The sequence below is a fragment of the Cohnella abietis genome (assembly GCF_004295585.1).
GTDB lineage: Bacteria > Bacillota > Bacilli > Paenibacillales > Paenibacillaceae > Cohnella > Cohnella abietis.
In genome coordinates, this window is the sequence record NZ_AP019400.1 from 587,501 (window position 1) to 645,171 (window position 57,671).

At 46.9% G+C, this 57,671-nt stretch carries 52 protein-coding genes, 1 tRNA gene and 1 other RNA gene (1 of these 54 cut by a window edge); 50 read left to right on the forward strand and 4 right to left on the reverse strand.

The window, feature by feature from the left end; translation table 11 throughout:
* The 27 genes from KCTCHS21_RS02505 to KCTCHS21_RS02635 all read left to right on the forward strand — a co-directional run.
* Positions 1–730: the 3' portion of an MraY family glycosyltransferase gene (locus tag KCTCHS21_RS02505; protein WP_130604968.1), read on the forward strand. The gene continues 218 nt to the left of window position 1, outside the view; the window shows 730 of its 948 coding nt (coding positions 219–948); its start codon lies beyond the left edge, outside the window; its stop codon occupies positions 728–730.
* 76 nt (positions 731–806) lie between these two features.
* Complete coding sequence (locus KCTCHS21_RS02510; protein WP_130604969.1) at positions 807–1,898, forward strand: PucR family transcriptional regulator; 1,092 nt, start codon at positions 807–809, stop codon at positions 1,896–1,898.
* A gap of 91 nt (positions 1,899–1,989) precedes the next feature.
* On the forward strand, positions 1,990–3,111 hold the full coding sequence (locus tag KCTCHS21_RS02515; RefSeq protein ID WP_130604970.1) for an ABC transporter ATP-binding protein: 1,122 nt from the start codon (positions 1,990–1,992) through the stop codon (positions 3,109–3,111).
* 174 nt (positions 3,112–3,285) lie between these two features.
* Positions 3,286–4,218, forward strand: coding sequence for an HPr(Ser) kinase/phosphatase (hprK, locus tag KCTCHS21_RS02520; RefSeq protein WP_130604971.1), 933 nt, complete (start codon positions 3,286–3,288; stop codon positions 4,216–4,218).
* Positions 4,219–4,229: 11 nt separating this feature from the next.
* Positions 4,230–5,240 (forward strand): prolipoprotein diacylglyceryl transferase, encoded by a 1,011-nt coding sequence (gene lgt / locus KCTCHS21_RS02525; RefSeq protein ID WP_179952656.1) that lies wholly within the window; start codon positions 4,230–4,232, stop codon positions 5,238–5,240.
* Complete coding sequence (gene ppaX, locus KCTCHS21_RS02530; RefSeq protein WP_130604973.1) at positions 5,203–5,871, forward strand: pyrophosphatase PpaX; 669 nt, start codon at positions 5,203–5,205, stop codon at positions 5,869–5,871. Before lgt ends, ppaX begins: the two co-directional genes overlap by 38 nt.
* Entirely contained in the window at positions 5,868–6,356 is a 489-nt protein-coding gene (locus KCTCHS21_RS02535) for an acyltransferase (RefSeq protein ID WP_130604974.1), read from the forward strand. Before ppaX ends, KCTCHS21_RS02535 begins: the two co-directional genes overlap by 4 nt.
* A 52-nt stretch (positions 6,357–6,408) precedes the next feature.
* The gene (locus KCTCHS21_RS02540) at positions 6,409–8,307 is read left to right on the forward strand and encodes an LTA synthase family protein (RefSeq protein ID WP_130604975.1); all 1,899 of its coding nucleotides are present in this window, start codon (positions 6,409–6,411) and stop codon (positions 8,305–8,307) included.
* A gap of 38 nt (positions 8,308–8,345) precedes the next feature.
* Positions 8,346–10,223, forward strand: a complete 1,878-nt coding sequence (locus KCTCHS21_RS02545) for an FAD-dependent oxidoreductase (RefSeq protein WP_162309250.1) — start codon at positions 8,346–8,348, stop codon at positions 10,221–10,223.
* A 200-nt stretch (positions 10,224–10,423) separates the two neighbouring features.
* Positions 10,424–11,653: an ATP phosphoribosyltransferase regulatory subunit gene (locus tag KCTCHS21_RS02550; RefSeq protein WP_130604977.1), complete on the forward strand. Its 1,230-nt coding sequence runs from the start codon at positions 10,424–10,426 to the stop codon at positions 11,651–11,653.
* Positions 11,650–12,288, forward strand: a complete 639-nt coding sequence (gene hisG / locus KCTCHS21_RS02555) for an ATP phosphoribosyltransferase (RefSeq protein ID WP_130604978.1) — start codon at positions 11,650–11,652, stop codon at positions 12,286–12,288. Before KCTCHS21_RS02550 ends, hisG begins: the two co-directional genes overlap by 4 nt.
* Positions 12,289–12,322: 34 nt before the next feature.
* A complete protein-coding gene (hisD, locus tag KCTCHS21_RS02560) occupies positions 12,323–13,612 on the forward strand; it encodes a histidinol dehydrogenase (protein WP_130604979.1) in 1,290 nt (429 codons plus the stop codon).
* Entirely contained in the window at positions 13,609–14,217 is a 609-nt protein-coding gene (gene hisB / locus KCTCHS21_RS02565; RefSeq protein ID WP_130604980.1) for an imidazoleglycerol-phosphate dehydratase HisB, read from the forward strand. Before hisD ends, hisB begins: the two co-directional genes overlap by 4 nt.
* On the forward strand, positions 14,218–14,826 hold the full coding sequence (hisH, locus tag KCTCHS21_RS02570; protein ID WP_130604981.1) for an imidazole glycerol phosphate synthase subunit HisH: 609 nt from the start codon (positions 14,218–14,220) through the stop codon (positions 14,824–14,826).
* A gap of 76 nt (positions 14,827–14,902) precedes the next feature.
* Positions 14,903–15,634 carry a 1-(5-phosphoribosyl)-5-[(5-phosphoribosylamino)methylideneamino]imidazole-4-carboxamide isomerase gene (hisA, locus tag KCTCHS21_RS02575; protein ID WP_130604982.1) on the forward strand — a complete coding sequence of 244 codons (732 nt, stop codon included), beginning with the start codon at positions 14,903–14,905 and terminating at the stop codon, positions 15,632–15,634.
* A gap of 57 nt (positions 15,635–15,691) precedes the next feature.
* On the forward strand, positions 15,692–16,450 hold the full coding sequence (gene hisF, locus KCTCHS21_RS02580; RefSeq protein WP_130604983.1) for an imidazole glycerol phosphate synthase subunit HisF: 759 nt from the start codon (positions 15,692–15,694) through the stop codon (positions 16,448–16,450).
* Positions 16,447–17,130: a bifunctional phosphoribosyl-AMP cyclohydrolase/phosphoribosyl-ATP diphosphatase HisIE gene (gene hisIE, locus KCTCHS21_RS02585; protein WP_130604984.1), complete on the forward strand. Its 684-nt coding sequence runs from the start codon at positions 16,447–16,449 to the stop codon at positions 17,128–17,130. Before hisF ends, hisIE begins: the two co-directional genes overlap by 4 nt.
* Positions 17,131–17,148: 18 nt before the next feature.
* Positions 17,149–17,952, forward strand: a complete 804-nt coding sequence (gene hisJ, locus KCTCHS21_RS02590; protein ID WP_130616313.1) for a histidinol-phosphatase HisJ — start codon at positions 17,149–17,151, stop codon at positions 17,950–17,952.
* A gap of 81 nt (positions 17,953–18,033) precedes the next feature.
* Positions 18,034–18,990 carry a ribose-phosphate diphosphokinase gene (locus tag KCTCHS21_RS02595; RefSeq protein WP_130604985.1) on the forward strand — a complete coding sequence of 319 codons (957 nt, stop codon included), beginning with the start codon at positions 18,034–18,036 and terminating at the stop codon, positions 18,988–18,990.
* A gap of 209 nt (positions 18,991–19,199) precedes the next feature.
* On the forward strand, positions 19,200–20,930 hold the full coding sequence (locus tag KCTCHS21_RS02600) for a tetratricopeptide repeat protein (protein WP_130604986.1): 1,731 nt from the start codon (positions 19,200–19,202) through the stop codon (positions 20,928–20,930).
* A gap of 29 nt (positions 20,931–20,959) precedes the next feature.
* Entirely contained in the window at positions 20,960–21,910 is a 951-nt protein-coding gene (gene trxB, locus KCTCHS21_RS02605; protein ID WP_130604987.1) for a thioredoxin-disulfide reductase, read from the forward strand.
* 33 nt (positions 21,911–21,943) lie between these two features.
* The gene (locus tag KCTCHS21_RS02610; protein ID WP_130604988.1) at positions 21,944–22,897 is read left to right on the forward strand and encodes an ROK family glucokinase; all 954 of its coding nucleotides are present in this window, start codon (positions 21,944–21,946) and stop codon (positions 22,895–22,897) included.
* An 83-nt stretch (positions 22,898–22,980) separates the two neighbouring features.
* The gene (gene rapZ / locus KCTCHS21_RS02615; RefSeq protein ID WP_130604989.1) at positions 22,981–23,877 is read left to right on the forward strand and encodes an RNase adapter RapZ; all 897 of its coding nucleotides are present in this window, start codon (positions 22,981–22,983) and stop codon (positions 23,875–23,877) included.
* Positions 23,878–23,881: 4 nt separating this feature from the next.
* Positions 23,882–24,868 carry a gluconeogenesis factor YvcK family protein gene (locus KCTCHS21_RS02620; RefSeq protein WP_130604990.1) on the forward strand — a complete coding sequence of 329 codons (987 nt, stop codon included), beginning with the start codon at positions 23,882–23,884 and terminating at the stop codon, positions 24,866–24,868.
* A gap of 5 nt (positions 24,869–24,873) precedes the next feature.
* Positions 24,874–25,809, forward strand: coding sequence for a DNA-binding protein WhiA (whiA, locus tag KCTCHS21_RS02625; protein ID WP_130604991.1), 936 nt, complete (start codon positions 24,874–24,876; stop codon positions 25,807–25,809).
* 103 nt (positions 25,810–25,912) lie between these two features.
* Positions 25,913–26,182, forward strand: a complete 270-nt coding sequence (locus tag KCTCHS21_RS02630) for an HPr family phosphocarrier protein (RefSeq protein ID WP_094042918.1) — start codon at positions 25,913–25,915, stop codon at positions 26,180–26,182.
* 118 nt (positions 26,183–26,300) lie between these two features.
* Positions 26,301–27,062 (forward strand): SIMPL domain-containing protein, encoded by a 762-nt coding sequence (locus tag KCTCHS21_RS02635; RefSeq protein ID WP_157993924.1) that lies wholly within the window; start codon positions 26,301–26,303, stop codon positions 27,060–27,062.
* Between the two features lie 156 nt (positions 27,063–27,218).
* Here the strand turns inward: KCTCHS21_RS02635 and sda are convergent, their stop codons facing one another.
* From sda to KCTCHS21_RS02650, 3 genes are all read right to left on the reverse strand, one after another.
* Positions 27,219–27,479 carry a sporulation histidine kinase inhibitor Sda gene (sda, locus tag KCTCHS21_RS02640; protein WP_232058050.1) on the reverse strand — a complete coding sequence of 87 codons (261 nt, stop codon included), beginning with the start codon at positions 27,477–27,479 and terminating at the stop codon, positions 27,219–27,221.
* Positions 27,480–28,118: 639 nt separating this feature from the next.
* Positions 28,119–28,703 carry an ATP-dependent Clp endopeptidase proteolytic subunit ClpP gene (clpP, locus tag KCTCHS21_RS02645; protein ID WP_130604993.1) on the reverse strand — a complete coding sequence of 195 codons (585 nt, stop codon included), beginning with the start codon at positions 28,701–28,703 and terminating at the stop codon, positions 28,119–28,121.
* 194 nt (positions 28,704–28,897) lie between these two features.
* A tRNA-Arg gene (locus tag KCTCHS21_RS02650) sits at positions 28,898–28,972 on the reverse strand.
* A 228-nt stretch (positions 28,973–29,200) separates the two neighbouring features.
* Between KCTCHS21_RS02650 and KCTCHS21_RS02655 the strand changes: the two genes are divergently transcribed.
* From KCTCHS21_RS02655 to eno, 6 genes are all read left to right on the forward strand, one after another.
* A complete protein-coding gene (locus KCTCHS21_RS02655) occupies positions 29,201–30,223 on the forward strand; it encodes a sugar-binding transcriptional regulator (protein ID WP_130604994.1) in 1,023 nt (340 codons plus the stop codon).
* 121 nt (positions 30,224–30,344) lie between these two features.
* The gene (gap, locus tag KCTCHS21_RS02660) at positions 30,345–31,355 is read left to right on the forward strand and encodes a type I glyceraldehyde-3-phosphate dehydrogenase (RefSeq protein WP_130604995.1); all 1,011 of its coding nucleotides are present in this window, start codon (positions 30,345–30,347) and stop codon (positions 31,353–31,355) included.
* A gap of 416 nt (positions 31,356–31,771) precedes the next feature.
* Positions 31,772–32,953 carry a phosphoglycerate kinase gene (locus tag KCTCHS21_RS02665; RefSeq protein ID WP_130604996.1) on the forward strand — a complete coding sequence of 394 codons (1,182 nt, stop codon included), beginning with the start codon at positions 31,772–31,774 and terminating at the stop codon, positions 32,951–32,953.
* An 11-nt stretch (positions 32,954–32,964) separates the two neighbouring features.
* Positions 32,965–33,720: a triose-phosphate isomerase gene (gene tpiA / locus KCTCHS21_RS02670; protein ID WP_130604997.1), complete on the forward strand. Its 756-nt coding sequence runs from the start codon at positions 32,965–32,967 to the stop codon at positions 33,718–33,720.
* Position 33,721: 1 nt separating this feature from the next.
* Positions 33,722–35,254, forward strand: a complete 1,533-nt coding sequence (gene gpmI, locus KCTCHS21_RS02675) for a 2,3-bisphosphoglycerate-independent phosphoglycerate mutase (RefSeq protein ID WP_130604998.1) — start codon at positions 33,722–33,724, stop codon at positions 35,252–35,254.
* A 34-nt stretch (positions 35,255–35,288) separates the two neighbouring features.
* Positions 35,289–36,581: a phosphopyruvate hydratase gene (gene eno, locus KCTCHS21_RS02680; RefSeq protein ID WP_130604999.1), complete on the forward strand. Its 1,293-nt coding sequence runs from the start codon at positions 35,289–35,291 to the stop codon at positions 36,579–36,581.
* A gap of 92 nt (positions 36,582–36,673) precedes the next feature.
* Here eno and KCTCHS21_RS02685 read toward each other — a convergent pair whose 3' ends face one another.
* Entirely contained in the window at positions 36,674–37,576 is a 903-nt protein-coding gene (locus KCTCHS21_RS02685; RefSeq protein WP_130605000.1) for a LysR family transcriptional regulator, read from the reverse strand.
* A gap of 189 nt (positions 37,577–37,765) precedes the next feature.
* Between KCTCHS21_RS02685 and KCTCHS21_RS02690 the strand changes: the two genes are divergently transcribed.
* The 17 genes from KCTCHS21_RS02690 (at position 37,766) to ssrA (ending at position 57,133) form a co-directional block, all read left to right on the forward strand.
* The gene (locus KCTCHS21_RS02690) at positions 37,766–39,442 is read left to right on the forward strand and encodes an ABC transporter substrate-binding protein (protein ID WP_130605001.1); all 1,677 of its coding nucleotides are present in this window, start codon (positions 37,766–37,768) and stop codon (positions 39,440–39,442) included.
* Between the two features lie 22 nt (positions 39,443–39,464).
* Complete coding sequence (locus KCTCHS21_RS02695; protein ID WP_130605002.1) at positions 39,465–40,391, forward strand: ABC transporter permease; 927 nt, start codon at positions 39,465–39,467, stop codon at positions 40,389–40,391.
* A gap of 14 nt (positions 40,392–40,405) precedes the next feature.
* A complete protein-coding gene (locus KCTCHS21_RS02700; RefSeq protein WP_130605003.1) occupies positions 40,406–41,245 on the forward strand; it encodes an ABC transporter permease in 840 nt (279 codons plus the stop codon).
* Positions 41,246–41,261: 16 nt separating this feature from the next.
* Positions 41,262–43,292: a dipeptide ABC transporter ATP-binding protein gene (locus KCTCHS21_RS02705; protein WP_130605004.1), complete on the forward strand. Its 2,031-nt coding sequence runs from the start codon at positions 41,262–41,264 to the stop codon at positions 43,290–43,292.
* 38 nt (positions 43,293–43,330) lie between these two features.
* Positions 43,331–44,191, forward strand: coding sequence for a CoA transferase subunit A (locus KCTCHS21_RS02710; RefSeq protein ID WP_157993925.1), 861 nt, complete (start codon positions 43,331–43,333; stop codon positions 44,189–44,191).
* A complete protein-coding gene (locus KCTCHS21_RS02715) occupies positions 44,188–44,925 on the forward strand; it encodes a CoA-transferase subunit beta (protein WP_130605006.1) in 738 nt (245 codons plus the stop codon). The genes KCTCHS21_RS02710 and KCTCHS21_RS02715 overlap by 4 nt, the downstream gene beginning before the upstream one ends.
* A 23-nt stretch (positions 44,926–44,948) precedes the next feature.
* Entirely contained in the window at positions 44,949–45,566 is a 618-nt protein-coding gene (locus KCTCHS21_RS02720; RefSeq protein WP_130605007.1) for a cysteine dioxygenase family protein, read from the forward strand.
* Positions 45,559–46,752 (forward strand): CaiB/BaiF CoA transferase family protein, encoded by a 1,194-nt coding sequence (locus KCTCHS21_RS02725; protein WP_130605008.1) that lies wholly within the window; start codon positions 45,559–45,561, stop codon positions 46,750–46,752. Before KCTCHS21_RS02720 ends, KCTCHS21_RS02725 begins: the two co-directional genes overlap by 8 nt.
* Positions 46,733–48,016 (forward strand): LLM class flavin-dependent oxidoreductase, encoded by a 1,284-nt coding sequence (locus KCTCHS21_RS02730; protein WP_157993926.1) that lies wholly within the window; start codon positions 46,733–46,735, stop codon positions 48,014–48,016. Before KCTCHS21_RS02725 ends, KCTCHS21_RS02730 begins: the two co-directional genes overlap by 20 nt.
* On the forward strand, positions 48,009–48,977 hold the full coding sequence (locus KCTCHS21_RS02735) for an LLM class flavin-dependent oxidoreductase (protein WP_130605010.1): 969 nt from the start codon (positions 48,009–48,011) through the stop codon (positions 48,975–48,977). Before KCTCHS21_RS02730 ends, KCTCHS21_RS02735 begins: the two co-directional genes overlap by 8 nt.
* A 190-nt stretch (positions 48,978–49,167) precedes the next feature.
* Positions 49,168–49,932, forward strand: coding sequence for a sugar phosphate isomerase/epimerase family protein (locus KCTCHS21_RS02740; RefSeq protein WP_130605011.1), 765 nt, complete (start codon positions 49,168–49,170; stop codon positions 49,930–49,932).
* Between the two features lie 129 nt (positions 49,933–50,061).
* The gene (locus KCTCHS21_RS02745; RefSeq protein ID WP_232058051.1) at positions 50,062–51,273 is read left to right on the forward strand and encodes a GNAT family N-acetyltransferase; all 1,212 of its coding nucleotides are present in this window, start codon (positions 50,062–50,064) and stop codon (positions 51,271–51,273) included.
* Positions 51,274–51,470: 197 nt separating this feature from the next.
* Positions 51,471–51,710 (forward strand): preprotein translocase subunit SecG, encoded by a 240-nt coding sequence (secG, locus tag KCTCHS21_RS02750; RefSeq protein ID WP_130605012.1) that lies wholly within the window; start codon positions 51,471–51,473, stop codon positions 51,708–51,710.
* 137 nt (positions 51,711–51,847) lie between these two features.
* Positions 51,848–54,880, forward strand: coding sequence for a ribonuclease R (rnr, locus tag KCTCHS21_RS02755; RefSeq protein WP_130616316.1), 3,033 nt, complete (start codon positions 51,848–51,850; stop codon positions 54,878–54,880).
* A 151-nt stretch (positions 54,881–55,031) separates the two neighbouring features.
* The gene (gene pyrB / locus KCTCHS21_RS02760) at positions 55,032–55,967 is read left to right on the forward strand and encodes an aspartate carbamoyltransferase (protein WP_130605013.1); all 936 of its coding nucleotides are present in this window, start codon (positions 55,032–55,034) and stop codon (positions 55,965–55,967) included.
* A gap of 117 nt (positions 55,968–56,084) precedes the next feature.
* Entirely contained in the window at positions 56,085–56,567 is a 483-nt protein-coding gene (gene smpB / locus KCTCHS21_RS02765) for an SsrA-binding protein SmpB (RefSeq protein WP_130605014.1), read from the forward strand.
* Between the two features lie 200 nt (positions 56,568–56,767).
* Positions 56,768–57,133: a transfer-messenger RNA gene (ssrA, locus tag KCTCHS21_RS02770) on the forward strand.
* The last annotated feature ends 538 nt before the right edge of the window (positions 57,134–57,671 follow it).

Below are 57,671 nucleotides of genomic sequence, written 5' to 3' on the forward strand. Positions count from 1 at the left end.
GTTTATTGGAGGAATTGCTTTAGTTATTACGGGGCTAGTCGACGACGGTTATAAATCAAGGAGCCGTGAATTTCCCGTCTGGCCTAGATTACTCGTTTACATAGGAGTTGCATTCATTCCAGTCTGGCAGGGGATAACGATTCAAGGCGTTTCGTTACCATCTTCATCAGCTATGATTCTGTTTTCACCAGCCGTTGCTGCATTATTCACGGTTGTATGGGTATTTTCGCTTATCAATATGCTTAATTTTATCGATGGAATTGATGGATTGGCATCAGGCGTTTGCGTGATATCATCATTGACCCTCTTCGCAGCATCCCTGATTTTTAATCATAACGATACGGCAATGGTAGCCGTTGCATTAGCCGGATCTTGTCTAGCCTTTCTGGCGTATAACTTCCATCCTGCTCGTATTTTCATGGGGGATGCAGGAGCTACATTCTTAGGATTTACGCTGGCAGTAACGGCTATTGACGGCACTCTGAAAGGGGCTACGCTCTTGTCTTTATCAGTTCCCATGCTAGCGCTGGGGGTACCGATTCTAGATACGGTTATCGTGTTTTCTCGAAGGCTGTTAGAGGGAAAAGGTCTTCATCGAGCGGATAACCTCCACACGCATCACAGCTTAATGAAGTGGGGTCTAACCCAAGTGCAGACGGTATCTTTTCTGTACTTAATAGCTACAGTGTTTTCCTTGCTTTCCATCGTAGTCCTGTTAGTTCTGCACTGACGTTCCCCTTGAGCGTGTCAAATATGATACAATGAGCGCATATATCGCTTATTCTCGCTGACAAGGGGCTTCAAGGATGAATAAAACCAGACTGCAGCAATTAGGGCAGCTTCTGAATGCATCGGTCGTGTCTAAGGTGCTTACAGGAGCAGAGTGGGAACGTGAAGGCGGGAAAAAGAATCCTGAGGTTGGAGATGCTATCCAGCTTAAGAAAGTTTGTCTAATGGTTACTCGTGTAAGCGGAACACAGCTTATATGTATTGAAATAGCTGCAGAATTAACCTCAGTGGAGAAGCAATTGCTTGGATGGGCCGTTCAGCAAGGCGGAGTGCGTCCTGTATCCAACGCATCGGACCTGGAGCGCCAAGCAAGGCGTATGGGAGATTGGATTCAACAGTCCGTTACCGCAGGAGAGTGGAGAGCTGAAGTACCTGATCGTATGGAGCTTCGGAATAGATTGTTTGATGGAATGGTACCGTTTCTCTTACTGTGCGAGCAGATTGAAGATAAGGAGCCTGCATATGCAGAGCTGGAGAAGACCATTCACTCCTTCATTTCAGATGATACACTGCTTATTCCGCTAAGAGAGCACGAGTGGCTTATTCTGAGTAGTGATCGGATACTGACTGAAGCCGATAACGAGGGAGATGAGGTGCTGGGCCATGAGGAGACCAAAGAGCTCCTAGCTAACCTTGCCGAGGGCCTTCATCAGCTGATTACCGGGGAATGGGGCGGAGAGTGCCATATTGCGGTAGGGGAGCCGATTATTCCTTCCGAGAGTGTGGTCAGGATTGTTGGTACGTTAAGGGAAACCACATTCCTTGGGCGTAAATTCCATGTGGGAATGCAAGTCCACTTGCCGTGGCTCGTGCATTTAGAAAGATTGCTAAGCGGAATTCCAGAGATGGTAAGATCTCGATTTGTTGAGGAAATGATGGGTAGACCGGATTTATTCACCGACTCCGAGACAGTTTCCACGCTGGATGCATTTTTCTCCATGGACTGTAATGTTAGCGAAACGGCCAAAAAGTTATACATTCATCGCAATACTTTATTATATAGATTGGATAAGATTAAACACGAAGCAGGCTTGGATGTGCGCTCTTTTAACGATGCAGTATTAGTTCGGATCTTATTGCTATTGTACAAAGTCACGAAAAGGAAATGAATTTTTTGTACGGTTTGTGCATAGTCATTTTACCCTAGTGTGGGTTAAGATAAGTCTGTACCTTCAAACGGATTTTAGGGGGAAATGTACAATGGCAGGCGTTCGCTTAGAAAATGTGTACAAAAAATATGCAGGTACTGATAAAGCATCAGTAACCGACTTTAACCTGGATATCCAGGACAAAGAATTTCTAGTTCTCGTTGGTCCTTCCGGTTGCGGTAAATCGACCACACTGCGTATGATCGCAGGTCTTGAAGAAATTTCCGAAGGCAAACTGTACATTGGCGATCGCGTCGTTAACGACGTAGCACCGAAAGATCGCGATATCGCGATGGTATTCCAATCGTACGCTTTGTACCCTCATATGAACGTTTATCAAAACATGGCATTCGGTCTGAAATTGCGTAAATTCCGCAAAGACGAAATCGATCGCCGCGTACGTGAAGCTGCACGCACACTCGAAATCGAGCATTTGCTTGAGCGTAAACCGAAAGCTCTTTCCGGGGGACAACGTCAACGTGTTGCCTTGGGTCGTGCAATCGTACGTGAACCGCAAGTTTTCTTGATGGATGAGCCGCTTTCCAACTTGGATGCGAAATTGCGTACACAAATGCGCGCTAACATCAGTAAGTTGATGAAGCGTCTTGAAACTACTTGTATCTATGTAACGCATGACCAAACAGAAGCAATGACAATGGGCGATCGTATCGTTGTTATGAAGGACGGCTTTATTCAACAAGCTGGTTCTCCTGACGAGCTTTACAACCACCCTCTTAACCTGTTCGTTGCAGGCTTCATGGGAGCTCCTTCCATGAACTTCATTACAGGTCAACTTGTTGAAGAAGGCGGAGCAGTACGTTTCCGTGCTACTGGCTTCAACGTTGAAATTCCAGAAGGCAGAGCGAAAGCACTTCGTGGTAAGGGCTATATCGGCCGCGAAATCATTCTTGGAATTCGTCCAGAAGATTTGCACGAAGAGCCAGTATTCATCGAAGCTTCTCCGAACAGTGTTGTTAACGCAACAATTGAAGTTTCTGAGAACCTTGGTCACGAAATGTTCCTTTACTTGAACGGTTTGGGTAAAGACAACGTTATCGCTCGTGTTGACGGACGTTCCGGTCTTCGTGATAACCAAAACATTAAGCTTGCTCTTGATATGAACAAGATTCATATCTTTGATAAAGAATCAGAGCTTAACATTTTCGAAAACTAATATTCGACTTGAGCGGAAACCGTTCGGCCAATGGCCGGGCGGTTTTCTTCATTATTTAGTCCAAATAAGACATAGCGAAAACAGTTTATGCTTGCTATTGTAAACCTTTAATTGATTTGTATGTTTTTTTTGGTTACGATAAGTAGGTGAATTTAGGAAAAAAGGAGCTGTACGATGGCTAAAAAAGTGAGAGTATCGGAGCTCGTGCAGCAATTTCATCTGGAAATTGTCGCAGGCGAGGACGGCCTGAAGAGAACAATTGTTACGGATGACTTAAATCGTCCAGGCCTGGAAATGGCAGGTTACTTTAACTATTACCCAATGGATCGGGCGCAGATGCTTGGCCGAACAGAGCTTGCGTTTCTGGAGACGTTAACTTCAGAGGAAAGAAAAGATCGCATGGAGCGTCTATGCCATGAGGAAACACCTTGTATTATTATTACAAGGGGACTTGAAACTCCGAACGAGCTAATTGAGATTGCTAATGAACGACATTTTCCCGTACTTAGAAGCTCGGTGGCCACAACGATACTTCTCAGCCGGATTACGAACTTTCTGGAGAAGAAGCTGGCTCCATCAGCTACTATTCATGGTGTACTTGTCGATGTATATGGAGTAGGGATGCTCATTACTGGCGGCAGCGGAATTGGGAAAAGCGAGACGGCGCTGGAACTTGTTAAGCGTGGTCATCGTCTAATTGCTGATGACGCAGTGGAAATTCGTCAAACATCAGATAATAACTTGTTCGGCACGGCACCGGATTTGATCCGTCACCTGCTTGAAATTCGTGGACTAGGCATTCTGAATGTAATGACCTTGTTCGGGGCCGGCGCAGTTCGGAATCAGACAAGCATAAGCTTGGTTGTGAAGCTGGAAAACTGGCAGCAGGATAAACAATATGACCGTCTAGGCTTGGATGAGGAGACGACCAAGATTATTGAGACGGAAGTACCGCTATTAACGGTTCCTGTTCGTCCTGGACGGAACTTAGCGGTTATCCTTGAAGTAGCGGCTATGAATTTCCGTCTGAAACGGATGGGCTATAATGCAGCGCTACAATTTACGAATAAATTGACTGAAGCGATTTCCGAAGAAGATTACGAATAACTTAATGGAGGATGACCATGTTTACTATGCTATTGGATCCAATTGCATTTACGCTTGGACCGTTGACGGTTCATTGGTACGGTATTGTGCTAGGACTGGCAGCCCTTTCCGGGTTGTTGATAGCGGTTCGGGAGGGAAAACGCTTCGGGCTTAGCCCGGACTTTTTCCTCGACTTAATGCTCTTTGGGGTACCATCCTCAATTATAGCTGCTCGATTGTATTATGTAGCTTTCAAATGGGGCTATTATAAAGACCATCTAGGCGAGATCTTTCAGATATGGAATGGCGGTATCGCGATATATGGTGCATTGATTGGAGCATTGGTGTGCGGATTTTTCTACATTCGTGCGAAAGGCTTCGACTTCTGGCGTATCGTTGATATTTGTGCCCCATCCTTGCTCATTGGTCAAATGATTGGACGTTGGGGTAACTTCATTAATCAGGAAGCTTATGGCGGAGATGTTGATCGGTCTTTCCTGAGTAATACGCTGCATATTCCTTCGTTCATTGTAAACCAAATGAATGTTAACGGAACTTACCATCATCCAACATTTCTCTATGAGTCACTATGGAGCTTGTTGGGCTTAGTTATTCTTTTTGTTATTCGTCGTCGTAAGTTTCTCCGTGAGGGAGAATTATTTTTCATATACTTCATCTGGTATTCAATCGGTCGGTTCTTCATTGAAGCGCTTCGTACGGATAGCTTAGCATTTAAGGGTCCAGCATGGCTGGAATCATTAGTAAATGGGCTCTGGTCTCCGATGACGACAGTATTCGAGCAGGGCTATCTGAACCCAGCAGAAGGTAATATCCGGATTTCACAGCTACTGGCGCTTCTCATTATTATTGCTGGTATAGTGCTAATTATCGTTCGTCGTAAGATGGGACTTGCCAAACAAAGGTATACAGATCCTCTTATTAATCATAAGAAAAAGGCAGAGACCAATGAAACTTTGGTGAAAGAGGAAACGGAGACAACTAAGGATGACGGAAAGAAAGAAGATAACGACCGTCCTGTTTGATTTGGATGGGACGATTATTGATACGAACGAGCTCATTATCCAGTCCTTTCTTCATGCGCTGAAGGGAGTAGTGCCCGAAAGCTTTGGGAGAGAGCATATCATTCCGAGTATGGGACAGCCGCTTACTATGCAGCTACAGCAATTCTCAGGACAAAATGATGTCGCTTTGCTAACTCAGGCTTATCGGGACTATAATCACCTCCGGCATGACGAGATGGTATCGTTATTTGCCGGAGTGGCCCATGTTGTTCCGCGTTTGCATCATGCAGGGATACGGCTTGGTATCGTTACAACTAAGATGAGGGCAACGACTATTCGAGCATTGGATTTGTTGGGGCTTCATACTTATATGGAAACTATCGTTACTTTAGATGATGTAGAGCATGCGAAGCCGCATCCTGAGCCGGTAGCCAAGGCCATTCAGGCGTTAGGCTCAAATCCCGCAGAAACACTAATGGTCGGAGACAGCTCCGTTGATATGGAATCAGCTATTGCCGCGGGGGCTATACCCGTAGGAGTTGCATGGTCATTAAAAGGGGAAGAGCATTTGTTCAAATCGGGTGCTGCGCATATGCTACACGAAATGAATGAGCTTCTTGTCCTTTGCGGAATTGAGGGTGTGAATGCTTGAGAAACGTTGAGCGGTATCCGGTGGAAGGACCGAATGCGCTTTGGCAAATGTATCGGACGATATCGCGGTTTAAAGCGGTCCGCAATTTTGTATTCATACAAATAACGCGATATTGTCCGAGCTTGCCCGTGAAGAATTGGATTTACAGACGTGTACTTGGCATGAGGGTCGGGCGTCATACGGCGTTTGCCCTTATGGTAATGGTAGACGTCTTTTTTCCAGAGCGCATATCAATTGGTGATAATTCAATAGTTGGTTATAATTCAACCTTGCTCACTCACGAGTATTTAATTAAGGAATACCGCTTGGGTCATATCAAGATTGGCTCTAATGTTATGATTGGCGCTAATGTAACGATACTGCCTGGGGTAACCATTGGAGATGGAGCCGTTGTTGCTGCGGGTTCAGTTGTCCATAAGGATGTTGCTCCGGGAGCCTTTGTTGGTGGGAACCCAATAAGAGTAATTGAACGAAGTAGCAACTAATCGTGTATATTAATCGTATATATACCTGATATAGAGAAAGAGGGAGGGTATTATGGCAACCACGACAGCTACTACATCAAATGGACATCGAGGATCGGTGTTCATATTGGTCTATGTATTGATAATGTTAAAGATGATGCTATTTCGTCATTTTATTTATGATGGCTTTCAGCTTGGTGGCATTTGGGCGGATATGGTCGCTGTTCTAGCTTTAATATGTATCGTTGAGCTTGTAACAACACCGAGATGGAAAGGGCTTGTTTTCGGAGTGATAAGCAGTATTATATCGCTTCTATTATTTGCTTCGACGGTATACTTTAACTACTATAGTACAGTGCCGATCTATACTGCTCTCCAAGGGATAGGCCAGGTTGGTCAAATCGGGGATAGCATTGCATCTTCTATCGAGATTACGAACTACCTTTATTTCCTAGATATTGTCGTGTTAATTATTTATTACGCTTACAAAAGATTTAAAGGGGATAGAGTACAAGGACGGAAGCATATTGCCAAACGCTGGCACGTTCTGACCGCCCTCGCAGTATGTTTGATTTTATCTGGCTTTTATATTAAAAGTGATAAGAAAATAGCGAATGAGCTTGTGCAGGCGGAAAGCCTAGGGTTTCTGAATTATCAAATCACTGCTGCGATTAAGGTGAACGAGGAACCAAAGAGTGTAGCAAATGAAAACGAAATGACGATCGCAACCTCAGTGATGAAGCTGCAGGATGATCAATTTAAGGAACAAGCTTCCGGGTCACCAGCTCAGCCGATCACTCCTAAATATTTTGGTGTCGCTAAAGGGAAAAATGTTATTGTCATCCAGATGGAGGCTTTTCAGAATTTTGCGATTAACTTATCTGTGAATGGACAAGTTATTACGCCGGTATTGAACTCACTTTCTGAGAGGGGGTTCTATTTCCCCCACTTCTTCCAACAGATAGGGCAAGGTAATACTTCAGATGCAGAGTTTATGTCTAATGCATCTATCTATCCTACAGGTGTTACGGCTATGTCCAAAGGCTATGGAGATCGAACCGTGCCTAGCCTGCCAAGACTTCTGAAGAAGGAAAATTACGTTTCAAATACGTTCCATGTTAATGATGTGACCTTCTGGGATCGTGATAAAATGTACCCAGCGCTCGGATTTGATCATTATTATGATAAACCCTTCTACGAAAATGATAATTTCAATGGATTTGGAGCTTCTGACATTGAACTCTATAAAGTAGGGGTCGAAAAGCTTAAAGAACTGAACGACAAGAACGTACCCTTCTACGCACAATTTATAACAGCATCTAGCCATCATCCTTTTAAGGTGCCTGCACAGCTGAAGCGAATTACAATGCCTGAGTCGCTAGAAGGAACCCAGCTAGGCAATTATTTGACTGCCCTTAACTATACAGACTATGCGATAGGTCAACTAATAGAGGACCTTAAGGCTAATGGAATGTGGGATGATACGATTTTGGTCATATACGGTGATCATTTCGGTCTGCAGCCTAAGGATAATGATGTTAATTGGGTTGGTCAGCAATTAGGGATCAAATACAATGAACGCGTTAGTCGTTTTAACATTCCTTTGATTGTTAATGTACCAGGAGTAGAGGGAGAAGTAAGAGGACTGGTTGGTGGACAGGTTGATATTATGCCGACAATAGCCAATCTGTTGGGTATTTCTCTGGAGAAAGAGGGCTTCACTGCGTTTGGACATGACTTGTTCAATATTGAGCATAATGTTATTGGGATGAGGTATTATCTCCCTACGGGGTCCTTCTTTAACGATGAAATACTATTCGTACCAGGTAAAGGATTCGATGATGGAACCGCTGTAAATATTAGAACATTGCAGCCGGTAGATGATTTTAGCAAATATCGCAAGGATTACGATTACATTATGGGATTATTAAAGCTTTCGGATAAATATGCTCATATGCTTCCTCATTCGTAGCTACATCAACTAAGAAGGAGTGTGCTTAATTGTCTCAAATGCGTCGCAAAAATTATGCCTGGGTTAATTTAATCGTCATTTTATGCTTATTAATGGTCATTCCACAGACACAAGCCTATGCCTTTCAGTCCAATATGAATAGGGAATATGTGCTGACTTCCGTTCAAACAGTAAAATCGAGCTATGATGTTATCGTAGTGGGTACTGATCCAGAAGGTGTTATAGCAGCTGTTTCAGCCGCACGCAATAAGCTTAAAGTATTACTCATTGATGATAGACCACGTAATATTCTTGGTGGATTAATGACTTTAGGCTGGCTAAATTCATTAGACTTAAATAAATCTCCACGAGTTTCTCGAGACTTCCCGGCACATTTCTTGAATCAGGGTTTATTCCAAGAATGGTACAACTTAATTGGTGGGACATCTTTCGATGTGAACCGCGCTGCTAATGCTTTAAACAAAATGGTCGTAAATGAGAAGAACATTGAAACGATGCTGAATGTAAAAAATATGGAACCCATTATGAATGGCAATAAGATCGAGGGAATACGTTTTGTCAGTAAAAGTGGCCAAAATCAGATTGTCCATGCAAGAGCCATCATTGACGCTACACAAGATGCAGATCTTGCAGCAGCTGCTGGAGTAGATTATACAATAAGCCGTGAGGACCTAGGTGAACCAGATGCACGGGTCGCTGTAACCTTGGTATTCCGAATGAGCGGTGTGACCGACAAGATATGGAATGATCTGAAAAAGCGTAAAGGAGCCAATGGCGACGATAAAAGCATATGGGGTTATGCTGATGCTAGGGAGTATGTGTCATCCAATCCCACAAGAGTTAAAATCCGTAGCTTAAATATTGGGCGCCAAGAGGATGGAAGCTTACTTATCAATACGATGCAAATATACAACATCGATCCCCTTAAGCCTGCATCGATGAAAGAGGCTTTTGATATTGGAAATAAAGAAGCTCCTTTAATTGTTGACTTCCTAAAGAAGAAGTACAAGGAGTTCAGCAAGCTTGAATACGCAGGTACAGCACCTGAGCTGTATGTGAGGGAATCAAGACATATTAAAGGTGAGTACCGTTTAACGATGGCTGATCTTATGGAAAATCGGGATCACTGGGATGCGATTGCCTACGGAGCCTATGAAGTTGATGTACAAAGCATGACACACCAATATGCAGGCTCAATTGTTATGAAGCCTCAACAATATGGTGTTCCCTTCCGCAGTCTCGTGCCGTTAAAGGTAGATGGTCTGCTTGTCGTAGGAAGATCTGCGAGCTTCGATACGCTGCCGCACGGAAGCGCTAGAGTTATTCCGTTAGGAATGGCAACGGCCGAAGCAGCGGGCTTAGCAGCAAAGCTTGCTAAGGATAACAATATGACATTCCGGGAGCTTTCGAAATCCAAAGAAAAAATTGCTGAGCTCCGCAAGAAGCTTACTAAACAAGGTATGGATTTGCGAATGGTTAAGGTAGATAAACCATTATATACGAAGCATAAGGATTACCCAGGCTTATTAACAGCTGCTAGCATTTTTATAACAGTTGGAGGTTACTCCAATACAGGCTGGAAGCTGGATGAGCAAATGAACCCCTTAAGGTTCTATTACAGCATTCAACCGTTCTACAAAATGTTCCCTAAACAATTTCCTAAGAAGTCTGTATTGAAGATTCCTGATCTAAATCCACATGATCCCATTACTTTGGAGCGAGCGGCTTATATTATTGCCCTGTCGACAGGGATAGAGACGAAACCAGAAACAGCTCTTCAGGATCTTCTTAAGCATTCATGGGTTAGCAAGGATACGGTTAAGGGAATAAAAGACCCGGCTAAATTAACCAATGGTGATTCCTTCATGATCATCAGAGACGTATTAAAGAATTTTGCGGGCATTGAATTTAAGTAACAAGTTACGCTACACTAAAATAAAAAGCCCGACGTCATCTTCAGGGTGACATCGGGCTTTTTATTCGATTGACTGAGCAAGACTGACATGGTAATATACGACTAACCTCTTTATTTTGGCAGTATGGTAACTTGTTATCGCTTTAAAGCCTTAAAGCATTAAGTGGAAAGACCCGTTGATAGAAATGAGGATGTGTGACAATGACTAAACCAAAAGTATTCGAGAAACCGACAGGTGTCAAGGATTATCTACCCCACGCGGTTACTAAGCTGCGTCGTATTGAGCGTAGTGTGCTGGAGTGCATGCGCTTATGGGGATATGAGCAGATTATGACGCCAACAATCGAATATTACGATACGGTTGGGGTGGCTAGCGCCACATCTGACCAAAAGCTATTTAAGCTGCTGAACCAGCGCGGGACGACAATTGTGCTTCGTTCAGATATGACTGCTCCAATTGCACGGGTGGTTGGCTCGCTACTTAAAGATGAGCCATTTCCAATTCGGCTTAGCTATCATGGCAATGTGTTTCGGGCTTTCGAGGAAGAGGGAGGCCGTGAGGCTGAATTCTATCAAACCGGCGTTGAGCTTGTTGGGGATGCCTCTCCTGAAGCGGATGCAGAGGTAATTGCACTTGCCATTGCGTCATTGAAAGCGGCGGGAGTGCCTTCCTTCAAAATCGCGATGGGGCATGTTGGGTTTCTTAAAGGCTTGTTCCAAGAAACATTACCAGGTCGTGAGAGCGAGCAGGAAACGCTGAAGGCTTGCTTGCTGCAGCGTGATCATGTAGGCTATCGGGATGTTATTCGCAAGCTTTCCATTGATGAAGCATGGCAGCGCGAATTGGAGGACATTTTGCGACTTCGCGGAGGACAGGAAGTATGTGCTCAAGCACTGGAGCTAAGTGCTAATGAAGACGCTCGTGCAGCGATTCGTCATCTATGCGAGGTGTGGGATGTTCTTGAGGCTTATGGTATACAGGAGCATGTTCTAATTGATTTAACGATGATTGGGGATTTTTCCTATTATACAGGAATGACTTTTGAAGGCTACGCTTCTCATCTGGGCTTTCCAGTATGCAGTGGCGGCAGATATGACAACTTGCTTGCTCAGTTCGGCCGCCCAGCTCATGCAACAGGTTTCGGACTAAAGACAACTAGAATTCTTGAAGTGGTCGAGGATGCGGAGGATGAGCAGGCTAGAACACTTGTTGTCTATGATGGTGTGCAGAGGCAGGCAGCAATGGTTATTGCTAACCTTCGGCGTGAGCTTGGTGAAGTAGTCGTAACAGCGTTAGTATCGGATGCGGAGAAGGAAGATCTACTACGTAGGGAACTGGCGGCAAATCTCGCAGATGAGAAATTTACTTACCAGGGCAAAGAATACGACACCTTAGTTACCATTAACGTGGGAGAGGGGGAAACGGTATGACGGACAACGGCGTATTAAAGGTTGCCATGCCCAAAGGTCGTATATATAAGCAGGCAAGCAAGCTATTCAGGCAGGCAGGACTTTTGATTCCTGAGGAGTTCGACGAATCTAGACGGTTGATCATTCCTGTTCCGGAAGCGAATATGGAATTTATTATGGCTAAGCCTGTCGATGTTCCTACTTATGTAGAGTACGGCGTTGCGGATATTGGGATTGTAGGCAAGGATGTCCTCATGGAAGAAAACAAGGACGTTTATGAGCTGCTGGACTTGGGAATCGCGAGATGCCGGATGTCGGTTATCGGACTCCCCGATTGGAAGCCTGTTATTAATCCTCGTGTTGCAACGAAATACGCGAGTGTTGCTTCTCAATATTTCCGCGAGCAGGGCCAGCAGGTCGAAGTGATTAAGCTTAACGGCTCGATTGAGCTTGCGCCACTCATTGGGCTTGCAGATCGCATCGTCGATATGGTGGAAACTGGTCAAACCTTGAAGGAAAACGGGCTCGTTGAGATGGAGACGTTATTCCAGGTAACAAGCCGATTAATTGCGAACCGCGTAAGCTACAGGTTAAAAAATACGGCGATTCAAGAGCTGTGTGATCGGCTTGGAGTAGCGATAGCTGCTCGAGTGTAACGGAAGATGGAGTAAATGGATAGGAGGGCTTGGGATGTATATAGGAAAAGCGGCTGATTTTCGGCTGGAGCGGGAAAGCGAGTATGGTTCTCCAGAGCAGAATGCGGCGGTAAAGGAAATCGTTGAAGCGATTCGCCAAGAGGGCGATGATGCTTTGCTACGTTATACGGCTGCATTCGATAAAGTAACGCTGACACCGGAACAATTGCGCGTTACGGAAGAGGAAATCCAAGGCGCTTATGCATTAGTTGAGCCGGATTTCCTGGATGCGCTCCGTCAAGCTGCGGCGAATATTACGGCTTTCCACGAGAAGCAGAAGCGTGGAACTTGGATCGACGTGGCGGAGGATGGCACGATGCTAGGCATGGTGCTTCGACCGCTAAAGCGGGTCGGGTTGTATGTACCAGGTGGCAAAGCGGCGTATCCGTCGTCGGTGCTAATGAACGTGCTTCCGGCCAAGGTGGCCGGCGTGCCGGAAATTGTTCTTGTTACTCCCCCATCAACTGGGGGGAGTGAGGGCATCGACCCGTACATTCTGGTGGCGGCCGCGGAAGCGGGCGTTACTGAGATGTACCGGGTCGGAGGGGCGCAGGCGGTAGCGGCGCTGGCCTATGGGACGGCGAGTATTCCCGCCGTCGATAAGATTTGCGGGCCCGGCAACATCTATGTGGCGCTGGCGAAACGCGCCGTATTCGGCGCGGTCGACATCGACAGCATCGCGGGCCCGAGCGAGATTGTCGTGCTGGCGGATGACAGCGCGGATCCGCGGTTCGTTGCCGCGGATATGCTGTCGCAAGCGGAGCACGACGAGATGGCTTCGGCGGTGCTGGTGACACCGTCGCAGGAGCTTGCTGCTGCGGTCGCAGCAGAGCTTGAGCGGCAGGTGGCAACTCTGCCGCGGGTGGACATTGCTCGGCGCTCGCTGGAGCAATACGGGGCGATCTTGATCGTGGACAGCCTGAACGAAGGACTGGATGTCGTGAATAAGCTTGCACCGGAGCATCTGGAAGTGATGACGGAGGATCCGTTGGATTTGCTTGGCCGGATAGAGACAGCAGGTGCTATCTTCCTCGGATCTTACAGCGCTGAGACAGTAGGAGACTATTTCGCAGGCCCGAATCATATTTTGCCGACGAATGGGACTGCTCGGTTTTCTTCTCCGCTTAATGTAGATGATTTTCTGAAGAAATCCAGCTTGATCCGATATAGTAAGAAGGCATTATCAAGAGATGCAGCTAGCATCGCAACGCTTGCCCGCCATGAGGGGCTAGAAGCTCACGCCCGCGCGGTGGAAATTCGATTCGAAGGTAGGGGAACAGAATGAGTGATGATCAAGTGAAAGTAGTCCGCAGTGCCGAAGTATCCCGGAAGACGAATGAGACGGACATTCAATTGTCCCTTGGAGTAGACGGCTCTGGCGAAGTATCCCTTGAGACGGATGTTCCGTTCTTGAACCATATGCTGGATTTGTTCGCTAAGCATGGCCAGTTTGATTTGAAGGTTGAAGCTCGCGGTGACGTGGATATTGATGATCACCATACGGTAGAAGATATCGGCATTTGCTTAGGTCAGGTTCTGCGCGAAGCAATCGGTGACAAGAAAGGCATCAAGAGATATGCCAGCGTATTCGTTCCTATGGATGAAGCACTTGCACAAGTCATTATTGATGTAAGTAATCGTCCACACTTCGAGCTGCGCGCTGAATTTCCTTCTGCAACAGTTGGAAGCTTCTCCGCTGAGCTAGTGCACGAATTTTTATGGAAATTCGCGCTAGAGGCTCGTGTTACGCTTCACGTTATTGTTCATTATGGACGCAACACTCACCATATGATTGAAGCTATTTTCAAAGCGTTTGGTCGTGCTCTCGACGAAGCGACTTCGATCGATCCTCGCGTGAAGGGTGTACCTTCTACCAAGGGAGTGCTGTAAGTGATTGCAATAATCGACTACGGTATGGGGAACCTGCATAGCGTCAGCAAAGCCGTAGAGCGACTCGGCTGCGAGGTGCTCGTAACATCCGATCCGGAGCAAATTCTTGCTGCGGACGGTGCGATTTTACCCGGGGTTGGTGCATTCGGCGATGCCATGGCTAATCTCAGGGAAACGGGTCTCGTGGACACAGTGAACGCCTATGCAGCTTCAGGCAAACCGTTGCTTGGCATTTGCTTGGGCATGCAGCTATTGTTCACAGAAAGCGAAGAGCATGGAGTACACCAAGGCTTAGATTTATTGCCAGGTCGCGTTGTTCGTTTTCAAGGCGACTATAAGGTTCCTCATATGGGCTGGAATGAGCTTTCGTTCCTACAGACCAGTCCTTTGTTCTCAGGTGTTGAGCCAGGACACGTTTATTTTGTTCATTCCTATCACGTGCTTCCAGAGCAGCAAACGGATTTACTAGCTGTTACGGATTATCATCAGCCAGTGACGGCTATTGTTGGCAGAGGTTCTTTATTCGGTATGCAATTTCATCCGGAAAAAAGCGGTGAGCTAGGTCGAGTATTGCTTGAGAAGTTTGTGAAGCTCGTAGAAGAGCGCTAAAAACGGATTGGGAAATGGACTACTGGCTTCCCGCTGGTGGGCAAATATGCATTTATACAACGGAGGTTTTACGAGAATGTCCAAGTTTGTTATCTATCCTGCTATCGATATTCGCGGAGGCAAATGTGTCCGCTTGATTCAAGGCGATTATAGCCAAGAAACAATATACAACGAAGACCCCGTTGCTGCAGCACGGGATTGGGAAGAGCAAGGCGGACAGTGGATTCACCTCGTGGATCTTGATGGTGCTAAAGCGGGTCATCCCGTTAATGACGAGCTGATCGGGCGAATTGCTAAGGCAGTAAATGTACCGGTTCAAGTTGGCGGCGGCTTGCGTAAGGATGAGGATATTGAACGCTTGCTTGGTTTGGGAGTTTCCCGGGTTATTCTAGGAACAGCAGCCATTGAAGATCGGGCATTCGTTTCACGTGTGCTTAACAAATACGGCAAAGCAATTGCAATCGGGCTAGATGCACGGGACGGTTTAGTAGCGACAAGAGGCTGGTTAGAAACCTCTGCAGTGAAAGCAGAGGATCTAGCAGTTGAGCTGGCTGCAGAAGGTGCAGAGACATTTATTTTCACCGATATTTCCCGTGATGGAATGATGGGTGGACCTAACGTTGAAGCTATTCTGTCCCTAGCTAAGGTTTCCGGTCGCACGGTTATTGCTTCCGGCGGAGTTAGTAAGCCTCAGGACTTGGACAATCTAGCCGTTCATGTGGAAGAAGGCATTGGCGGGGCGATTGTGGGTAAGGCGTTATATACGGGAAGCATCAGCCTTGCTGAAGCGGTACGCAAGTTCGCTTAAGCTCTTGAGGAAACAGAAAGCCGTGAATTCGATCGAAGAAGAAAGGGGGAAACCCTTATGCTAACAAAGCGAATTATTCCATGCCTCGACGTGAAGGATGGTCGAGTTGTGAAGGGCGTTAACTTCGTAAATTTACGTGATGCTGGAGATCCGGTGGAGCTTGCAGCTATCTATGATAAAGAAGGCGCGGACGAGCTTGTATTTCTCGATATTTCTGCATCGGTAGAAGGTAGAGCAACAATGATTGATGTTGTTCGCCGAACTGCTGGGGAGATCTCCATCCCGTTTACGGTGGGTGGTGGTATTTCCGCAGTTGAGGACATGAAGCGATTGCTTCGGGCAGGTGCCGACAAGATAGGTATTAACACGGCCGCGTTGCGTAATCCTGACCTCATCACTGATGGCTCGCGAACATTCGGTGCGCAATGCATCGTCGTGGCTATCGACGCGAAGTTTAATGCGGAGTGGGGAGAATGGGAAGTGTTCACCCATGGTGGACGCAATGCAACGGGAATTCGTGCTTTAGCGTGGGCGCAGGAAGCGGAGCGCCGGGGAGCAGGAGAGCTGCTGCTGACTAGCATGGATGCTGACGGCACGAAGGACGGCTTTGATATCGCGTTAACGAAAGCAGTATCTAGCAGCGTAAGTATACCGGTTATTGCCTCCGGTGGAGCGGGTAACACACAGCATTTCTCTGACGTGTTCGCAGAAGGGCAAGCGGATGCTGCGCTTGCTGCAAGTATATTCCACTACAAAGAAGTATCGGTGCAAGAGGTTAAAAATACGCTGCGCAGTAAAGGAGTGAACGTAAGATGACACAGACGACAGCTGCACAATTGCTAGAGCAAGTGGCTTGGAGTGCTGATGGGTTAGTTCCTGCGGTGGTGCAGGACGCTCATAGCAAAGAAGTGCTTATGCTTGCTTACATGAATAAGGAGTCGCTACAGAAGTCTCTGGAGAGCGGACAAACGTGGTTTTGGAGTCGCTCACGGGGCGAGCTGTGGAATAAAGGCGCAACGAGCGGCAATACGCAGCAAATCGTTTCCCTGCATTACGATTGTGATGGGGACACTCTGCTAGTAAAAGTGCAACAGAAGGGTCCTGCTTGTCACACAGGTGCATACAGCTGCTTCTACCGCGATGCTGAGGTTAGTGGGGACGCTGCTATTTCTTCGCCATCCCCAGCAGTCGAAGACCGGTACGGTCCATTAAGCCGTCTGGAAGCGACTATCGCGCAGAGAGATGCTGAGCGTACAGAAGGCGCGTATACGACTTACTTGTTCGAAAAAGGCGTGGATAAAATCCTCAAGAAAGTCGGGGAGGAAACCGCAGAAGTTATTATTGCAGCGAAAAATCGTGATCAGGAAGAGCTACGCTGCGAAGCAGCAGATCTTATTTTCCACCTCATGGTATTGTTGCGTGAGCAAGGTGTTCCATTCGATGGTGTGCTTCAGGAGCTTGAATTCCGGAATCGTAAACCGGTTAAGAAGGATTAGGTGACGTCTATGACTGCCATCCCAATCGACTATCATACCCATAACTACCGTTGTGGTCATGCGGTTGGAACGCTAGAGGAGTATATTTTAAGCGCGATTGACAAAGGTCTGGAGCAAATAGGCCTGTCCGATCACATGCCTCTACTGCATGTAAGCCCGGAGGAGAATCCAGATACAGCAATGTCGATGGAGGAGCTTCCGCGTTACGTGGAGGAATGCCTTAGCCTGCAGGAAAAATATAAAGACCAAATCTCCGTTCGTGTCGGACTTGAGGGAGACTTTATAGAAGGCTACGAGGAACAGATTGCTGCTATCGTTAACGGATATCCATGGGACTATGTCATTGGTTCGGTTCATTTTCTCGGGACGTGGGATGTTACGGATTTCCGTCAGGTCCACCACTGGGAAGACCGAAGTGTTATTGGTGTATATGAGCAGTATTTCGATGCCATACAGAAAGCTGCCGCAACAGGATTATACGATTATATTGGACATATAGATGCGATTAAACGCTTCGGATTCCGTCCGGAGGTGGATGCTTCTCCACTCGAGGATGCTGCTCTTCAGGCAGTTAAGAAGCACGGACTTGCTTTCGAATTGAATGCAGCAGGCATTCATGCCCCTTGCAAGGAAATGTATCCTTCCCAAAGAATACTTGAACGAGCCAAATTTTATGATATTCCGGTGACATACGGCTCAGATGCTCACCATCCTGATAAAATTGGACAAAAAGGCCTAGACGCGCAAACCATGTTGAAAAACGTCGGATATACGCAATTAGCTACGTTTGAGCGGCGTAAACGGGTGTTGAAACCTTTTTGAAATATAGACAATCTCATGTATAATAAGGTTGACTGACGGTTTTCGACAAATTTATGTTGAGCACCGAATTTGGAGGGGCACATGTACAGCAGCAGCAGCAAGCTTCGTATCTTTTCCGGATCATCCAATCCGCTACTCGCAGGCAAGATTGCCGAGCATCTCGGAATGCCGCTAGGGAAAATTAAGCTTTCCCGTTTCAAGAGTGGCGAAGTGTACGTTCATTACGAGGAGACGATTCGCAACTGCGATGTCTTCATCGTCCAGTCTTTATCTCATCCAATCAATGACTATTTCGTTGAATTGCTGGTCATGATTGACGCTGCGAAGAGGGCATCCGCCCGTACGATCAACGTGGTGCTTCCTTACTACGGATATGCACGACAAGAACGGAAAGCCGCGCCGCGGGAACCGATTTCTGCGAAGATGGTAGCGGACGTCTTAACTACAGTTGGAGCAAATCGTATCGTTACCATCGATTTGCATGCCCCAGCAATTCAAGGATTCTTTAATATTCCAGTTGATCATCTTACTGCATTGGATCTGATTAGCGATTATCTGAAGTCCAAGGATATTCGTAATCCTGTTGTCGTTTCACCTGATGCGGGACGGGCTTCTACAGCAGAGAAGCTTGCGAACCAACTGGATTGCGCTTTTGCCATTATGATCAAGAAGCGTCCAGCGCATAACGAATCCGTCATTACCCATGTCATCGGAGATGTCCAAGGCTGTACGCCGATTATTATCGAAGACATGATCGATACGGGGACGACGATCGTAAATGTTGTGGAAGGCTTGAAGGAGCGTGGCGCGGAGGACGTGTACGTATGCGCTACTCACCCGCTGTTCTCTGGACCTGCACTTCAGCGGCTCGATCATAAGAATATTAAGGAAGTTGTCGTTACCGACTCCATCCTATTACCGGAAGATCGCTCCACAAGGTTTAAAGTCATTACCGTTGCTCCGATGCTAGCGGAAGCAACACGCATTATCATGGAGGGCGGCTCGATCAGCACACTCTTTAAGAACGCTGGAGTGTAAGATTAGCTATTCTCATAAGGACCACTACCAATGCCTACAAGCATTTGATAGTGGTCCTTTAATATATAAAAGTGATGATTCTGCCGCTTGTGGATACCCTCGTCCCTTCCCAGATTCAGGGGTTTGGGTGTTTTTATTTTATGGATTGTTCCTGCTGTGTTATAATCGGGGTTGATGAAGTTAATGTACACCTAGGAGGTGCCTTGCCGATGAGTCAGCGGAAACGTATGGCCAAAAACCTGCGTCCCAAAGTGATCCCGATGCGTCTGGACGCTACCTTCTTCTTTGAACGAGCCGTACAGTCGCTGGATCGATACCATTACGACAAGGCACTCAAATATTTTCGCCGAGCGGTGGAGTACGAACCAGAAAATCCGGTTAATCACTGTAATATGGCTGGCATTCTTTCTGAAATGGGAAGATATGAGGAATCGAATGTCATTTTGCGTTCAGTGTTGGACCAGATTGATCCAGCGATGACGGAATGTTACTACTATTTGGCTAACAACTATGCCAACATGGAATTATATGAAGAAGCGGAGAAGTCTCTTGTCCACTATTTAGAAAATGATTTGGATGGACAATTTCTCGATGAATCCGACGAATTACTCGATTTATTTAACTATGAGCTTAATCGACCGACAAAGTTAGTAACGATTAAGGCTAAGGAAAATATATACGCACACGACAAAGCGCGCGAATTGCTAGAAGCAGGTCGATTTGCCGAAGCAGTCAAGATGCTTGAAGAAATTATTGGACGCGAGCCTGATTTTCTGGCGGCCAGGAATAACCTGGGGCTGGCCTACTACTATATGGGATTGTTCGAGAAATCGGTGGCTACTATTACCGAGGTGCTTGATGCAGAGCCGGGAAATCTTCATGCGCTTTGTAATTTGGCGATCTTTTATCAGCATTCCAATCAGGATGGTCCGTTGCAGGCGTTAATTGAAAAGCTAAATAAAACAGTACCTTTCCATCCCGAGCATGTTCTGAAGATGGCGACAACGTTAGGCATTATTGGAGAGCACCGTGAAGCCTACAATCACTTTCTTCGCCTTCTGAGGACGGGAGAGCTTGTAGGAGAACCTAGCCTCCACCATTTCGCAGCTGTGGCCGCTGTGAATTTACAGCGTTACGATGATGCTGAGAAGCATTGGAAGCAGGCTGAGAAGCTGGATTCCGAATCGCCAGTACCTTCTTTCTACTTGAAGAGGTTAGGGAAGGTAAGATCAGGCGAGGAAAGTCCACCAACCCACTATCATTACCATCTTCCCTTCGAGGAGCAATTTCGCCAATGGGAGTATAGTCCGGGACAAGTAACGGAAGCTCTTAAGCGTGACCCGCTTATTCGTTCGTCCTTCTTCTGGGCACTGCGTCACGGAGATCGTCATACGAAGGTACAGGTCATTCAAGCATTGGGACTCGTTGCTGATGAAGAAGTTATTGAAGCTCTGAAGGCTTTCTTGATAGATGCGGATGAGGATGATGAATTAAAGCGCGTATCCGTTCTTGTGCTTCGTTCTATCGGTGTGCAGGACTCGTTAACCGTTACGTTCAGCGGACGGACGCTTACCTTAGAAGCGAGACGGAAATCTGCCAAGCTTCCCGTGTGGGACAGTGCCTGGCAAACTGTGCTAGAGCATGCTCTAGAGGGTATGTCTGGTAAGTATGACGTCGTTCAACAGCATGATATGATGACATTGTGGGTGGATTACTTATCCCGAGTGTACCCAGAGGTGCCGAAGCTTCATAAGCCTACTGGTTGGGCGGCGGCCTTGGAGTATTGGACAGCCAAGATGCACCGCAGAACGGTTACTTATGCAGATTTGGTTAATCGTTACGGCGTTTCCCAAGCAAGTATAAGTCGATATGCTAATCGAATTGATGAAGCTTGCGGCATACGGGAGAAGCTTGATCTAACGACACCATCTTTTAAATAATACAGATGAGCTTTATAGGAGGAAGAATTATGCATAAGACAATTGTTATTGGTACAGGGCCAGCGGGATTAACAGCGGCTATCTATCTGGCTAGAGCGAATTTGTCTCCCCTCGTTATTGAAGGACCTGAACCGGGTGGTCAATTGACAACTACGACAGAGGTTGAGAATTTTCCGGGATTTCCGGAGGGAATTATGGGCCCAGACTTAATGACGAACATGCGCAAGCAGGCTGAGCGTTTCGGTGCAGAGTTTCGCACCGGCTGGATCAACAAAGTGGACATGTCCAAGAGACCATTCACGCTTTCCCTTGAAGGTGGAGAAACCTTACAGGCTGAAACCCTCATTATTTCCACAGGCGCTTCGGCGAAATATATCGGCATTCCGGGTGAAAAGGATAATATCGGTCGTGGCGTAAGTACTTGCGCGACGTGTGATGGATTTTTCTTCCGTGGTAAAAAAATCATCGTCGTCGGTGGAGGAGATTCCGCGATGGAGGAAGCGAACTTCTTGACGCGCTTTGCATCTGAAGTTACACTTGTTCATCGTCGTGATGAAATGAGAGCGTCCAAAATTATGCAGGATCGCGCACGGGAGAACAATAAAATCCTGTGGGGCTTAAATAAAACTCCAATCGAGGTTGTAGCAGGAGATAATGGCGTAACTGGACTTAAGGTGCGCAATAACGCAACTGGTGAGGAAGAGATTATTGAAACCCAAGGCTTGTTCGTAGCTATCGGACATACGCCGAATACGAAGTTCCTTGATAATCAGATTGATACTGATGAGCTTGGCTATATTGCAGTTAAACCAGGCACTACAGAAACAAATATCCCAGGCGTATTCGCTTGCGGCGATGTGCAGGATCACAAATATCGTCAAGCGATTACCGCTGCTGGAAGCGGCTGTATGGCTGCGCTGGATTGCGAGAAGTTCTTGGAAGGCTCTGCAACACATGACTGGAGTCAGTCTCTTACTTAAACTAACATTATCTTTTATGAGGTGTCGACAAAAATGTCAGAATCGTTGTTCGTAGGCGTAGATTTGGGTGGAACCTCTATTAAGGTTGGCTTGTGCAATGATGCGGGTGATCTCATTCGCAAGTATGAAGGACCTACACAAGCTGATGGTGGAGCGGACGCCGTATTGTCCAATATAGCGGCCTATGTCAAAGAGCTCGTACCTCCTGGGACGCCGGAATGGGATGCCGTTAAAGGCGTAGGAATCGGTATTGCTGGATTCTTAAATATTCCGGAAGGAATTATAGATTTTTCTCCGAATCTTCCTTTTAAGAATGTACCGGTTACACAGATTATGGAGGAAAAGATCGGTAAGCCAATTAAAATCAATAATGACGCCAATGTAGCTGCACTAGGTGAAGCTTGGGGTGGCGCAGGCAAAAACATCCCTAACTGCGTATGCTATACGCTAGGAACGGGAGTTGGCGGCGGTATTATTCTAAACAATAGACTTATCGAAGGATCAACAGGAATGGCTGGCGAGCTGGGCCATTTGTCTATTGTTGCAGACCTTGAAGCCATTCAATGCGGATGCGGAAAGACGGGCTGCTTGGAAACTGTATCGTCGGCTACCGGTATCATTCGGATGGCGCGAGATGCAGTAGAACGGGGTGACCGTACTTCGCTAACATTCGTTGAGGGAGATTTAACAGCTAAGGACGTGTTCGATGCGGCCAAAGGTGGAGATGAAGTCTCACAACGCATCGTTAGTCGGGCGGCTTTCTACCTAGGCAAATCGATGGCAGCGGTAGCTGTAGTTGTTAATCCTCAGCGGTTTATAGTTGGAGGCGGAGTAAGCAGAGCGGGCGAATTCCTCTTTGCCCAAATCCGTGAGGTGTTCGATAAATTGACGCCAGGTAATGCCAAAAGTGGAGTTGAAATCGTAGCTGCCCAGTTAGGTAACGACGCAGGGGTCGTAGGGGCAGCGGGATTGTTCCTTCGGGCATAATTGAAGCAGGCGCCCGACTCCCCTGGTTCTGTCAGGCGAGTCGGGCGCTCTGTTGTTAATAGCTACAGAGGGTGGGGATAAGCATGGATACGATTACGGCTAAACCGACGCTACTTATTATTACAGGAATGTCGGGTGCTGGAAAGACGATTGCAGTACAGAGCTTGGAGGACTTGGGTTTTTTCTGCGTCGATAACTTACCTCCAGTACTTATACCTAAATTTGCTGAATTAATTGAGCAGTCACAAGGACGCATTGCTAAAGTAGCGTTAGTTATTGATTTGCGAGGAAGAGAATTTTTCACGGCATTATCGGAGTCCTTGAATCATATTCGTGAGCATTATACCATTCATTACGAAATTCTATTTTTGGATGCAACGGATGCAATTCTCGTACAGCGCTACAAGGAAAGCCGGCGTCGGCACCCGCTAGCTCCGGATGGATTGCCTCTTGAAGGCATACACATGGAGCGGAAGCTGCTTGAGGATTTGAAGGGCTGGGCCACTCAGGTTATCGATACAAGCAGTCTTAAACCCGCGGCGTTAAAGGAAAAGATTATTGGTCGCTTTACAAACCTGGATCGCAATAATATTTCCATTAACGTAACTTCATTCGGGTTTAAGTACGGAGTTCCAATAGATGCTGATTTGATCTTTGATGTACGTTTCCTACCCAATCCTCATTACGTAGAGCAGCTCCGACCTAAGACGGGAGTGGACCCAGAGGTTTATGACTATGTAATGAAATGGCCAGAAACACAAACATTCCTGACCAAATTGCTCGATATGCTGCAATATTTAATTCCCTTGTATCATAAAGAAGGTAAAAGCCAGGTCGTTATTGGAATTGGGTGTACCGGAGGAAAGCATCGTTCAGTAGCTTTGGCGGAATACTTAGGTCGTAGGCTAGGCTCAAGCGATACTGAGTTGGTACGAGTGAGCCACCGCGATTCCGATCGCGATCGGCAGGAGCTGAGGTGAGGCTATGAAGGATAAGCTGAATCTCGCCCGTAAACCGCGGATTGTCGTCATTGGTGGTGGTACGGGGCTATCTGTCATGCTGCGCGGATTAAAGCAGAAGCCGCTAGATATTACGGCTATTGTAACGGTTGCAGATGATGGAGGAAGCTCTGGTATTTTGCGGGAAGAGCTACAAATCCCTCCTCCTGGGGACATCAGGAACGTGTTGTCTGCTCTATCGGATACGGAGCCTTTATTAGCGGAGGTTCTCAAGTATAGGTTCTCGAACGGGACGGGGTTAGCTGGACATAGTCTTGGCAATCTTATACTTGCTGCGATGACAGACATAACCGGGGATTTCGTAACGGGAATAACCGAGCTTAGTCGAATATTTGCTGTTCGGGGGCGCGTACTGCCGGCGGCGAATCAAGCGATTGTACTAAAGGCCGAGATGGAAGACGGATCAATTGTCGTCGGGGAATCTCGGATTCCGAAATCAGGCTTGGCTATTCGTAAAGTATTTCTTGAGCCAGCTGACGTAGAGGCGCTTCCTGAAGCCGTTCAGGCTCTTCAAGAAGCAGATGCGATTCTTATTGGGCCTGGTAGCTTATACACGAGTATACTCCCCAACTTGATCGTACCTAAGCTAGCGGAAGCAATCATTCAATCGAATGCGGTTAAGCTATTCGTGTGTAATGTAATGACGCAGCCGGGAGAAACGGACAATTATTCCGTTAGCGACCATCTAGCTGCTGTTCATGCGCATATTGGCCACCATCTATTCGATTACGTTATCGTGAATGATGGAGAGATTCCTCCGCAAGTACAAGAGCTTTATGCAGAGAAGGGTTCAACTGCTGTGCATTTGGATTTGGAAGAAGTAACGAGCCGTGGATACAAGGTTATTGCAGATACACTTGTGCTGTTCCGAACCTATTTACGGCATGATGCTGCAAAATTAAGTAATCATATTTACCATCTGGTTGAGGATTGGATGTTGCGAAAGGGGTGAAAGGCATGTCATTTGCGGCGCTAACGAAAAAGGAATTAACACTGATTGAAAACGATAGCTGCTGTGAAAAGGCAGAGCTATCCGCTTTGATCAGGATGAATGGCACGATCTCGTTGACCAATAAACGGGTCGTCCTGGATATCGCCACCGAGAATGCCGCAATTTCACGCCGGATGTACACCCTTCTGAAGCGACATTTTAACGTAGTGACGGAATTGTTAGTTCGTAAGAAAATGAGGCTTAAGAAAAACAATGTGTATGTCGTGCGTGTACCTGCAGGTGCGGAAGCTATTCTGAACGATCTATCCATCGTTTCAGAAGGATTTCTCTTCCATCCAAGCATAGATAAGGATTTAGTCCGGAAATCATGCTGTAAAAAAGCTTATTTACGCGGGGCGTTCTTAGCAGGCGGTTCGGTAAACAATCCAGAAGGCTCCTCGTATCACTTGGAAATTTCTTCGATGTATGAGGAGCATTGCCAGGCGTTAGTAGATCTTGCTAATAAGTTTCATCTGAACGCAAGATTTATCGAACGTAAGAAAGGCTTTATTCTTTACATTAAAGAAGGCGAAAAGATCATCGAATTTCTAAGTCTTATCGGGGCGCACCAAGCCTTGTTCAAATTCGAGGATGTTCGTATCATGCGGGATATGCGTAATTCAGTTAATCGGATTGTCAATTGCGAGACGGCTAATCTTAACAAAACGATTGGTGCGGCAGTTAGACAAATAGACAACATCAAGCTTCTGTCCAAGGAAGTGGGCTTAAATAATTTGCCTGATAAGCTACGCGAGGTAGCTGAGGTAAGGCTCCAGCATCCGGATATTAACTTAAAGGAAGTCGGAGATTTGCTTAAAGGACAGGTTAGTAAATCGGGCGTAAACCACCGACTTAGGAAGCTTGATGAGTGGGCAGAAAAAATCCGGAATGGCGGAGCATAATCCGTATGGCGTATTTGTTCATATCAATGTTATAATAGTAAAGAAACTATAGCACGGGGGTCCCGATTAGCGGGACGAAATAAAGACAGGGGGTATCCGGTCCATGACGAGACAGCCGGTGGTAGTTCGGCTTAAAACGGGTCTTCACGCCAGACCGGCGGCACTATTCGTGCAGGAAGCCAATAAATTCTCCTCAGACGTCTTCGTGGAGAAGGATGAGAAAAAAGTAAACGCGAAAAGCATCATGGGTATTATGAGCCTAGCGATCAGCTCCGGTACGGAAGTAGCGATCAGCGCGGAAGGTTCCGACGCAGAGCAAGCTGTAACCGCTTTAGTGCAGCTTGTAAGCAAAGAAGAGCTGGAGAACCAATAAGTACCAATTATGCAAAGCTCCCGCAAGGGGGCTTTTTGCATTTAATAGCATCCGTTGAAACATTTGGATGGTCTAATGCGTTAGATGGTAAACGGGAAAAAAAGGAGAAATGAGAGTAATGGGACGACATCATTTGAAGGTGCTAGTAGTTGCTGCTGCTGTAGTAATTGGATCTGTTGGATTGGTTAGAGGGGGTGGCGATATCGTTTCAGCACAGTCTGTACCTGCGGTAACATCGGCGGCCTATACGATCACTGTAGGAGCAACGGGGACAATTAAGGTAGAGCCAGATGTCGCTTATTTGAGCTTGGCAGTTGAATCTCAGGGATCGAAGGCTTTGGAAGCCCAGCAAGCGAATGCGGATAAGTTCGCTGCAGTAGAGAAGACGTTATACGAGAAGTTCTCAATCGATAAGAAGGATGTCAAAACAACAGGCTTTGGCGTTCAGCCGGACTATGATTACACAGAGAAGGAAGGGCGTGTGCTGAAGGGTTATGTTGCAGTTCACTCCGTTCAAGTGACGTACCGTAAGATTACAGAAATCGGTAAGCTACTCGATGCTCTAACGGCATCGGGCGCTAATCGATTGGATGGTGTACAATTCGGCACGGAGAAGAATGACCAATATGAGCTAGAGGCGCTTAAGAAAGCAATGGCTAATGCTTCGAAAAAAGCAAATGTACTTGCAGCCTCTTCCAACCGCAAATTAAAAGGGGTACTTAATGTTGTACAGGGAGATGTTTCTAACATCCCGATTGTGTATGGGATGGAAGCAGCTAAGGCGCAGATGAGTGATATGCTTGGTGGCTCATCCACATCCGTGCAAACGGGACAGATTGAGATCCGCGCGAATGTAACCGTGCAATACGAAATGAAGTAGTTGATTTATGTGCGATATGATTGGAGAAGAGGCGGGGACTTGTTCCTTCGCCTCTTCTTTGTGTTCATTAAAGATCAGCTGCAAGTGAGGGATGGAAAAATAAAAACCGCCAACCTATGAGGAGGGCGGTGACGATTAAGGGGCGCAGTAGTTTGATTATGCTTCCTTGTAATGACTTATTTGGCGAATGGAGAGTGCCTCTTCCAATAATTCAATGAATTCATCGGATAAGTTCATTTTCTTGGCTTCCCTATAAACCTCAAGAAGGTGTTCGTCTTTCAATGGGCGTAGCAATGACGCTTTATCACTTAATCTGCGTGCAGCCACCATGTCGATGTGGCCTTCATTGATGTTTCGATAAGGCGCGTTGTCTTCATTTGTATTGGTCACAAGGTACGGATAGGACCGTTCAGGCATAAAGATCCCTCCCTCTCTTCCAGAGTTCCTAAGAGATAACTAGAATTGGAGGTAATTGGTATAACCTCATAAAACAGTTTACCATGGATTGTCCGCCTAGCAGAGAGGGTATTCAAAGTTTTGAATTTATGTTGACACATGCATTAAGTTGTGTTAAATCAGGGTTGTCTTGTGGCTAAGTTTTCTTGAGGCAAAAATTTTTGGTGAAATTTATATCTTATACCGCAAAAGGGGGGGGCCATCCTAGAAATAACGCACTGAGGGCTACTAAGAGTCGAGGATTCTGGGACTTTTCTAGGAATAACGCACTGAGGGCTACTAAGGATCGAGGATTCTGGGACTTTTCTAGGAATAACGCACTGAGGGCTACTAAGGATCGAGGATTCTGGGACTTTTCTAGAAATAACGCACTGAGGGCTACTAAAAGTTGAGGATTCTGGGACTTATCTTGGAATAACGCACTGAGGGCTACTAAGGATCGAGGATTCTGGGACTTTTCTAGAAATAACGCACTGAGGGCTACTAAGGATCGAGGATTCTGGGGATTTTTCCGAAAGAACCATAATAATACGAAAAGAAGCCGCCCATAAGTGAACTTACGAGTGGCTTCTTTAAGGTTTACTCTAATAAGATGTGAGTTTAAACGACCTTGTCGATTACTTTGTCGATGAGGCCATACTGCTGGGCAACTTCTGCTTCCATGAAATTGTCGCGGTCTGTATCCTTCTCAATACGTTCCAAAGGCTGACCTGTACGTTCTGACAGAATGCCATTCAATTTATCTCTTAGCTTCAGAATCCGTCGAGCCCGAATTTCAATGTCACTGGCTTGACCTTCTGCACCACCAAGTGGCTGGTGAATCATCACTTCACTATTAGGAAGTGCGAAGCGCTTGCCTTTGGCGCCTGCTGCAAGCAGGAATGCTCCCATTGATGCGGCCATACCGACACAGATTGTAGAAACATCTGGTTTGATGAACTGCATGGTATCGTAAATGGCCATACCGGAAGTGATGGAGCCGCCGGGGCTGTTAATGTAGAGGTGGATGTCTTTTTCTGGATCTTCGGCTGCTAGGAACAGCAGCTGGGCGATGATAGAGTTGGCAACCACGTCATTCACCTGAGTACCTAAAAATACGATTCGATCTTTGAGTAAGCGGGAATAGATGTCGTACGCCCGTTCTCCTCTGTTGGTTTGCTCGACAACCATAGGCACAAAACTCATGTTTGACGTCCCTCCTCATGTTTTGGTTTTATAATCATAGCGAATCTGCAGGTAAAAGTCAAAGAAAGTCAAAGAGGCTTTTGAAGGAAACTTATAGGTAGTGATAAACCGCATATAAGGGGCCGAGAATCAAAAAAACCGACCGTATGGAACGGTCGGTTGTGCTGTATGCTATTGGTTGGAGAAATAAAATTTGGCGCGCCCGTGAGGAATCGAACCTCAATCTCAGCCTTCGGAGGGCTGCGTCATATCCGTTGGACCACGGGCGCTCGTTTAGTACAGCAAGAGTTATTATATGTGATACGGTGTTAAAAAGCAAGAGAAAACGGGCTCTTATATTTGATAATTTCGTGTACGGGAGGTCTTGCAACTATGAGGAAAATTCGTTAAAATGAAGGTGGGACTTAAAAAGGGGTGGCGGGACGATTTACGTCCAACTAAGTAGTGAGCTTGCTACCGCTTAAAGCCATTCGGTCTCAGGAGGATACACGGAGAGAATGCGGGAAATCGTTGAGATTCAGAAGAAGCTACTCCCTGATCTTCTGCAGGTGATGGAAAAAAGGTACCAAATTCTGCACCGGGTATACATGACGGGTACAATTGGTCGTCGCACGCTTGCTTCTAGCGTCGATATGACGGAGCGGGTGCTACGAACAGAGCTTGAGGTTCTACGTGCACAAGGGCTGTTAGATACAGCAACGGCGGGTATGACACTTAGCGATAGCGGACGCCAGCTTGTAGAAGATATGGAGCCGATCGTTAAGGAATTGTTCGGGCTATCGGATTTAGAAGAAAAGGTACGTGCAGCGTTCGGATTAAATAAGGTTATTATTGTAGCAGGCGACTCAGACACTTCCGACCATATTAAAATGGAGCTCGGAATGGCTGGAAGCCGAGTGCTACGGGATAGTCTTTCGCCAGGGGATGTCGTTGCGGTAATGGGTGGTTCTACGATGGCTCGCATGGCAGCGCAATTCGCAATGCCATCACAGCTGAAGGAAAACTGGTTCGTACCTGCTAGGGGCGGCTTGGGTGAAAGTGTTGACTATCAGGCAAATACAATTGCCTCGGAGTTAGCTAAGCGTACAGGAGCACGATATCGTATGCTCCACGTACCCGATCATCTAAGTGAGGAAGCATATAAGACGATCATGCAGGACCCTAATGTAAGTGAAGTGGTCGACATGATACGCGGTGCAAGGATTGTCGTACATGGCATTGGTGATGCTGCAACTATGGCAAGACGCCGTAAGCTCAATAATGAGACTATGGATGAGCTTGTAAAAGATGGAGCACTTGCGGAAGCCTTTGGTTACTATTTTGATCGTAACGGCAAAGTCGTACATCGAATGGCAACAGCTGGCTTGCGTCTGGAGGACATTGAAGCTGCGGGTATTGTCATCGGCATCGCAGGCGGGAAAAGCAAGGGCGAAGCGATCGCATCAGTTATGAGGTTTGGGCATGACGATATACTTGTTACGGATGAAGCTGGAGCTATAGAAGCTTTACGACATGTATAATTGGTTACATTAAGTTTTAACAGCTGTAATAGGGTAATCCTATTTAATAGTGATCTCGGCGCTTACGGCGCCTGATATATAGATCAAAAAAAAGATAGTTATTCCAAGGAGGAAACCAATCATGGCAGTAGTAAAAGTTGGTATTAACGGATTTGGACGTATTGGACGTAACGTATTCCGCGCATCTCTAGGCAACCCGAATGTAGAGATCGTTGCGATCAACGACCTGACTGACGTTAACACGCTTGCTCACCTTCTCAAATATGATACAACTCACGGCAAATTGGACGGAACGGTTGAAGTGGGCGAAGGCGCACTTATCGTAAACGGCAGAACAGTTAAAGTATTCGCTGAGCGTGATCCTGGTAACCTGCCTTGGTCTTCTGTAGGTGCTGAAATCGTTGTTGAATCTACAGGTATCTTTACTGCTAAAGAAAAAGCAGAGCTTCACTTGAAAGGCGGCGCGAAGAAAGTTATTATCTCCGCTCCTGCTACGAACGAAGACATCACTATCGTTATGGGCGTTAACAACGACAAATACGATCCATCTGCTCATACAATTATCTCTAACGCTTCTTGTACAACGAACTGCTTGGCACCATTCGCTAAAGTATTGAATGACCAATTCGGAATCGTTAAAGGCATGATGAACACAATCCATTCTTACACGAACGATCAAAGCGTTCTTGATCTTCCGCATAAGGATTTGCGTCGTGCTCGTGCAGCTGCTGAGAACATCATTCCTTCTTCCACGGGTGCTGCTAAGGCTGTTTCCCTTGTATTGCCTGAATTGAAAGGCAAATTGAACGGAATGTCCATGCGTGTTCCTACTCCGAACGTATCCGTAACGGATCTCGTTGCTGAGTTGAAAGTAAATGTTACAGTTGAAGAAGTTAACGCGGCTCTGAAAGCTGCTGCTGACGGTCCTCTTAAAGGAATTCTTAACTACTCCGAAGAGCCGCTTGTTTCTAGTGACTACAACGGCGATCCTGCTTCTTCCACAATCGATTCATTGTCCACAATGGTTGTAGAAGGCAACATGGTTAAAGTTATTTCTTGGTATGACAACGAGTGGGGCTATTCCAACCGCGTTGTTGACTTGGCTGCTTTTATTGCAAGCAAAGGTCTATAAGAGAATACGCATCCCCCTAAGTCCCCCTTCCCGAAGGGGGATTCCAAGGGCTCTGCCCTCTGGACACCCGTTGGTTGTCGGGAGAGCGGCTTTTGGTGGAGGATAGGGTTACAGTGTGCTAGGATCGCTCCGTCCCGGATTTGCTCTGCAAACCGGGACTACGCTTTACCTAGGGAGCAGGCAGGGGACCCCGTTTCGCGCTTTGCTGCGCTCCGGGCTCTGGGGAAGAGCGAGACTCCCCTGCGCAAGACTGCGCTTCTTATGGGAGCATGATGAAGAGCGATGCTCCCCCGCGCAAGACTGCGCTTCTAGGGGAGCTTAAACAAATACATTAGTACGGACACTTGTTAGGCTCCCTTATCTGGAGCCTAGCTTTGCGCCCGGAGATATACAGACCATCCGAGGAGGTTTGACTCTTGAACAAGAAAAGCGTAAGAGAAGTCGATGTTGCAGGGAAGAAAGTATTTGTTCGGGTTGACTTTAACGTACCGCTTGAGAATGGCGTTATTACTGATGACACTCGTATTCGCGAGACATTGCCTACAATCAAGTACTTGATCGAGAATGGCGCAAAGGTTATCCTGGCTAGTCACTTAGGTCGTCCTAAAGGCGAAGTCGTTGAGGGTCTTCGTTTGACTGCTGTTGCTGCTCGTCTTTCTGAACTGCTAGGTAAGCCAGTTAGCAAGTCTGACGAAGTTGTTGGCGCTAGTGTAACGGCTCAAGTAGCTGAGCTGAATGATGGCGATGTATTGCTGCTTGAAAATGTACGGTTCCACCCAGGTGAAGAGAGCAACGATTCCGAATTGGCCAAAGCTTTCGCTGACTTGGCTGATTTGTTCGTGAACGACGCATTTGGCGCTGCTCACCGGGCACATGCTTCTACTGAAGGCATCGCGCATCACATTCCAGCAGTGTCTGGCTTGTTGATGGAGAAAGAGCTGGATGTACTGGGTAAAGCTTTGCACAATCCTGAGCGTCCTTTCACGGCAATCGTTGGTGGGTCTAAGGTTAAGGACAAAATCGATGTTATCAATAAGATGATTGAGATTGCAGATAATATTATTATTGGCGGCGGGCTGACTTACACTTTCCTGAAAGCTCAAGGAAAAGAAATCGGCCTTTCGTTGTGTGATGATTCCAAGCTGGAACTGACGCTGGAGTTTGTTGAGAAGGCGAAGAAGCTTGGTAAGAACCTTTACTTGCCGATTGATATCGTTATTGCTGATGACTTCAAAGTAGATGCTAACAAAGACATCGTTGATATTGATCACATTCCTGTTGGCTGGGAAGGCGTAGATATCGGACCTAAAACGCGTGAAATTTACGCTGAAGTGATTAAGAATTCCAAGCTTGTTGTATGGAACGGACCGATGGGCGTATTTGAATTAGAGCCATTCTCCCACGGTACACGTGCAGTAGCTCAAGCTTGTGCTACTACTGATGCTTACACGATCATTGGCGGTGGAGATTCTGCTGCTGCGGCTGAGAAGTTTAAGCTTGCTGATCAAATGAACCATATTTCTACAGGTGGCGGAGCTTCGCTGGAATTCATGGAAGGTAAAGTCCTTCCGGGCGTTGTAGCCCTAAACGACAAATAGAGGTGACATAAATGAGCAGAACACCAATTATTGCGGGTAACTGGAAAATGTTCAAAACAGCTGGCGAAGCTACTGCTTTCGTTGCTGAGGTTAAAGGCAAAGCTGAGGTTGCTGGAGTAGAGAGCGTGATCTGCGCTCCGTTTACTGCACTTCCTGCTTTGATTGAAGCTGTTAAAGGCACGACGATCAAAGTCGGTGCACAAAACCTTCATTTCGAAGACAATGGCGCTTATACAGGCGAAATCAGCGGTGTATTCCTGAAGGATCTTGGCGTTCATTACGTCATCATCGGTCACTCGGAGCGTCGTCAATATTTTGCTGAATCGGATGAGATCGTGAACAAGAAAGCCCACGCGGCATTCCGTCATGGCCTTACTCCAATTATCTGTGTTGGCGAGAAGCTTGAAGAGCGTGAAGCTGGCCAGACAAAAGAAGTTGTACGCGTTCAAACAGAAGGCGGGCTCGCAGGATTGACTGCTGAGCAGGTTGCTGAATCCGTTATTGCTTATGAGCCAATCTGGGCAATCGGGACTGGTAAATCCTCCACTTCTGAAGATGCAAACGAAGTAACTAGCTACATCCGTGGCGTTGTGGCTGGACTGTTCAGTGCTGAAGTAGCTGATAAGGTTCGCATTCAATACGGCGGAAGCGTTAAGCCGAACACAGTAGCTGAATATATGGGTCAATCCGATATCGACGGTGCTTTGGTTGGTGGCGCTAGCCTTGAGCCAGCTTCCTTCGTGGCGTTAGTCGAAGGGGCGAAGTAAGATGACAGCTCCGAGACCGGTTGCGCTTATTATTCTCGATGGCTTTGGCCTTCGTGAGACCACTCATGGTAATGCCGTTGCCCAAGCCAACAAACCGAACTTTGATCGTTTATGGAACACGTTTCCCCATACAACGCTAACGGCTTGCGGGGAAGCAGTCGGACTACCGGAAGGACAAATGGGTAATTCCGAGGTCGGACATCTTAACATCGGCTCAGGCCGGATCGTGTATCAGGATTTGACTCGTATTTCTAAATCGATTCGCGATGAGGACTTTTACGATAATTCCACTTTACTCGGTGCGGTACAGCATGCGAAAGCCAACAACAAGAAGCTTCATTTGTACGGCTTAGTATCCGATGGTGGTGTTCATAGCCACATCGCTCATCTATTCGCGCTATTGGAGCTGGCTAAGAAGGAAGGCTTGGAGCAAGTGTACATCCATGCTTTCCTCGATGGTCGTGATGTGTCGCCAGACAGTGCGGTTGGTTACTTAACTCAATTGCAAGGCAAGATTGAAGAGCTTGGTGTAGGACAAGTTGCTACAATCCAGGGTCGGTATTACGCGATGGATCGTGACAAGCGCTGGGAGCGGACAGAGAAATCTTACCGCGCAATGGTGTATGGAGATGGCCCGACGGCAGTAGATCCGATTCAAGCCGTGAAGGAATCTTACGAGAAGTCCGTATATGATGAGTTCGTCCTGCCGACAGTAATCGTAGGAGCAGATGGAAAGCCAGTCGGACTGGTTGAGTCTGAGGATGCGGTTATTTTCTTCAACTTCCGCCCTGACCGTGCTATACAATTATCTAATGTTTTCACGAATGAAGATTTCCGTGGCTTCGATCGTGGAGATAATTTCCCTAAAAACCTGTATTTCGTCTGCATGACGCTTTTTGCGGAAACCGTAGGCGGGTTTGTTGCGTATAAGCCTAAGGAACTTGATAACACTTTAGGTGAAGTTCTAGTACAGCATGGTAAAAAACAGCTCAGAATTGCCGAAACGGAAAAGTACCCGCACGTTACGTTCTTTTTTAGTGGTGGACGGGATCACGTTCTGGAAGGCGAAACTCGCATACTCATCAATTCACCGAAGGTTGCCACTTATGACCTTCAGCCAGAGATGAGCATTTACGAGGTAACGAGCTCGTTGCTGAAGGAAATCGAAGCGGAGCATCATGACGCGATTATCCTTAACTTCGCTAATGCGGACATGGTTGGTCACTCGGGTATGCTTGAGCCGACGATTAAAGCGGTAGAAGCAACAGATGAGTGCCTAGGTCGCGTAGTTGAAGCAGTAACTGCCAAAGGTGGAGTTTGCGTCATTATTGCCGATCATGGCAATGCAGACATGGTTATCGACGATAACGAGCGTCCTTTCACGGCGCATACGACGAACCCTGTTCCTTGTATCGTGACAGAAGCGGGTCATACGCTTCGTGATGGCGGTATTCTTGCGGACGTCGCACCGACGATTCTCAAGCTCATGCAGCTTCCACAGCCAGAGCAAATGACAGGTAAGTCCTTGTTTTAACCTAATTCATATTTAACTTAGAGGAGTGTTACTCATGACAATTATTTCTGATGTTTACGCACGCGAAGTATTGGACTCCCGGGGAAATCCGACAGTTGAGGTTGAAGTTCGTTTGGAATCCGGTGCTTTAGGCCGCGCTATCGTTCCATCCGGCGCCTCCACAGGTGCTCATGAAGCAGTTGAGCTTCGTGATGGCGACAAAGACCGTTATCTAGGTAAAGGCGTACTTAAAGCGGTTGATAACGTTAATACAATCATCGCTCCTGAACTTATCGGATACGATGCTCTTGAGCAAGTTGTAATCGATCAAAAAATGATCGAAATCGACGGAACTCATAACAAAGCTAAGCTGGGAGCTAACGCTATCCTTGCAGTATCCATTGCAACAGCTCGTGCAGCTGCAGAAGCTCTTGATGTTCCTTTGTACACTTACCTCGGCGGCTTCAATGCGAAAACATTGCCAGTTCCAATGATGAACATCATCAACGGTGGCGCTCACGCGGACAACAATGTTGACGTACAAGAATTCATGGTATTGCCAGTTGGCGCACCTACATTCGCTGAAGCTCTTCGTATGGGCGCAGAAATTTTCCACTCCCTTAAGGGCGTATTGAACAAAAAAGGTCTTAACACTGCTGTAGGCGATGAGGGTGGATTCGCTCCTAACTTCGCTTCCAACGAAGAAGCAATCACGACTGTTATCGAAGCGATCGAAAAAGCAGGCTTCAAGCCAGGCGTTGACGTATTCCTTGGTATGGACGTTGCTTCTACAGAGTTTTTCAAAGACGGTAAATACCACCTCGAAGGCGAAGGCAAGTCCTACACGCCTGCTGAGTTCGTTGATCTGCTTGCTAGCTGGGCAGACAAATACCCTATCATCACAATCGAAGATGGTTGCTCCGAAGATGACTGGGAAGGTTGGAAATTGCTTACTGAGAAATTGGGCGGCAAAATCCAACTCGTTGGAGACGATTTGTTCGTAACGAACACTGAGCGTCTTGCTGATGGTATCGAAAAAGGCGTAGGTAACTCCATTCTAGTTAAAGTTAACCAAATCGGTACTTTGACAGAAACTTTCGATGCTATCGAAATGGCGAAACGCGCTGGCTACACAGCTGTTATCTCTCACCGTTCCGGCGAATCCGAAGACAGCACAATCGCTGACATCGCAGTTGCTACTAATGCAGGTCAGATCAAAACGGGCGCACCTTCCCGTTCCGACCGTGTTGCGAAATACAACCAATTGCTTCGCATCGAAGACAACTTGGGAACTACTGCGATCTATGCAGGCAAAAAGGCGTTCTACAACCTTAGAAACTTCAAGTAATACGAGCTCCATCACATACATCTTAGTCAGACATCAAGATAACAAGAAGACCGGACCCTTGCGCTTATGCGCGGTTCGGTCTTTTTATCTTTTTAAATAACTAGCGGAGGGTGCTCCATGCGGATCTTCTCTTTGAGTATCTCTAGAAAGTTTTCAGTAGCCGTGCTAAGGGTGAGAGGCTCCTTCTTTCTCAGAATCCCAGTTACAAGGCCATAATTAAGGTCATAAACAGCTTTGAGTACGGTATTCTCAGGGATGGGATCAGCTGTAATGATCGGTACGACGGCTAGTCCGAAATCTGCCTGAACATAAAATTTGAGCGCGGACATGTTACCGATTTCGATGCTGTGGTAGGGGAGTCCACCTTTCTCCAGCAGGGAGGATTCCAGCTTCTTGCGATAAGGGCAGCCTGAGGTTGTAATAAGAATGTCCGAATCCTTCATATCGCGTAAATAGATGGTGTCTTGATTAGCCAAAGGATGGGTTTTGTGCATAAGCAAACCAACCTGTTCAACAAACAAAGGCTCGAAGATATGGTTCTGGGCACTTTCCGGAGTTGTGCAGAGGGCAATATCAATGACATCATCCTCTAGCATTTGATTTAAGGCCGCTGTATTTCCGATCTGAATGCTGACCTGAACAAGCGGATATTTTTGCATAAATGCTTTCATAATGTGCGGCATTCTGTAGCTTGCCGTTGGCTCCATTACTCCGATTCGAATGACTCCAATCTCACCGCTTGTTAACCCCACCATCGAATGGTAAAGAAAATCGTACTCCTTCAACAAAGTGACTGATTTCTCCAAAAATAATCTTCCAGCCTCAGTAAGCTGAATCTTCTTCCCTCTCGTCAGCAGCTTCTGCCCAATATCCTTCTCCAGCTTCTGTATATGCAATGTAATCGTAGATTGGACGTATTGAAGCTCCTCGGCAGCGCGCTGAAAGCTGCCGTATTTGACAATAGTCTGAAAGGTTTTAATGCTGCGAATATCCATGCTAACCCTCTCCAATTCCTTGTAGATGATCAATTACAGATGAAAGTCAATTCGAAAAAAATGAATTTTCTATTCGTTTTTTCAATTTTACAAAACCAAATTTATCATGTAGTATAACACACAGATAAAGCAGATAAAACACACGGGAATACTTGCAATTAAATTAAATGTGGATAGGCGGAGAGAAAAATGGTAAAAAGAATGGCTGTACTTAGTGTTTTATTGTTAACGATGGTAAGTATATTGGCCGGCTGTGGGGATGCCGCGAAGAATAAAGAGGGCGCAGTTGTCACAGAAACACCGAAGAGTGAGAATGTCAAAGAATCACCGAAGACTGAGGAATCCCGCAATGGCGGAGAATTGATCTTCGCATTGGCGGGCCCGGTTGCTGCCGACTCTTTCGATCCTCATAAATCAGGAATGGCTCAACAATACAGAGTAATCGGTTCGATCTTTGACAGATTGGTTGCGGAGCTTCCAGATCATACGATTAAACCGTGGTTGGCGGAATCTTGGGATGCTTCACCGGACGGCCTAGACTATACATTCAAGCTTAGGAAGGATGTTACCTTCCATGATGGTACGCCGTTTAATGCTGAAGCCGTAAAGTTCAACTTTGATCGGATCACGAATCCGGAAACAAAATCAGGCACCTCACTTAGCTGGCTGGGCACGTTCGAATCTTCCGATGTTATCGATGAATACACCATTCATGTGAAATTAAAAGCACCTTACGCGCCATTCTTAGGTAATCTGGCAAAAGCGCCACTGGGGATCGTTTCTCCGACAGCTGTAGCGAAGTATGGCGATCAATTCGCACAGAACCCCGTGGGAACAGGACCATTCAAATTTGAATCTCTGAAACCGAACACGGAATATGTTTTTGCACGTAATGAAAATTATAACTGGGCACCTCCTTACGCTAAGCATACAGGTCCTGCTTATGTGGACAAGCTCATTATCAAAAATGTAGAAGAAGAGGCAACCCGAGTTGGTGTACTACAAAGCAAGCAGGTTCATGCTGCTGACTTAATTCCTCCACAAAATGTTGTCGCACTAAAATCGGATAAGAACTTTCAAGTCATAGAAACTGAAATCTTAGGCAGCAATTTCTCATGGCATTTCAACGTGGAACGGGCACCGTTTAATGATGTGAAAATTCGTAAAGCCGTGCAGCTGGGCCTAAATATCGATGGCATTGTAAAAAGTCTCTATCTCGGTACGTATGAACGGGCTTGGGCTCCTTTATCCCCTTCTATTCTAGGGTATGATTCCTCTTTAGAAAATACATGGAAGCCGGATGTAGCTCTGGCTAATCAACAGCTGGAAGAGCTGGGCTGGGTTAAAGGTTCGGATGGTTATCGGAGCAAGGACGGTAAGAGATTAAAGATACAGGTATTAGAAATGGCCGGAAATCGGGAGAAAAGACAGGATATTGCCACCATCATTCAACAGCAATTAAAGGAAATTGGTGTAGAGGTTGTACTCGATGTTCTTCCTGTAGCTGGTTATGTTCAAAATCTTACAGACGGAGCCTATGATGTAGCTGGAGCAAGCCTGTTCGGTGGAGATCCGGACGTATTGCGTAGTCGTTACTTCTCCAAGAACTTTGGCGTGTTGGGCAACTTCTCGAGAGTATTTGATGAGCAGCTAGATGGATGGTTGCAGCAAGCTTATCAAGAACAGGATACAGCCAAGAGAGTTGATCTGTATAAGAAGATTCAGCAATATGTAACGACCGAACAAACGTTTACGATTCCGATCTATATACTGCCGTACACGATTGGAACAGTTAAAGAAGCACACGATATCTCATTCGATGGCACAGGTTTCCCTGTATTTTACGATGCATGGATCAGCAAATAAGTAGTAATAGAGGAGGATAAGGATGACCGCATTCATTATTCGCAGATTGTTTGTATCACTACTGGTCATCCTTGGCTCGTTAACTTTAGTTTTCTTTATTCTGCATATTCTGCCTGGAGATCCTGCAACGATTATGGCAAGCACTAATACTGCGACACCTGAAATGCTAGAAAATCTCAAACAGCAATTTGGTCTGGATCAGCCTATTCCTCTTCAATATTGGAATTACATGACTGAATTGCTGCGGGGTGATCTGGGGCACTCGTTGACCAACGGCGAACCGGTTGGACGGAAGCTGCTAGCGCAATTTCCGTCTACGCTTGTTCTCACCTTGCTGAGTATCGTAGCTGTCGTTATTAGCGGTATTTTGTTAGGAATCATAGCGGCTATTTTTGAAAACCGTTGGCCTGATTATGTGATACGCGCTCTATCGATTACCGGTATCTCGATGCCGACATTCTGGTCTGCTATTTTACTTATTCTCGTTTTTTCAGTGGAGCTGAATTGGTTTCCTGCTATCGGAAATGGGGGGATCGAGCATTTGGTTCTTCCGGTGTGTGCCCTCTCCTTAGTAGGAAGCGGCTTTCTGGCACGGATGGTCAGGAACAGTGTGCTTGAGGTGCTTCATGAGCCTTTTGTTCTGACACTACGTGCCAAAGGGCTGCCTGAGAAAATGGTTATAGGCAAGCATGTGCTACGCAATGCCTTAATACCAGCGGTTACGATGGTTGGATTATTGACCGGAGAGCTACTAGCAGGAGCCGTAGTTATTGAAACGATATTTGCGCGTCAAGGAATAGGAAGAGTCATTGTCGATGCCATAATGACGAAGGATTTGCCTGTTATTCGTGGGTCTATATTACTGACTTCCATTATATATGTAGTCGTCAATCTGTTGGTCGATATTTCTTATTCCATCATTGACCCTCGCATCAGGCAAAAGTCATAAGGAGGGAATTGTGGATGTCTGCTGCATTATACTTTCGCAGGTTAAGAAAATACGGGTTTCCATTGTTGGCGGCAATCATTATGGGTTTTATGGCGGTATGCGCTATATTTCCTTCTGCTATCGCTCCTTATGCTCCAACGGCTATGAACGCTAATGATGTCTTATCCTCTCCGGGCAGTAAATACTGGCTGGGTACTGATTATTTTGGCCGGGATATATTCAGCTTGATCGTCTATGGTAGTCAGCAATCGTTAGCCATTGGCCTCGTTTCGGTCATTATTGGTGGCGGAATTGGCACCTTGATTGGCGTAATTGCTGGATACACAGGCAGAGTAACAGATATGGTCCTTATGCGCTTTATAGATGTAATCATGACAATCCCCGGTATCCTACTAGCACTGGCTATATCGGCTGCGTTGGGTGCAAGTCTGTTTAATATGATTATTGCAGTCAGTGCGGCTACGATACCTGGCTATGCACGCATTATGAGGGGACAAGTCATGTCGGTAAAAGGAAGACCCTTTATCGAAGCGGCGAAAGCAGCGGGTGCTACGCCATTAGCTATTCTATGGAAGCATGTCCTGCCTAATTCACTTTCCCCGCTACTGGTTATGGCTGCAATTGGGATAGGAAATGCTGTCCTGGTCGGCTCTAGTCTAAGCTTCCTCGGTCTAGGTGTCCATGGAGAAGTGCCAGATTGGGGGGGCTTATTGTCACTGGGAAGAGGCTATTTGACCGTAGCGTGGTGGATTGCAACCTTTCCGGGATTTGCGCTAACTTTGCTGGTCGTATCGATGAACATACTGGGTGATGAGCTGCGCAATAAACTCGATCCGAAGAAAAGCCGGCACTAGCAAAGGAGTGAAGGGTATGCAACCACTTTTGAAAATCAATAAGCTTTCTATTAAGTTCAAGACAATAAAAGGAAATCTTGAGGCTGTTCAGGGAATGGAGCTGGATATCCATCGCGGTGAAATTGTCAGCCTAGTTGGCGAATCCGGCAGTGGTAAAACGGTTACTTCTCTAGCTATCCTCCAGCTATTCGATAAGGCACAAGGGTACAGCCTCTCAGGAGAAATAAACTGGAATGACGTAGATATAGCCTCTGTTTCTAAAAAGGATTTGAATAGGCTTCGCGGTAAGAAAATCGCAATGATATTCCAGGACCCGATGACGGCCTTAGATCCGTTGTTTACTATCGGCTCGCAAATTACGGAAGTCATTATCCGACATTTGGGTCTAAGTCGACGAGCTGCAGAGGATCAGGCGATATCTTTGCTCAAGAAAGTGGGCATTCCAGAAGCTCACTTGCGTGTTAAGCAGTTCCCCCATGAGCTTTCAGGTGGAATGAGGCAAAGGGCCATGATAGCTATGGCACTCGCCTGTGGTCCGGAGCTGCTTATAGCTGATGAACCAACAACGGCGCTAGATGTTACCGTACAAGCACAAATCCTTCATCTGCTACGAGAGCTGCAGCGAGAGATGGGATTAAGCATTCTATTAATTACGCATGATTTGGGTGTCGCTGCCCAGATGGCAGATAGAGTAGCTGTAATGTATGCCGGTAAAATTGTAGAGCAGGGAACGGCGCAGGAGCTATTCGATCAGCCTTGGCATCCGTATACGGAAGGGTTGATACGTTCGATTCCGACGCTTGATGGAAACCGCAATGAAAGACTGTACGCAATCGAAGGGGCAATTCCACACTTATTGGATTTGCCTGAAGGCTGCCGTTTTCATCCCCGCTGTCCCTATGCAACTGAAATATGCCGTAGGGAAGAGCCAGAGCTACCAACGGGTAATGGGCGAGTGGCTGCCTGTTGGAATACGGAGCTTCTCAAGGAAGCCAGTCGCTCGGATGCACCTTCAAAGAGTAAGTCTGTAATCGTTGAAATCCCTGCTTCTCAAGATAAAGAGGTTGAGAGGGAAGGGGTGCAGCCACTTATTCAAGTGGAGCGGGTGAGTAAATCATTTACTGTGCGTAATCAAGGAATTATGCGCAAGAAGCTAGATGTGCGTGCTGTCGATGAGGTGTCATTCGACATCTATGGAGGGGAAACCTTCGGTCTGGTCGGAGAGTCCGGCAGTGGAAAGACAACCTTGGGACGTCTCGTGCTGCAGCTGGAAAAGGCAGACAGCGGCCGTGTACTGTTCGATGGTCAAGATTTACTATCGATGTCCTCGAAGGAAATACGGGAACAGCGTCGCGATATGCAAATTATTTTCCAAGATCCGTTTAGTTCATTCGACCCCCGTTGGCGGGTTAGCGATATTATTAGCGAGCCATTAAAGGTGCATAACCTGTTAGATGCGCAATCAAGGCGGGATAAGGTGTCTGAAGTCATGCGAATGGTGGGATTGAACCCGGCATGGCAGGATCGCTATCCACATGAATTTTCCGGGGGCCAGCGTCAGCGCATTGGCATAGCCAGAGCAATTATTATGCAGCCTCGTTTCATTGTCGCAGATGAAGCGGTCTCCGCACTGGATGTGTCAGTACAGTCTCAGGTCATTAATCTCATGCAGGATTTGCAACGGGATTTGGGGCTGACGTATTTATTTATCGCGCATGGACTACAGGTCGTTCGGCATATTTCTACGAGAGTTGGCGTGATGTATTCAGGTAGATTAGTAGAGATCGCGCCTTCAGCTGAGCTATTCATACGACCAACACATCATTATACGAAAGCCTTGATTCAAGGTGTTCCGTCCATTGACCCTCAAAGCAGGAAGCCATTTGCACTGCTTCAGGGAGAACCACCATCTCTCGTTAATCCGCCAGAAGGCTGCCGGTTCCAGACAAGATGCCCGGCTGTTTCGGCTCGGTGCAAACAAGAGTCACCGCAATTACGCAAGATTGGTCCAGATCATTATGTAGCATGCCACGATCCGCTCCATTAGAGCTAGTGGATGAATATGCAAGGAGGTTGCAAGAAGAAATGACAGATAAATTCACAACATTGCAGCAGGCAGTTGAATGGGTGAGTGACGGGATGGTTGTTGCGATCAGCGGCAATATGGACATGTCACCCATGTCATTCATTCGGGAATTAATTAAGGCAGGTAAAAAGAATATTCAGCTTATATGTATAGGCTCTTCAGGTATAAATGCAGATATTTTACTGGGAAGTGACTCGCTGCGTTCGGTTGAATTTTCCCAAATCTCGCTTGGTGAGTTTGGATTTGCCCCACATTTCCGCCGCAGACTTGAAGAAGGCTCTATTGAGACGAAGGAGCATGCATGTCCAGCATTATTCTCAGCGATACAAGCCGGAGCTATGGGTATTCCTTTTATCCCGGTGCGCGGGCTGTTGGAAACCGATTATATGAACATTCGGACTGACTTCATTCGTATCAATAATCCCTACAATGTAGAGCAGAGCGTAGCTATTGTTCCTAGCATTCGACCGGATCTTGCTATATTTCACGCTTTTAAGGCGGATCGGAAGGGGAACGTGGTCGCTCATTCGCTGCAAAACAATCGTATATTAGCCCAAGCTGCCGTGAAGACGATCGTAACGGTAGAGGAAATTGTTACCGAACAGGAATTGGCAAGCAGTCAAGGCTCGCGTATTCCTTCAACGTATATTTCGGCAATTGTACATGCCCCTCATGGAGCACACCCTACAACCTGTCCGGGCTATTATCCAGCAGATGCCGACCATATTCGAGGATATGTTAAAGCTGCGAGCTCTCCGACTGATTTTCAGCATTATCTAGATAGTTATGAAACACCTACTACTGGTCGCACTGACACAGTTCCTGCTCATTCGATTGAGACGAAGGAGGTGGGAGTGTGAGTTATAACCACAACGAGCTGATGATATGTGCACTTGCTAGAGAGCTGAAGGATGGGGAAGTCATTGGAGTAGGCAACAATTCTCCCATTCCCGCTGCAGCATCCCTATTAGCAAAGGAGTTGCATGCTCCGAATGCTGAAGTGTATGTGATGGGACAGGCTGATTGGCCGTTCGAAGGGACGAAAGAGTTTTTTGATTTGATGCAGCGTGGGGGAGTCGATGTATTTTTCCTAAGTGGTGCGCAAATCGATGCCTACGGCAACATTAACCTGCACGTCATCGGCGACTACGATTCTCCGAAGGTGAGGCTGCCAGGTGGCGCGGGGGCGTCTGTTGTCTACTTTTTAAGTAAACGGACGTTTCTATTCAAAACCGATCATACACCGCAGGGTTTCCCTGAACAGCTAGATTTCAAAACAAGTGTGTCCTCTTCAGCGGCAGATGTAGATCGCCCAGGACGATTGGAAGGCGTATTTACACCGCTTGGTATTCTACGACCGTCTAGCTATGGAGGCCGATTGCAGCTATCCGCACTGGCTCCAGGCATAGAAGCTGATTATATCCAACAAAACACGGGGTTTGAGCTAGCTCTCAATCCAGAACCACCGTTTACTTTAGAAGAACCAACTGTCGAGGAGCTTTCTATCCTAAGGAACCAGGTGAGAGAGCAATTGAAAGAATTATATCCTGAGTTTGCTAGTACAGGGCTGCTCCATACACAGGATCAACAATAAAAAACGTAAAGGTGTGATAGTGAATGAGCCAATCCTATCAGCTACAACAATTTGACCAGGATGTAAAAAAGGTGCTGGCCGAAAATACAGATTTTAGAAGTATTATCGACGGGATCAAGCCGTACTTAGGTCAATTGCTAACTAACAAGCAGTTGCTTCCTCAAGAGTACCGTCAGCCAAAGGGCGATAAATATGCACAGTATTTATTGTACAAGCCGGAAGACGAATCTTATTCCGTCATTGCTTTCGTTTGGGGTCCCGGCCAAATATCACCGGTTCATGATCATTTGATATGGGGCCTAGTCGGTATTTATGAAGGAGCTATTGTAGAAAAGCGTTATCGTCAGGAGGATCGGGGAGAAGGACAAGAGCCTCGTTACGAGCTGCGAGAAGTGGGAGAAGTGACTGCGAAGGCAGGGGATATCTCATTTGTTTATCCGCCTAATTATGATATTCATAGTGTTGCGAACCCGTTCGAGCAAACGGCAATTGCCATTCATGTCTATGGAGCCGATGTGGGTGAACGTGTACGACATATCCATGATATCAACACCGGTGAACAACGCGATGTCATTACCAAGCATGATAATGCGACACCGATATACAAATCATTCGATGGGGCTGAATTCGACAATGCATAATCATGAGAAGGGTCCGCTGGCGGGCATCAAGGTATTGGAATTTGGACAAATTGCTGCTGGACCTTTCACAGGAATGCTACTGGCCGACTTAGGCGCCGATGTTGTGAAGGTTGAACGTCCTGGTACGGGTGACGGAATGCGGGAATGGCCGCCGTTCTATACGAATGCTGAAGGAGAAGGCTTTAGCTCGAATTTCAGCTCGCTTAATCGTAACAAAAGAAGCATTGTTATCGATTTTAATCTAAAGGAGCAGCTCGAGCGGCTCCTTACGCTATGTGAACAAGCGGATGTTATTATTGAGAATTTCCGACCCGGGGTGCTAGCTAAGTTCGGACTTGATTATGAAAGCCTACAAAGCATCAATCCAAAGCTAGTCTATTGCTCCATATCCGGATATGGGCAGACAGGGAGCTATGCGCGCAAGGGAGCCTTCGATGTGACCATTCAGGCAATCAGCGGATTGATGAGTGTGACAGGAGAAGAGCAGGGTGAGCCAGTTAAATGCGGCGTGCCTGTGGCGGATTTCTCCGCAGGGTTATATGCTGCTTACTCTGTGCTAGCGGCTTACATCCAATCGGAGAAAAGCGGACAGGGCGCCTACATTGATTGCTCCATGCTAGGTAGTGTGCTAGGGATATCGGCGCTACAGACAAGCGAGTACTTTGGTAATCAGGTTGCACCTAAAAGACTGGGGAGTGCTCATCCACGGAATGCCCCATATCAGGGCTTTCAGGGGAGTGATAAGCCTTTTGTAGTGGCTGCGGGTAACGATAAGCTTTGGCGCGAGGTGTGCCAGGCCGTTCAGCTGCCTGAATTATTTGAAGATGAACGTTTCTTCAGTCAATCGCAGCGGGCAGCCAATCAGAAGGAGCTTGCTAGCCTCCTACAGCAGCAGTTCAGTAAAAAAACAGCGGCGCAATGGCTGGAGGAGCTTGACCGGCGAGGTGTGCCCTGTGCACCTATTAATAATTATGAAGATATTCTTCATGATCCGCTTGTCAGCGAGTCTGGTTTGCTGCATGAGCTTGCTTTACCTAATCAAACATCTACGACGACAGTTGGTTTTCCAGTCAAGCTATCCGGGTTCCAATTTGATATTTATCGCAGTCCTCCACTGAAGGGCGAGCATTCAGAAGAAATATTGCAGGAATGGGGCGTGAATGAGAATGGGAAGAAGACAAAATGAACAGCTGAAATTCGGTGTGCTACTTAATAGCACAGGAATGCATCTGGGTGCCTGGAAGCGGGAAGCTGCTAAACCAGAGCAAGCTTTGGAGCAAAGCTATTTGCGTCACTTGGCTGAATGGGCGGAGCGGGGTAAGTTTGATTTTATTTTTCTAGCGGATTCATTGTTCTATATGGTAGATCGTCCTGCTATTACGAGTGCGGCCGTTCGTCTGGAGCCCTATGTCATGCTATCTGCGCTATCTGTTTGGACGAATCGCATCGGTTTGGCAGCTACAGTATCTACTTCGTTTAACGAACCCTTCCATCTAGCAGAGTCTTTCGCCGAGTTGGACACGCTTAGTCAGGGGCGCGCCGCTTGGAATATTGTGACCTCGGTTAGTGATATGGAGGCGCAAAATTATAGTCGTGACAAGATTAACGAGCATAGCAAGCGCTACGAGGTAGCTGATGAATTTGTTGAGCTTGTAGGCAAGCTATGGGACAGTGTTGACCCGATTGAGCATAAGGGAGAGCATTTTTCAGTGTCGGGTGCATTGCCATACGCAGCTATTCCACAAGGGCGCCCTGTTTATATCCAAGCTGGCTCTTCCCCTGTTGGACAGATTTTTGCAGCTAAGCATGCCGAGGTTGTATTTACCCAGCTGAGTACGTTGAGTGAGGCAAAGCAATTTTATGCGAATGTAAAATCTGGTGTGGAGCGTGCAGGAAGAAATCCAGATGATCTGAAAATCCTCCCGGCGCTTGCTCCTATTCTAGGTGCCACTGTGGAGGAAGCCAAGCAGAAAGAAGATGAGCTACACTCGCTTGTCGATCCGCAAATTGGATTGCGTATGCTGTCATCGTTATTTAATCATGATCTATCCGTGTATCCGCTAGATGGACCTTTGCCAGCTATTGCGGAAACGAATGGGATTAAAAGTACGGTTAAAGTGATGGAAAGCCTTGGGATAAATGATGGATGGACGATTCGGCAGATCAGTCAGCGATTTGCGGGGACTCGCGGCAATCAATTGTTCGTCGGAACACCGCAGCAGCTAGCTGATCACATGCAGGAATGGTTTGAGGAGCGCGGCTGTGACGGGTTTAATCTTACGTTCCCTATCCTTCCTGATGGTCTGGAATATTTTGTAGAGCATGTTGTCCCAATTCTTCAGGAGCGGGGAATCTTCCGTGAGGATTACAGCGGTACGACATTGCGTGAGCATCTAGCGCAGTCCAAGGTAGAAGCCCAGAAGGCGACGGGGGGAAATCAAAATGACTAACGGCATTAAGCAGATGCATATCGGTGTTCGTTTCCAGCAAAGCCCGGCAAAGCCCGATGCTTTCCGCATCCTGCAGGAGCTGGCTGAAGAGGCTGAGAGCAGTAAGCTGGATTTCGTTACTTTTGCCGGACCTACAGAATCGTTAGGGCTCGTCTCTGCCCTAAGTGTGAGTACCCGCCATATTGGCCTCACTGCTACTATTCCTATAGGCTTCCATGAGCCTTATAATATTGCTCGCAAGCTAGCTTCACTTGATCATATCAGCAAAGGCAGAGTAGCTTGGAAGTGGGACATCGTACCAAGTGAAGTGTATGCAGCTAATTTTGCCCATATCCCTGTTCGCAGCACAGCGGAGACATATGAGCGAGCAGCCGAATTGCTAAATGTCGTTAAGGGCTTGTGGGATGCATGGGAAGAAGATGCGATCAAGAATGACAAGGTGTCCGGTGTATATGCCAATGGGCTTCAGATTCATGAGCTTCATCATAAAGGAGCATGGTTTAAGGTGAAGGGAGCCATTAATCTTCCGCGTCCGCCGCAGGGGAACCCTGTCCTGATCCATACAGCTTCCGATGCAGAAGATGTCGCCTTTGCAGCCGGCCATGCGGAAGTTGTGCTTCAAGGTAACCTCTCACTTAATGACGCTATTGAGCAATACAAGCGAATCAAGACGCTGGCTGAGCAAAGTGGCAGGAAGGCAAAGGATGTCATCGTCTTGCAGCAGGTGCAGGTTTCGGCAGAAGAGCAGGGGTTAACATCATCCTTACAGCAATGGTTTCAAGCTGGGGCTTGCGATGGGTTTGTCTTGCAGCTTGAAGATGATCAGCGCCAGATCCGTCAGATTCGGGAGCAGGTTATACCAGCCTTGCAGAGAAGTGGCCTGTTTCGCCTAGAGTATACCGGTAGCACGTTAAGGGAGCATCTTGGTCTGAGCAGACCCATTATTGCTGTTAAGCAATAACCAATTATCGGGGAAGATAGCTGCTTGGGTACTTTTCGGAGGATTCATTATTCCAAAATGCCATATAAAGAGGACAAAAACCCTCATCGTGAGAATGCGTTCTTCAGTCTATAATAGAGAATAGAAGTCGATTTAAGATGGAACGGGCTTCCAAATAGATCTGATCCAATTATAGGGATGGTGGAATGAAATGAGTAAACCGCAAGTAGCCATACAATTATATTCCGTTCGTGATCGTAGTGAGAAGGACTTCCTAGGAACGATTAAGGAAATCGGGGAAATTGGTTACCGCAACGTTGAGCTGGCAGGTTATTATGGACATTCAGCTAAAGAGGTTCGCCAAGCGTTGTCCGATGCTGGACTCCATGCACCTTCTGCACATGTTGGACTTTCAGTAGGCGATTCTGCTATTTGGGATAATCTTAAGTCACAAGTAGAGTATGGCTTGGAGCTGGGCTTGAAGCGTTTTATCGTTCCTTATTACCCACTTGGAGAAAATCCTACATTGGATGCTGTGCACTCCATGGCAGATACGCTTGAGCAAGCTGCGAAGATCGTGAAAGAAGCGGGCTTGGATTTCGGTTATCATAACCATGCATTTGAGTTTCTACCAGTCGAAGGCAAGCTAGTTATTGATCACATTCTGGAACGCATTCCGGCTGAGCTCTTATTTGCTGAATTCGATCTAGGCTGGGTGAAGGTGGCTGGTCAAGATCCTGCAGCGTATGTGAAGAAATATGCAGGACGTGTTCCTGTCGTACATGCTAAGGATTTCAAAGCAGACGGCAAGGATACTGAAATCGGCAAAGGAACAGTTGACTGGGATGCTGCACTAGCTGCATGCGAATCAACTGGCGTGGAATACGTTATTATCGAGCAAGAGCAGTATGATATCTCGTCGCTGGAAAGCGCAAAGCTTAACTTCGCATGGTTTAAAGAGCGCGGCTGGCTGTAAGCTTAGCTTCTCAAATTTGGCTCCCTCTTGGTCTATACAGACTCGAGGGAGCTTTTTGGTTATTCTAAGGATATTAGCTTCAAGCGTACCCTTCTTGAATAGGCTTCAGCTAATTGTTAGTATAGGGAAATGATAGCTGGAAAAGGTGGTGTGATGATGGAAATTAGGCAGCTGAGAGTGGATGAGTTCGAGAGCCGTGTGGCACTATCTCAATTTGCATTTCAATATCAGGTAGCTCCTGAGCAGATGGAAGCTCGGAGATTAGCATTCCGTCCAGAGCACGATTGGGGCGCATTCGATGAGCAGGGTGCATTGATGTCAGCGCTATTGCTTAATCCTCTTGAAATCTGGGTGCAGGGCAAACAGTTCCAGATGGGCGGTGTAGCTGGGGTTGCGACTTGGCCGGAAGCAAGAAGACAAGGCTGTGTGAGCAAATTACTCGTTCATGCGCTGGAAACAATGAGGAATAACGGTCAAACCGTCAGCATGCTGCATCCGTTCGCCTTTTCTTTTTACCGTAAATATGGGTATGAGATGACATTGGAGTACAAGCAGTACAAGTTTGAACCGCATCAGCTTCCTTCTCGAACTGAGACTCCAGGTCAAATCAAGCGAATGACTGAGCCTAATATCGAGCTGTTAAATAGCATCTACACTGCCTATGCTTCACGTTTTAACGGACCCTTGGTTCGGACTCCAGAATGGTGGAAAGATAGGGTGCTGACCAAAACAGGACGATTTGCGGTTTATTATAGTGCAGATAATGTGCCTGAAGGCTATGTGTTCTATCATGTCGCGGACAAAAAGCTGGTCATTAACGAGTGGGTAAGCACGAATGAAGTGTCCCGAGTAGCCTTGTGGACGTACATTAGCAATCATGACTCGATGGTAACAGAGGTGATCATTAGCGTACCTATCGACGATCCACTGCCGTTCCTGTTGTCTGATCCGAGAATTAAGCAAGAGATCGTACCCTATTTCATGTCTCGTATTGTCGATGCACAAGGTTTTGTAGCGCAATATCCTTGGGCTGAGGGACTGCAGGAGGAAGAAGTCTTGCTGAGCCTAACCGACGCGCATGCTCCATGGAACAATGGAAGCTATCGGTTGGTGTGGACCGCTGAGGGGGCTGGACAGCTGGAAGCATTGGAGGATGGTGTATCTACAGCTGAAAAGGATGTAATCTCATGTGATATCCAGTCGTTGACGGCTATGCTGCTTGGCAACCGGAGACCGAGCTTCTTGCTGGAAGTCGGAAGAATAAGCGGCTCAGTGGAAAATGTGGCACGATTAGAGCGTCATATTCCGACAAAGACGACGTTCTTGATGGATTTTTTCTAAAAGGGATACACAGCAATTGGAAGGAATGGTTGTCAACACGCTAGGCGTTGTGATAAAATGAGAATACTGTTTTTGTATTCAATATCAGAAGTTTAAGGTTCGACATCCTTATCCTCATCTGATATCTCGATGCAAACGTATATAGCCGTCTGTAGATGGCTAAACCGTTTTACATGGGTAATTGGGAGGTGTAAGCGATGGACGTCGTTCTTAAAATAATCTTGGTTATCTTCTCATTAGGCCTAATTGCTGTTGTTTTGCTACAGCGTGGTAAAAGTGCTGGTTTGTCAGGCGCTATTACGGGTGGAGCTGAGCAATTATTCGGTAAACAGAAGGCACGCGGTCTTGACCTGTTCTTGCAGCGTCTGACTGTTGGTTTGGCGATTGGTTTCTTTATCCTTTCTTTGGTAGTCGCTTATTTCGTTAAAGCGGCTTAATTAACAACAGAGATCAGGCAGGAAGCGGTAGCTTCCTGCCTTTTTTTGTGTAAATGTGCATTGGATTGGGATGTTCATCCGATTGCCGAAGGCATAAAGTGTGTATACTATAGTAGGACGAGGTGATATGGATGCCGATGTGCACGGAGCAGGAGTTGCTCGATTTCATGCGGGAAACCGCTTATAAACCAATGACTTATAAAGAATTAGAGAAACATTTTGGCATAGAGGATGCATTTGAATTTAAGACATTCCTGAAGCTGTTGACCGAGATGGAGCAGGATGGAAAAATTCTACTAACCCGTACAGAACGCTATGGCGTTCCGGAACGGATGAATTTGCTGCGCGGTCGTATCCAAACCCATCCGAAGGGCTTTGCATTTCTAATCCCGGATGATAAGGAGCATCCCGACTTGTACATTCACGCGAATGACTTGAAGGGAACGATGAATGGGGATATTGTGCTTGCACGAGTATCCGCTAAGAACGAGAATGGCAAGCTTGAAGGCGAGATTGTTCGCATCATTAAACGGGCTGTGACGCAAGTCGTAGGTTTATTCCATAATCATGATAGCTATGGCTTCGTAGTGCCGGATGACAAACGCATTAACAAGGATATCTTTATCCGGGGCGAAGGCTTCAAGGGTGCGATAACAGGTCAGAAGGTTGTCGTTAATATTATTACATATCCAGAAGGACGCTCAGCTGCTGAAGGTGAGATCGTGGAAATTCTGGGGCATAAGGATGATCCAGGCGTCGATATTCTGAGTATTATCCGCAAGCATGGATTGCCGGAGAGCTTTCCTGGTGATGTGCTTGAGGAAGCGGACAAGGCTCCTGATACGATCACAGAAGATGAGATTGTACAGCAGGGTCGTCGTGATTTGCGTAGCAAGGTTATCGTTACGATAGATGGCGAGGACGCTAAAGATCTCGATGACGCAGTAAATGTAGAAGGCTTACCTAACGGTAACTACTTGCTAGGTGTGCATATTGCCGACGTTAGTTACTATGTGCGGGAGAAGTCTAAGCTGGATGAAGAAGCGTATAATCGGGGCTGCAGTGTGTACTTGGTTGACCGAGTTATTCCTATGCTCCCACATCGCTTATCCAATGGTATCTGCTCCTTGAATCCTCAGGTGGATCGGTTGACGATGTCCTGTGAGATGGAGTTCGAGCCAGGAACAATGAAGCTGGTTCGCCATGACATCTTCACAAGCGTCATTCGGACAAAGGAAAGAATGACCTACACGAATGTCCGTAAAATATTAAATGAAGAAGATCCGGAAGTAGCCGAGCGTTATGCGGATTTAGTCGATACATTTAAGCTCATGCAAGAGCTGGCTATGGGTCTTCGCGGAAACCGGATGAAGCGGGGCGCAATCGACTTCGAATTCCAAGAAGCTAAAGTGATTGTCGATCCTCAGGGCAAGCCAGTTGAGATTGTTAAAAGAGAACGTTCAATTGCCGAGCAGATTATCGAAGAATTCATGCTTGTGGCAAATGAGACGGTCGCTGAGCATTTCCATTGGCTGAAGGTTCCTTTCATCTACCGGATCCATGAAGAGCCTTCTAATGAAAAGCTGATGACTTTCATGCAGTTTGCAGGTAACTTCGGTTACGCCGTTCGGGGTAAAGGCAATACCGTTCACCCTCGCGCGCTACAAACTTTATTGGAAGAAATACAGGGAACTAAGGAAGAGACCGTTCTTAGCACGATGATGCTGAGATCGATGAAGCAAGCTAAGTATGATGCCGAAAGCTTGGGCCATTTTGGCTTGGCAGCGGAATATTACTCTCATTTTACTTCGCCGATTCGTCGTTATCCCGATCTTGCTATTCATCGCGTAATGCGTGAGGTGCTTGAGAACGGTGGCACTTTGCCGGACAATCGTTACGATTCGCTTAATGCCCGTATGCCGGACATTGCTTCGCAATCTTCGGAACGCGAGCGTGTAGCGGTAGATGCAGAACGCGATACCGAGAAGCTGAAAAAGGCTGAGTTCATGCTCGATAAGATCGGTGAAGAATTTACCGGAATTATTAGTGGTGTGACTAGCTTCGGAATGTTCATCGAGCTGGAAAATACGGTCGAAGGCCTCATTCGTCTAAGTGATCTGACGGACGATTATTATCATTTCCATGAGTTGCATATGGCTTTGATTGGCGAGCGTACGTCGAAGATTTACCGGATTGGCGATGAGGTGAAAATTCGTGTAGCTCGGGTTAACATGAGCGATCATACAATCGATTTTGAGATGATGGATATGAAATCGCGTAGTGGAAGCCGTGTGAGCTTCGTAGATGCACGCGGACCGGGTGGCTTCGATCGGAAGCGTAAGAAGCGCAATGCTGCTGGCAAGTTTGCCGGTATTGGCGGCGGCTCCGGTGGTGGTCACAATCGCGGCGGACGCGGTGGCGATAGGCCTAGTGGCAAAGGTGAAAGAAGCGGTAGCGGTCGACCTGGCCAAGCCAATCAACAGGGTGGACAACCTGGCCGAGTTAGACATGCAGATGAAAGCATCATCATTAATGATGCATCGCAGGCGCAGGCTGACGATAGAACTAGAAGCAAGCGCAAGAGGAAGCCGGGTGCACATAAAGAGAATCTGGAAGCACGGGGTTCTGTTGAGCAGATTCAAGTGTCTCCCACTCCAGTGGTATCTCCGGACTCGGCGGGCCATGCAGGTGGACGTCCTCCTAGACGTAAGGACGGAAACGGTTCTAATACAAGCTCTAATGCTGGGTCTAATGCAGGTCCTAACGCTGGTTCTGGAACCGCTTCGAAGGAAACGGTATCCAACGGCTCCTCAACATCGAACGGATCTTCGGTATCCAGTGGTACTTCAGCGCCTAATGGCAATTCAGTATCACTTGGAGCGAGACCGAATAACTCAAATGGTTCGCAAGGATCAAACGGTTCAAGCAGCTTGTTCCCTGCAAAGCGTGGCAAGCTAGATATGTGGGGACTACCTCGCTCCGGCAATTATCCGAAAAACGCGGATGATGGCACGGACGGTACGAAGCCACCACGTAAGGGTGGCGGCGGTGGTGGAGGACGGGTTAACCGCGCTCCTAAGCCTTTCACTAAAGCGGAAGCATCCGTTCCGAAGCCAAGTGGAGACAAGCCAAGAAGAAATAAAAAGCCTAAGCCAGAAGTTAAAGAATAAGCCAAATGGAGCCTTCCGGAGATCAATTCTGGGAGGCTCTTCTGCCGAAGTATAGATCGATGACAATACTGCGGATATCATTTTACAAACTTCGCCGTATCTTATAGGATAGTACTTAGTGTGTACGGAGATTTTGGGGAGGCAGATAGGTATGAAAAAGCTATATCACGTGCTCGGAGCGAAGCAATTCGCGAAGGAAGAGCTGGAGCAGCTGTTCGATGAAGCGCAAGCAATGGAAGGAATTGTTGCGCGCGGCGGGGATAGACGGCATGAAGGAAGAATTATGACGACTTTATTCTTCGAGGCTAGCACAAGAACACGGCTTTCGTTCGAATCAGCGATGCATCGGCTCGGCGGTAGTGTTATCGGTACGGAAAATGCAGCGCAATTTTCTTCCGCGATAAAGGGAGAGACGCTTGAGGATACGATTCGAATCATTAGCGGCTACAGCGATGTTTTCGTTATGCGGCATACTGAAATTGGTGCGGCGCAGCGTGCTGCGAAGGTATCGGGCATTCCGGTTATCAATGCAGGGGACGGCGCGGGTGAGCATCCTACTCAGGCTCTGCTTGATGCATACACGATTCGCAAGGAGTTTGGCAAGATCGATGGGCTTAAGATTGCGATGGTTGGAGATTTGGCGTATGGACGTACGGTGCACTCATTGAGTTATATTTTAGCTAATTATCAGGATGTTATGATTTATTATATCTCTCCAGACAATGTGCGGATTCCAGACAACGTGAAGAAGTACTTGGATGAGAAGGGAATTCGCTATCAGGAAACGAATGACCTAGATTCAGTTGCGGGCACAATAGATGTGCTATACCAAACCCGGATTCAGAAGGAGCGTTTCCCGTCTCTCGAGGAGTATGAGAAGGCTTCTGGTCAATTCATTGTTGATGCAGAGCTGTTGTCTCGTATGCGCAAAGACACCATTGTTCTTCATCCTCTACCTCGCGCAGGAGAGATCACGGAGGAAGTCGATTCTGATCCTCGCGCCGCCTATTTCCGCCAAGCTGTGAATGGTCTATACATCCGAATGGCTCTAATCGACAGATGTATAACTCAATCTCAGGGTAAATAGGATAAAGCTGGAGTCTCTTCTGTTGATGGCGTGGGTGGGCACGTGCTATAATGAATGTCCGGCGGGCTTTAGGCTCATGCCATTAACGGATTGGACAGGTAAAGGTGGTGAAGGAAAATGGGTAAGAAAGACCAGTACGATAAGCCGTTAGCTCAGAATAAGAAGGCGTCCCATGATTACTTCATCGAGGACACCTATGAAGCCGGAATGGTGCTTACCGGCACGGAGATTAAGTCCCTAAGGACTGGCCGCGCGAATCTAAGCGATTCCTTCGCTACGATACGTAATGGTGAGATTTTTCTCCATAACATGCATATTAGTCCCTTCGAGCAGGGGAATCGTAACAATCCAGGCGATCCGTCTCGCGCTCGTAAGCTTCTTCTTCACAAGAGTCAGATTCATAAGCTCTTGGGATTGACCAAGCGGGAAGGCTACACACTAGTTCCTCTTCGTGTATACATTAAGAACGGCTATGCGAAGTGTCTGATCGGGTTCGGTAAAGGGAAGAAGCAATACGACAAGCGTGAGTCAGACGCTAAGCGTGATTCCCAACGTGATATTCAGCGGATCCTTCGGGAGAAGCAGAAGGTCAGTAACTAGAAACCTAGAACGGGCAAAAGAAACGTATTCGCTCGTATCGGGAATGAAGTGGCAGTATTGCCAGCAACAACTTAGGTTATTACACGGTACACGTGTTATAATAAATGAAGCAACACAATGCTTGAAATGCTTGATCTTCGCTTTCCTTAGGGAGAGCGCCTGGGAAGTCCAACCGATAATGCGGTGGCGACCAGCTATTCGGGGGCGTTTATGGATTCGACGGGGATAGAACGAGCGTGGGTAGCGGGTAGTAGGGCTGCGTCTGCTTCACTAACGCGGAAAGCCATTTAAACGGCAAACAACAAAACAACTACGCTTTAGCAGCCTAAGAAACTGCTTGCGTGCTTCTACCTTCCATCGCCCATGTGGCAGGCTAGGGGCTAACCTATAGTGGGATACGCTAACGAGTCTCCGCCTGGGGCTTGCTAGAGGAAGACAATCAGGCTGACCCGAAGGGAATCCGGTGACAGGGAGTCTCTAGGGTGACATCAAATCTGTCACTACACCCGTAGAAGCACATGTGGCGTTGTCTTCGGACAGGGGTTCGACTCCCCTCGCCTCCACCACGAGAAACCCGACCGCAAGAGGTCGGGTTTTTGTGTGGGCAAAATAGGGGAGTCGTCCCAGTCCGAAGGAGGACAAGATGGGTTCGTTCCGCGCGCAGGGAGCGAAGCGGACGAGCACGGCATCTCATTCTACATATAAGAACGTCATCCGCGAATTATCTTCGTCAGCAATTTCAATCAAGAATGGGATACCCCTGAGCCGAATAAAAGAATCGCGACCCAAGATACCGACACGAAGTAGTCGCGTTTCGTTTGGGGAGAGCCACAGGGGAGGACAGTGGGTTCGATCGTGCGGAAGATAGCTGAGCGGAATGAGCAAGGTCCGACCTGACTCGGTCGGATTTTTACTTTGGTCGCAAATTGCAGATGGATTGTTGATGAGGGATTCTTATGAAATCTATTTTCGGGAACTTTTGAGATAAGTTTCTATACTAATCATTGTTAGTAAGGATCACTTCGAAAATTCTGAAATATCATAATTCAGAGATTTAAATGCCTTAACGAGTGCATCCGAGGTGACCCTTCTCGTTTTTACCTC

Bases quoted from the DNA above. Each gene is read 5' to 3' on its own strand.
- KCTCHS21_RS02510 (WP_130604969.1), top strand. From the start codon at position 807: ATGAATAAAACCAGACTGCAGCAATTAGGGCAGCTTCTGAATGCATCG.
- KCTCHS21_RS02515 (WP_130604970.1), top strand. From the start codon at position 1,990: ATGGCAGGCGTTCGCTTAGAAAATGTGTACAAAAAATATGCAGGTACT.
- hprK (WP_130604971.1), top strand. From the start codon at position 3,286: ATGGCTAAAAAAGTGAGAGTATCGGAGCTCGTGCAGCAATTTCATCTG.
- lgt (WP_179952656.1), top strand. From the start codon at position 4,230: ATGACCATGTTTACTATGCTATTGGATCCAATTGCATTTACGCTTGGA.
- ppaX (WP_130604973.1), top strand. From the start codon at position 5,203: ATGACGGAAAGAAAGAAGATAACGACCGTCCTGTTTGATTTGGATGGG.
- KCTCHS21_RS02540 (WP_130604975.1), top strand. From the start codon at position 6,409: ATGGCAACCACGACAGCTACTACATCAAATGGACATCGAGGATCGGTG.
- KCTCHS21_RS02545 (WP_162309250.1), top strand. From the start codon at position 8,346: ATGCGTCGCAAAAATTATGCCTGGGTTAATTTAATCGTCATTTTATGC.
- KCTCHS21_RS02550 (WP_130604977.1), top strand. From the start codon at position 10,424: ATGACTAAACCAAAAGTATTCGAGAAACCGACAGGTGTCAAGGATTAT.
- hisG (WP_130604978.1), top strand. From the start codon at position 11,650: ATGACGGACAACGGCGTATTAAAGGTTGCCATGCCCAAAGGTCGTATA.
- hisD (WP_130604979.1), top strand. From the start codon at position 12,323: ATGTATATAGGAAAAGCGGCTGATTTTCGGCTGGAGCGGGAAAGCGAG.
- hisB (WP_130604980.1), top strand. From the start codon at position 13,609: ATGAGTGATGATCAAGTGAAAGTAGTCCGCAGTGCCGAAGTATCCCGG.
- hisA (WP_130604982.1), top strand. From the start codon at position 14,903: ATGTCCAAGTTTGTTATCTATCCTGCTATCGATATTCGCGGAGGCAAA.
- hisF (WP_130604983.1), top strand. From the start codon at position 15,692: ATGCTAACAAAGCGAATTATTCCATGCCTCGACGTGAAGGATGGTCGA.
- hisIE (WP_130604984.1), top strand. From the start codon at position 16,447: ATGACACAGACGACAGCTGCACAATTGCTAGAGCAAGTGGCTTGGAGT.
- KCTCHS21_RS02595 (WP_130604985.1), top strand. From the start codon at position 18,034: ATGTACAGCAGCAGCAGCAAGCTTCGTATCTTTTCCGGATCATCCAAT.
- KCTCHS21_RS02600 (WP_130604986.1), top strand. From the start codon at position 19,200: ATGAGTCAGCGGAAACGTATGGCCAAAAACCTGCGTCCCAAAGTGATC.
- trxB (WP_130604987.1), top strand. From the start codon at position 20,960: ATGCATAAGACAATTGTTATTGGTACAGGGCCAGCGGGATTAACAGCG.
- KCTCHS21_RS02610 (WP_130604988.1), top strand. From the start codon at position 21,944: ATGTCAGAATCGTTGTTCGTAGGCGTAGATTTGGGTGGAACCTCTATT.
- rapZ (WP_130604989.1), top strand. From the start codon at position 22,981: ATGGATACGATTACGGCTAAACCGACGCTACTTATTATTACAGGAATG.
- KCTCHS21_RS02620 (WP_130604990.1), top strand. From the start codon at position 23,882: ATGAAGGATAAGCTGAATCTCGCCCGTAAACCGCGGATTGTCGTCATT.
- whiA (WP_130604991.1), top strand. From the start codon at position 24,874: ATGTCATTTGCGGCGCTAACGAAAAAGGAATTAACACTGATTGAAAAC.
- KCTCHS21_RS02630 (WP_094042918.1), top strand. From the start codon at position 25,913: ATGACGAGACAGCCGGTGGTAGTTCGGCTTAAAACGGGTCTTCACGCC.
- KCTCHS21_RS02635 (WP_157993924.1), top strand. From the start codon at position 26,301: ATGGGACGACATCATTTGAAGGTGCTAGTAGTTGCTGCTGCTGTAGTA.
- sda (WP_232058050.1), bottom strand. From the start codon at position 27,479: ATGCCTGAACGGTCCTATCCGTACCTTGTGACCAATACAAATGAAGAC.
- clpP (WP_130604993.1), bottom strand. From the start codon at position 28,703: ATGAGTTTTGTGCCTATGGTTGTCGAGCAAACCAACAGAGGAGAACGG.
- KCTCHS21_RS02655 (WP_130604994.1), top strand. From the start codon at position 29,201: ATGCGGGAAATCGTTGAGATTCAGAAGAAGCTACTCCCTGATCTTCTG.
- gap (WP_130604995.1), top strand. From the start codon at position 30,345: ATGGCAGTAGTAAAAGTTGGTATTAACGGATTTGGACGTATTGGACGT.
- tpiA (WP_130604997.1), top strand. From the start codon at position 32,965: ATGAGCAGAACACCAATTATTGCGGGTAACTGGAAAATGTTCAAAACA.
- gpmI (WP_130604998.1), top strand. From the start codon at position 33,722: ATGACAGCTCCGAGACCGGTTGCGCTTATTATTCTCGATGGCTTTGGC.
- eno (WP_130604999.1), top strand. From the start codon at position 35,289: ATGACAATTATTTCTGATGTTTACGCACGCGAAGTATTGGACTCCCGG.
- KCTCHS21_RS02685 (WP_130605000.1), bottom strand. From the start codon at position 37,576: ATGGATATTCGCAGCATTAAAACCTTTCAGACTATTGTCAAATACGGC.
- KCTCHS21_RS02690 (WP_130605001.1), top strand. From the start codon at position 37,766: ATGGTAAAAAGAATGGCTGTACTTAGTGTTTTATTGTTAACGATGGTA.
- KCTCHS21_RS02695 (WP_130605002.1), top strand. From the start codon at position 39,465: ATGACCGCATTCATTATTCGCAGATTGTTTGTATCACTACTGGTCATC.
- KCTCHS21_RS02700 (WP_130605003.1), top strand. From the start codon at position 40,406: ATGTCTGCTGCATTATACTTTCGCAGGTTAAGAAAATACGGGTTTCCA.
- KCTCHS21_RS02705 (WP_130605004.1), top strand. From the start codon at position 41,262: ATGCAACCACTTTTGAAAATCAATAAGCTTTCTATTAAGTTCAAGACA.
- KCTCHS21_RS02710 (WP_157993925.1), top strand. From the start codon at position 43,331: ATGACAGATAAATTCACAACATTGCAGCAGGCAGTTGAATGGGTGAGT.
- KCTCHS21_RS02720 (WP_130605007.1), top strand. From the start codon at position 44,949: ATGAGCCAATCCTATCAGCTACAACAATTTGACCAGGATGTAAAAAAG.
- KCTCHS21_RS02725 (WP_130605008.1), top strand. From the start codon at position 45,559: ATGCATAATCATGAGAAGGGTCCGCTGGCGGGCATCAAGGTATTGGAA.
- KCTCHS21_RS02730 (WP_157993926.1), top strand. From the start codon at position 46,733: ATGGGAAGAAGACAAAATGAACAGCTGAAATTCGGTGTGCTACTTAAT.
- KCTCHS21_RS02735 (WP_130605010.1), top strand. From the start codon at position 48,009: ATGACTAACGGCATTAAGCAGATGCATATCGGTGTTCGTTTCCAGCAA.
- KCTCHS21_RS02740 (WP_130605011.1), top strand. From the start codon at position 49,168: ATGAGTAAACCGCAAGTAGCCATACAATTATATTCCGTTCGTGATCGT.
- KCTCHS21_RS02745 (WP_232058051.1), top strand. From the start codon at position 50,062: ATGATAGCTGGAAAAGGTGGTGTGATGATGGAAATTAGGCAGCTGAGA.
- secG (WP_130605012.1), top strand. From the start codon at position 51,471: ATGGACGTCGTTCTTAAAATAATCTTGGTTATCTTCTCATTAGGCCTA.
- rnr (WP_130616316.1), top strand. From the start codon at position 51,848: ATGTGCACGGAGCAGGAGTTGCTCGATTTCATGCGGGAAACCGCTTAT.
- pyrB (WP_130605013.1), top strand. From the start codon at position 55,032: ATGAAAAAGCTATATCACGTGCTCGGAGCGAAGCAATTCGCGAAGGAA.
- smpB (WP_130605014.1), top strand. From the start codon at position 56,085: ATGGGTAAGAAAGACCAGTACGATAAGCCGTTAGCTCAGAATAAGAAG.